Origin of the sequence: Herbaspirillum sp. NPDC101396, assembly GCF_044767365.1 — a bacterium.
Classification (GTDB): Bacteria; Pseudomonadota; Gammaproteobacteria; order Burkholderiales; family Burkholderiaceae_D; genus Herbaspirillum.
The window spans coordinates 509,558-567,228 of sequence record NZ_JBIWNT010000004.1; the positions used below are offsets into that span (position 1 = coordinate 509,558).

Genomic DNA, 57,671 nt, shown 5'->3' on the forward strand with positions numbered 1-57,671 from the left:
GTTGATGTCCGACACGCCGAAGATCAGCAGGAACAGCGGGATCAGTGCCGACGACGGCGTCGAGCGGAAAAAGTCGATCAGGAACTCCACGCTGCGATAGGCGCGCTCGTTGCTGCCCAGCAGAACGCCGAGCGGCACGCCGACCACGGCGGCAATCAGGAAGGCTTCCAGCGTGCGCATCACCGTCACCAGGAAATCCATCAGCAGCGGTCCGCCGGCGAGGCCGTTGACCAGCGTGATCAGCGTTGCCGCAGGCGTCGGCAGCAGGATCGCCTTGATCCAGCCGGCGCGCACCACCAGGTCCCAGATGATGAACAAGGCGATCGGGCCGATGAAAGGCAGGAGCTTGCCGAAGGACGGCAGCGCACGGCGCTTTTTGACAACCGGTGCAGGCTTGATTTCAGCCGCCGCAACGCCTGCGGTGTCCGGCTTGGCGGCAGCATCGGCGCCGTCAACAGTGAGGGAGTCAGCCATGATCAACCCTTGTAAAGAAGTGAATCCACCATCACGCGCGAGGCGAAGATGCCCTTGTCGACGAACAGGTCGTAGAACTTCTGGAAGTAGGCAACGTCGCTGGCCTTGAACTCGTTGTAGAGCATGTAAGACGCCAGCGGAACTTCATTGGTGAGCGAACCTTCGATGGCGGTGTAGCCCTTGAGGTAAGGACGCGCCTTGTCGGGCGTCTTGCGGATCAGCTCGATGCCGCGCGCATAAGCGGCGATGTATTTTTTGGTTTCGGCCGGATGCTTCTTGATGAACTCGGTGGTCAGCGCCGCTGCGCCGCCATGCCATGGCGCGTTCGGATTGCCGAGGATGTACTTGGCGATGACGCCGGCTTCCAGCACGCGGGTGGTGTTGTTCATGCGGCCGACGGTGCCGGTCGGCTCCAGCGTGTAGACGGCGTCGACCTGACCTGCGGCAAGCGCGGCGACGTGCTGGCCGATCGGCAGTTCGGTAACAGTGGCGCCGGTCGCGCCCGCGCGTTCGAGCACGGTCTTGGCCAGCGTGACGTTCTGGATGCCGGGACCGGAGGCGACCTTCTTGCCCTTGAGTTCGGCGATCGATTTGATGGTGCTGTCTTTCGGCACCAGGAATTCGTCGAGCACGTATTGCGCATTGCTCGGATTCGTCGCGAAGATCTTGAACAGGCCGGGCTGGGCGATTTCACCAATGGCCAGGTTGCCGGCGCCGGTGCCGTTGGCCGAACCATCAGCGCGACCTGACAGCATGGCTTCCATCACTTGCTGCGCACCGGCGAATTTGATTGGTTGCACATCAAGGCCGGCTTCCTTGAAGTAGCCGGCTTCCACCGCTGCGTAAAAGGGCAGGCCGGCGGCGACCGGCCAGTAGCCGATCCGGATCGGCACGCTTTGCGCGCGCAGGATCGCCGGCGCGCCGCCCAGCGCCAGCGTGGTCGCGACCGTGCCGGCGGCACCGAGGAAGCGGCGGCGTCGCGCCGACTCCACCTTCACCTCTGTCTGTGTGCCAAGTGCGTTTTCTGTATCAGAGATTGCTGTTTTTTTCATGCTGGCTCCGTGAGGTGGGGGCGGAAAATAAGGTCGAAGGTTGTTCAGATTTTTGCAGCGAGATACGCAGTCCAGCCGCCGTAACCGGTGATGTCGCGCGCATTGTCCAGCGCTGCCGGTTCGCAGATGAAGCCCTTGACGCTGCTGCCGTCGGCCAGCTCCATCGTGCCGATGCCCAGCGGCGCAGGAATCGCGGCGACGAAGCTGCCGAAATTGCGCAGCGGCATTTCCCAGACTTCGGTGATGATGGCGACGCCGTCATCTCCATTTGCACTATTGATGCGGACAAGGCCCGGTTTGGCCGGTGTGGTGTTGGCGAGCGCGTAAAGGCGGTAATGTTTGCTGGTGGTGGTGGTGGCATGCAGGCGCGCGCCGGCTTCCAGCAGTTGCCAGTTCAGCGGCTGGCCGCTCAGATGCGCGCCGACCACGCCGACCTTGATGGTCGGTTCATTGAAGGGCAGCGGCGCTGCCGCCACGGCGTCGGCCTGCGCCGCACCGCCGAGCAGTTGCTGGAACTTCGCCCCGGCTTCAGCCAGCAAGTGGTCGGAACCGGCCGGCCCGATCAGCGTGATCCCGGCGGGCAAGCCGTCCTTGCGCCACACGGCAGGAATCGCCAGCGCCGCCATGTCCATCAGGTTGACGAAATTGGTGTAGTAGCCGAGCTGGGAATTGCGCACCACCGGATCCGCTTCCACTGCAGCGATGGTTGGCATCGTCGTCGTTGTCGGCACCAGCAGCAGGTCGGTGTCTTGCAGCAGTTTTTCCGCTTCGCGGCGCAGCTCGGCCAGGCGGTATTGGCCGTTGAAGGCGTCGACCGCATTGAACTTGTCGGCTTGCGCGGTGATCTCCCGAACTACCGGATGGATCGCCGCATTATTGGTGTCGTAAAAATCTCCCAGTGCGGCGCGTCGCTCGGCCACCCACGGGCCCTGGTAAAGCAATTGCGCGGCATCGGTGAACGCGTCGAAAGGAATGCGCGTGATGCTAACGCCCGGCATGGCCGTGACTTTTTCCAACGCCTGCTCGAACGCCAGCCGGGCTTGCTCGTCGCCATAGAACTCCGGCTTGGCCGGTACGGCGACGCGATAGCCGCGGCGTTTGACGCCGAGCATGGCCGGGGTGCGCGAGTAGGCGTCGGCGGCGTCAAAGCCGGCCGCGCTTTGCAGCACGCGCCAGGCATCGGCGACGTCGTGCGCGAAGATGGAAATGCAATCGAGCGTGCGGCATGCCGGCACCATGCCGCTGCCGCTGAGCAGGCCGCGCGTCGGCTTGAGCCCGACCAGGTTGTTGAAGGCGGCCGGCACGCGGCCCGACCCGGCGGTGTCGGTGCCGAGCGAGAACAACACCTGTCCCAGCGCGACCGCGACGGCGGAGCCGGAGCTGGAGCCGCCCGATACATATTCGGGTTGCAGCGCGTTGCGCACCGCGCCGTAGGGCGAACGCACGCCCACCAGGCCGGTGGCGAACTGGTCGAGATTGGTTTTGCCGATCAGCAGCGCGCCGGCTTTTTGCAAGCGCGCGACCACCGTGGCGCTGACCTGCGGCACATGGCTGAATTCAGGGCAGGCGGCGGTGGTCGGCAGTTCGGCGACGTCGATATTGTCTTTCACCGCAAACGGGATGCCGAACAGCGGCAGCGTCTCGAACACCGCTTCGCCCTTGATCTGCAGCATCAGGTCAAGTGCGGCGGCCTGTTGCTTGAGCGTCTTGGCGGACACGCGATGAATCCAGACCTCGGTGCGATCGGACTGCTCGATCTGCATCAACAGGTCGCCGATCAGCTTGCTCGGCTTGAGGTTGCCGGTGCGATAGGAGGCCAGCAAATCGGCGATGGTCCGCTGCGGGGCGGCGGAATTCGAGGAGGCGGAGGAGGCGTATTGGGGCAAAGTAGTTGCTGACATGGATATATGCATTCTTGAATACAAGATGAAAAATATTAAGCAGATTGCGTGCCAGCGGATCTTTGGGGGCGCTCTGAGAACGACGGGAGGCGCCGAAACCGCTTGCCGCAGCTTGTTTGGCGGCATCGCAGCCAGCGCCACAATGAGGGGAGATTGATGGTGAAAAGAGGATGGACTTGATCGGAAACGCGGAGGAGTGCGTTCGATTGGCGCGTTCAGCAACGCCAAACTGGTGCCTGCACCAGATTTTGGTGCAGGCGGGGACGCAGGCAGCTAATGATTAGCGGGCAATGATGGCGTGGCGATTGCCCCGCCGAGAGTCACAAGAATAAGGCTCGAAAATCAAGCTCGAGATTCAAGCTCGAGATTCAAGCTCGACATTCAAGCTCGACATTCAAGCTCGACATTCAGGCCGACTTGCCGCCGAGAAAGCCGCCAAGCAGGTTGCCGATTTCCGAGCCGAGATCGCCGCCGGATTCTGGCACTTGGCCGTTTGGCGTCAGGTGATCGACCAGGCCTGGAAGAATCTGGGCCAGATGGCCGGCGATATCGCTTTGCGGAATGCCGGCCGTTTGCGCCAGGCTGCTCAACTGATCATCGCCCAGCGCTTGCGCCAGCTGATCGCCCGAGACCGGCTGGTTCTTGCCGGTGCCGATCCAGGAGTCGACAATCTGGCCGAGGCCGGCGTTTTGCAGGGTGCCGAGCAAGCCGCCCAATCCGCCAAGCCCACCCAGCGCGCCCGAGCCGCCGGACTGATTGTTGGCAAGCATGCTCAGCACCGCCTGGATCAACGCTGCTTTGGGGTCGCCGCCGGTTGCATTGCCGTTTGTACTGTCATTGAGTGCGCCGAGTACGCTGTCGAGTAAGCCCATGAGATTCTCCTGAAAGGAAGTGAAGGAACGATCCGGCAGGGGAGGAAAAGAATTGCCGGAACGGGTGGAGAGGCAACGGATGGCACGCTGACTGCGTTGTCGAAGGATGTGGAGATATCTCTTCTTTTGTCTCTCTATGCCTATGTTTACTGCTTTTCCTGCTTCTTCATATTTCTGCTGACTTCTCTGAAGCGGCCTTGCCGGGAAGCTGCCTACATCTCGCCCCAGATCGCATTGATCGCCGCCAGCGCGCTCAGGCCGGCGGTTTCGGTGCGCAGCACGCGCGGTCCCATCGACAGCATCAGCGCGCCTTGGTCGCAGGCCAGGTTTTCTTCGGCTTCGGTAAAGCCGCCCTCCGGGCCGACTACCAGGCTCAGCGCCTGCGCCGGGTGATGGCGCGCCCAGTCGGACAGCGATTGCTCGCCGCGCGGCGACAGCAGAATGCGCTTGTGGAGGTCGCTCTGGCCGATCCAGCTGTTGAATTCGGTCAGCGGCGCCAGATGCGCCAAACGATTGCGTCCGCTTTGTTCCGCCGCGGCCTGGACAATCCCTTGCCAGTGGCTCTGCTTCTTCTCGGCACGCTCGCTGTTGAGGCGCACCACGCAACGTTGCGCCGCCAGCGGCTGGATCGCGGTCACGCCGAGCTCCATGGCTTTCTCGATGATCCAGTCCATTTTGGATGCTTCCGGCAGCGCCTGCGCCAGCGTGACGGCGTAGGACAGCTCGGCTTCGCGCGGCGAAAAGGTCTTGACCTCGGCGTACACGCGCTTTTTTTCCATCTGGGTGATGACCGCCGTATATTCGCCGCCCTGGCCGTTGAACAGGGTGATCGGATTGCCCATTTGCATGCGGATCACCTGGACATGGTGCGCGACCTGTTCGGGCAGGGCCAGCGTCATGCCGATGGCCAGGGAGTCGGGGCAGTAAAAGCGAGGCATGGGATGGACGATCCGATAGAAAAATGGCAATTGGCAACGATTTGAAGCGATTTAACCGGAGGCGAGGGCAAAAATGCATAAAAAATTGTTTTTTTACATGCCGTAATACGCCGCCGACATGCCGCGATTTTAATTCTTCGGGCTGGTCTCTGGTAAAATAGTTGGCTCAGTCTGGCTTGATCCGGGAGTTCATCCGGGCCGACCGGCAAGGCATCCGACATGCGCGCGTTAGGTCCAAATTGTTCGTAACGGCGTAGTTCGACCGCAATCCGCAACTCTTTGACATCGACATGACTTCCACACTCCCTACCGACAAGATGGCCAACGCGATCCGCGCGCTGGCAATGGACGCAGTACAAAAAGCAAACTCAGGACACCCAGGCGCGCCGATGGGGATGGCGGAAATCGCAGTTGCATTGTGGGCCAAGCACTATCGCCACAACCCGACCAATCCGCAATGGGCCAACCGCGACCGCTTCGTGCTGTCCAACGGCCACGGTTCGATGCTGCAATACGCCTTGTTGCACCTGACCGGTTACGACCTGTCGATGGACGAGATCAAGAACTTCCGCCAACTGCATTCCAAGACTGCCGGCCATCCGGAAGTCCACATCACCCCAGGTGTGGAAACCACCACCGGTCCGCTGGGGCAGGGCATCACCAACGCCGTCGGCATGGCGCTGGCTGAAAAGCTGCTGGCTGCAGAATTCAACAAACCGGATCTGGCAGTGGTTGATCACTACACTTACGCTTTCGTCGGCGACGGCTGCCTGATGGAAGGCATCTCGCACGAAGCCTGCTCGCTGGCCGGCACGCTGCGCCTGTCCAAGCTGATCGTGCTGTACGACGACAACGGCATCTCCATTGACGGCAAGGTCGAAGGCTGGTTCAAGGACGACACCCCGAAGCGCTTCGAAGCCTACGGCTGGAACGTGATCCCTGCGGTCGACGGTCACAACGTCGAAGCGGTCAATTCCGCCATCCATCAGGCCAAGCTGGCCGACAAGCCGACCCTGATCTGCTGCAAGACCGTGATCGGCAAGGGTTCGCCGAACCTGGCCGGCACCGACAAGGTCCACGGCGCGGCGCTGGGCGACAAGGAAGTCGCGGCAGTGCGCGAAGCGCTGGGCTGGACTTCGGCGCCATTTGAAATCCCTGCCGACATCTATTCCGCGTGGGATGGCAAGGTCCAAGGCCAGCAATTGGAAGCCGACTGGAACAAGCTGTACCAGGCTTATCAGGCCAAGTACCCGACCGAAGCCGCCGAACTGGTGCGCCGCCTGAAGGGCGAGCTGCCGGCCGGTTTCGACGCGGCGGTGCAGGCTTACATCGCCAGCACCATCGACAAGAAAGAAACCATCGCCACCCGCAAGGCCAGCCAGAACGCGATTCAGGCTTACGCGCAAGTGCTGCCTGAATTCCTCGGCGGTTCGGCCGACCTGACCGGCTCCAATCTGACCAACTGGAAAGAATCGGTGGCCGTGCGCGCCGATGTCGCCGGCAACCACATCAACTATGGCGTGCGCGAATTCGGCATGAGCGCGATCATGAACGGCATCGCCCTGCACGGCGGCTACATTCCGTTCGGCGCGACTTTCCTGACCTTCTCCGATTACAGCCGCAATGCATTGCGCATGGCCGCGCTGATGAAGCTGCGTGCGCTGTTCGTGTTCACGCATGACTCCATCGGCCTGGGCGAAGACGGCCCGACCCATCAATCGGTCGAGCACGTTTCCAGCCTGCGCCTGATCCCGAATCTGGACAACTGGCGTCCATGCGACACGGTCGAATCGGCCGTGGCATGGGAGCAGTCGGTCAAGCGCAACGACGGTCCGAGCACCTTGATCTTCTCGCGCCAAAACCTGCCGTTCCAGGAGCGTACTCCTCAGCAAGTCGCCGACATCAAGCGCGGCGGCTACATCCTCAGGGAAGCCAAGGACGCCAAGGTTATCCTGATCGCCACCGGTTCGGAAATCGAACTGGCGGTCAAGGCGGCCGACGAACTGGCGGCGCAAGGCATCCCCGCGCGCATCGTGTCGATGCCGAGCACCGATGTGTTCGATCGCCAGGATGCAGCCTACAAGGCCAGCGTGCTGCAGCGCGGCGTGCCTCGCGTCGCGATCGAAGCTGGCGTGACCACGACCTGGTACAAGTATGTCGGCCTGGAAGGCGCCGTGGTCGGTATCGACACCTTCGGTGAATCGGCTCCCGCAGGCGTGCTGTTCAAGCATTTCGGCTTCACCGTCGAAAACGTCGTCGCCAAGGCCAAGCTGATCCTGGCATGAGTGTCTCCGGCAACGACATCATCAATGTCGTCGGTCCGGTGACGGTCCGGCGCGCGACGGTCGATGATGCAGCCCTGATCGCTCAGGTGCGTATCGACAGCTGGCGCGCGGCATATCGCGGCATGATTCCGGACGCCTATCTGGACGGCATGAAGGTGGAAGACAGCACACGCATGTGGACGCGCGTGCTGGGCGCGGCGTCCGACGCCGCCTGCACCTTCGTGGCGGAAGTGGAGGGCGAACTGGTCGGTTTCGCCGCCGGCATTACGCTGGCGGAACGCAAGCTGGATTTCGATGCCGAACTGACAGCCCTGTACGTTTTACCTTCGGCCCAGCGCGCCGGCATTGGCCGCCGCCTGCTGACCGAAGTGGCTGCAACACTGGGCGCGGCAGGCGCGCCCAACCTGCTGGTCTGGGTGCTGGCGCAGAACAAGAAGGCGCGCGACTTTTACGCGCACCTCGATGCGCTGCTGCTGGCTGAACAGACCTTCAAGTGGGATGAACTGGATTTGATCGAAGTCGCCTATGGCTGGCGCGACATCCAATCCATCGGCAGAATTACTACTGTTTCTTAAGGAGAAAACATGACTATCCGCGTCGCAATCAATGGCTATGGCCGCATCGGCCGCAACATCCTCCGCGCTCATTACGAAGGCGGCAAGAAACACGACATCCAGATCGTGGCGATCAACGACCTCGGCGATCCGAAGACCAACGCCCACCTGACCCAATACGACACCACCCACGGCAAGTTCCCGGGCACCGTGACTGTCGATGGCGATTCCATCGTCGTCAACGGCGACCGCATCAAGGTGCTGGCGCAACGCAATCCGGCAGAACTGCCATGGGGCGAACTGAAGGTTGACGTCGTGCTGGAATGCACCGGCTTCTTCACCACAAAAGAAAAGGCCAGCGCCCACCTGAAGGGCGGCGCCAAGAAAGTCATCATCTCCGCACCAGGCGGCAAGGACGTCGACGCGACTGTCGTGTTCGGCGTCAATGACGGCGTGCTGAAGGCCTCCGACACCGTGATCTCGAACGCATCGTGCACCACCAACTGCCTGGCACCGCTGGTCCAGCCGCTGCACGAGAAGATCGGTCTGGTCAACGGCCTGATGACGACCGTCCACGCCTACACCAACGACCAGGTACTGACCGACGTCTACCACGAAGATCTGCGCCGTGCGCGTTCGGCCACCCAGTCGATGATTCCGGCCAAGACCGGCGCCGCTTCGGCAGTCGGCCTGGTGCTGCCTGAACTGAACGGCAAGCTGGACGGTTACGCGATCCGCGTGCCGACCATCAACGTCTCGATCGTCGACCTGTCGTTCATCGCCGCGCGCGACACGACTGTGGACGAAGTCAACGCCATCATGAAGGCCGCTTCCGAAGCTGGTCCGCTGAAGGGCATCCTGACCTACAACACCGAGCCACTGGTGTCGGTCGACTTCAACCACAACCCGGCATCGTCGAATTTCGACTCGACCCTGACCAAGGTCTCCGGCCGTCTGGTCAAGGTTTCGTCGTGGTATGACAACGAGTGGGGCTTCTCGAACCGCATGCTGGACACCACAGTCGCACTGGTTTCGGCAAAATAATCGGTCTCAAACCGTCATTTTTGATTGATCCGGCCTAATTTGGCTTCTTTTCTTCGCATGCTTGTCAGGCGATGTCTAAGAAAATATCTTGGGCGGATCAATAACCAGACGATGTGTTCTGGAAAGGCTGTTGCAAATCCGTTTTGCGATAGCCTTTTTTATTGACGATTTAACAATAATTAATCGAGGGCTGTAATGTCGTCACCTTCTTCAACACCGATTTTGCGTAGCCACGGCGTCAAGCTGATCGCCATGCTGGCCCTGAGCTTCACGCTCGGCGGCTGCGACTATGTCGCCAGCTTCACCAAACCCAAGCAGACGCCCGAAGAAGCCAAGGCCGAAGGCATCGCACTGGGCGCGGGTTGCCGCCAGGCCGGCCAGAGCCTGGAAGATTGCTACCAACGCAACCCAGATAAGCTGAAAGCGGGTATTTTCGCCGGCTGGAAGGACATGCACGAGTACATGGCGGCCAAGAACATCCCGACCGTGGTGCCGCCGCCGGTGCCTGAAAAGACCGAGGCCGATAGCGCCAAGGAAAAGGAAGCGCCGAAGGACGATCGCGCCGCGCGCCGCGAACGCCGTGAGCGTGAGAAGGCCGAGAAAGATGCCAAGGATGGCAAAGACAGTAAAGACAGCAAGAGCAAGGATAGCAAGAGCAAGGATGGTGGCGGTGGCGACAGCGACCGCAGCAGCCGCAGCAGCCGTAGCAATCGTGATCGCGACGACAGCAGCTCGAGCAAAAAGTAAGTAGACTGGACGGCGGGAGCGAGTCTTGACGATTCGCTGCGCGCCGGCCTGCAACGAGCAGCTCAAGGCAGACAATGCGCCCCGCCAGTCGGGGCGTTTTTCATGGAATGAACGATATGCAAGCGATCAAGAAACTGATTTCCGCCAACAAGGGCTTCCTGTGCTTCCTGCTCGGCATGTTGCTGATCCGCAGCGCCGTCGCGGATTGGTACGGCGTGCCGTCGGCGTCGATGTATCCGACGCTGCTGATCGGCGACCGCATCATTTCGAATCGTCTTGCCTATGACGTCAAGCTGCCGTTCACCGATATCGTGGTCGGCCGCATCGCCGATCCCCGGCGCGGCGACATCGTCACCTTCAGTTCGCCGCAAGACGGTACGCGGCTGGTGAAGCGCCTGATCGGCCTGCCCGGCGATATCATTGAGATGCGCGACGAGCAGCTGGTGATTAACGGTACGCCGATGTCTTACGACGCCGCGACGGCGGCGCCCGCATCGCACCGCATGCCGGACTATGAAGGAAGCCAGTTGATTGTCCGGGAAAGCCTGCCGGCAATGGCGCACGGCGTGATGCTGCTGCCCGAGCGCATGGCCTTGCGCAGCTTCGGCCCGATGACCGTGCCGGCAGGGGAATACCTGGTGCTGGGCGACAACCGCGACGACAGCAAGGATTCACGCTACATCGGCTTCGTGCCGCGCGCCTTGCTGACCGGACGCGTCAGCCGCGTGATGTTTTCGCTCGATCCGCAGCGTCACTATCTGCCGCGGGTGCAGCGATTTGGCGCGGCGTTGCGGGACGCCGGCTAAGCGGGGACAGCGCTACGCAGCGGCTTGCCGCGGCGATTGGCATTCTTCCGGGAATGTCGGTACAGGTTTTGCTTTTCCCGGCAAGGCAGGGCATCATGCTCGCTCGTCACGCAAGACCATAAGAATATGAACGCTCCCCTGATCGTCAAATCGCCTCACAGCTATCCCCACGTCCCCGAGACCGCCTTCGGCATCTGGTTCCTGCAGACCCATACCTGGACCTTGCATGTGCTGGAGCGCGCCTTCAAGGATCTCGAGCCGCTGATTCCGGAGCGGCGCGCGTCGTATCCGGTGGTGGCCGACGTTGGTTGTGGCTGGGGTCGTTCGCTCACGAAGCTGCATGAGCGTTTCGCGCCGCAGCGGCTGATCGGCATGGACATCGATTCCGCGATGCTGGAGGCGTCCGCGAAAGAAGTCGCCGGCGCCGGCATCCGCGCCGAATTCATCCAGTGCTCGAGCTCGCACATGACGCTGGAAGACAACAGCGTCGATCTGCTGTTCTGCCACCAGACTTTCCATCACCTGATCGAGCAGGAAGAGGCGATCCAGGAGTTTTTCCGCGTGCTCAAGCCGGGCGGCGTGCTGTTGTTCGCCGAATCGACCAAGCGCTACATCCATTCGTGGATGATCCGGCTGCTGTTTCGCCATCCGATGGAAGTGCAGAAGACCGCCGGCGAATACCTGGCGCTGGTGCGCAGCGCCGGCTTTCAGGTGGCGCCGCAGTCGATTTCCTATCCCTACCTGTGGTGGAGCCGCGAGGACCTCGGTCTGATGGAGCGCGTACTGCGCATCAAGCCCAATGCCGTGCGTGAAGAAACTCTGATCAACCTGGTCGCGGTCAAGCCGGTCGTCTGAATTTTTGCAGCCGGTTCGTTCTGATCCGGCTGCACTTCCAGCTTCAACCCCTCATCCCCCGAACACTTCCAGCCACAAGCGCTTGACGCTGTCGGTTTCCTTTTGCACGCGTTCGATCGGCGTGCGTGCGCGCTCTTCGCCCCGCAACCGGATCTGATGCTGCAGCTTGCGGAACAGGCGGTAGGCATTGGCCACTTCATCGGCCAGTGCCGCGTCGATCAGCGCCAGTGAACCGCACAGCTTGAGCAGCGCGATGTTGCCGATATCGCCGGTCAGCTGCTGGTATTGCGAGGCATAGCGCAGCACCAGGAATTGCACCAGGAACTCGATGTCGATCATGCCGCCGTCGTCATGCTTGAGGTCGAACAGCGTGCTGGGATTGGGATGCGCCTGATGCATCTTCATGCGCATGCCGAGTACTTCCTGGGTCAGTTTCTGCGGATCGCGTTCCTGCCGCAGCAAGTCTTCGCGCAAGGCTTCGAAACGGTTGCCGATGCCGGTGTCGCCGGCGCAATAGCGCGCCCGCGTCAGCGCCTGGTGTTCCCATACCCAGGCCGAGGTGCGCTGGTATTTTTCGAAGGTAGCAAACGATGAGACCAGCAAGCCGCTGGCGCCGTCCGGGCGCAGCGCGATGTCGATGTCGAACAGCGTGCCGGCCGGCGTATGCGAGGTCATCCAGGTGATGAAGCGCTGGGCCAGCTTGGCGTACAAGCCTGGCGCTTCCTGGTCGTCGTCATCGTAGAGAAACACCACGTCGAGGTCGGACACGTAGCCGAGCTCCTTGCCGCCGAGCTTGCCGTAGGCGATCACGGTGAATTGCGGCACGTCGCGATGGCGGTTGGCGACGGTCTGCCAGACCGCCTGGATGGTGGCGGCGACCAGGATATCAGCCAGCGCCGACAGGTGATCGGCCAGGTGTTCGACGCTCAGGTCGCCTTCCAGGTCCTGCGCCAGCAAGCGGAACAGCTGGGCGTGATGGACTTCGCGCAGGATGTCCATTTGCCGCTCGGTGTCGCCCGGCGCGGTGTCGAGCTGGCGCTGGCAATCCTGGGCGAACGCCGGCCAGTCGGGCGGCGCCTTGAGGTTGCGATCGTCCAGCAATTCGTCGAGCAGGATCGGATGCTGCGTCAGGTATTGGGCGGCCCAGTCGCTGGCGGCCATCATGCGGATCAGGCGTGTCAGTGCATGCGGATATTCGGTCAACAGCGCCAGGTAGGCCGCGCGGCGCGCGATCGCTTCGAAGAAATCCAGCAGCCGGCGCAAGGTCGGCAGGCGTTTGTCGGGCATCGCGCCGATGATCGGCAGCGCCGCATTGATCAGCGTCATCAGGCGCGTGCGGCTGGCTTCAGGCAGCGATTGCAGGCGCGGCGACTGCAGCGTCGCCAGCACGCGCTGGGTGGCGCCCTCGACGTCGTCGTAGCCGAGCAGCGTGAGCGTATCGGCGATCGAGTCGGCGCTCTCGCCGTCATTGAGTTCACAGACAGCGCCATCGCCTTCCGAGTCTGCACGATCGTCGGTGTTGTTGCCGCCTTGCTTGTCGCTGAAGATGGTATCGAATTGCCCGGCCACGATGCGGCGATGGCGTTCCAGTTCGGCAAGCAACGCGGCGACGTCAGGGTAGCCTATCATCTGGGCGACGATCAGTTGATCGCTGTCGTTGACCGGCAGCGTGTGGGTTTGCGCGTCTTCCAGATATTGCAGGCGATGTTCAAGATTGCGCAGGAAGGTGTACGCCTCGAGCAATTGCGCGACCACGTCCGGCTCCAGCAGGTTCTTGTCGGCCAGCGTGCGCAGCGTGACGCGGGTCGAGCGGTCGCGCAGTTCCGGGTCGCGGCCGCCGCGGATCAGCTGGAATACCTGGCTGGTGAATTCGATTTCGCGGATGCCGCCGCGACCTAGTTTGACGTTGTTGCTGCGTTCAGGGTGCAGCGACTCCTGGCGTTTGACCTCGGCGCGGATCTGCGCGTGCATCGAGCGCAGCGCGTCGATCGAGCCGAAGTCGAGATAGCGACGGTAGATGAACGGCCGGCTGATGGCTTCCAGCGCGGCGATGTCGCTGTCCTTGCCGGTCAGCGCGCGTGCCTTGGTCCAGGCATAGCGCTCCCATTCGCGGCCCTGGCGGATCAGGTATTCCTCGACCATGTTGTGGCTGGCTACCAGCGGGCCGGAGCCGCCGTTGGGACGCAGCGCCATGTCGACGCGGAAGGTGAAACCGTCGGCGGTGATCTCGGACAGCGCGGCGATCAGTTTCTTGCCCAGCCGGATAAAGAATTCGTGGTTCGACAGCGAGCGCTGGCCGGGCTGGTCGGCGCGCGTGTCGCCATCCTCGGGATAGACGAAGATCAGGTCGATGTCGGAGGACACGTTGAGTTCGCCGCCGCCCAGCTTGCCCATGCCGAGGACGATCATTTCCTGTTCGCTGCCCGACTCCTCGCCGATGGGCATGCCGTACAGCGCGGTCAACTCCTGCATCAGCGCCGCCAGGTGGGTCTGGACCGCGAAGTCGGCGAATTCGCTCATGGTCCGGACCACTTCGGCCAGATCGGCCTTGCCGCTCAGGTCGCGTTCGATCAGCGTGCAGACGATCAGGTTGCGCAGCCGCCGCATCGGGCCGTTGAGCGCCGCAGCACCACTTTCAGGGGCGCGGGCGGTACTTATGTCATTTTGTAAAACGCGCTCGAAAACCGCACGGTTCAGGGATAATTGCGAGAATGCCGCCAGTTGGGCGGGGCGCGCCGCATCGGCATTTGCCCAACGGGCCAGGAACCGGGAGGCCGTCATGCTGTCGAGAAGGGAGTTAGTCACAAATTGTCAGGATATCGGGTTGAATACGAGGTTAAAGATGGTAAAGCCGGGGTTTTCCACCATGAAAACGGGCCGCCGTCCTCTAGGTCAAACCACGCTTCCATGCGATGATGCTGGGCTACGACGCTTGTTTCATTCTACCGTGAGTTTTTCCTCTTGCCCCTGATGTCCGAAGACCAACACGACGCCACTCCGCCGACCGGCCGCCGCGCTGCCGCCTGGCGTACTGCGTGGGGTGCGGCCAAGGGGGCGTATTGCCATCTGAGCAGCGCCACGCGCCGCGTCATCGGCTTTGTCTTCAAGCTGCTGGTGCTGGCTTATTTCGTGTTTTGCGCGCTGTTCCTGACGCTGCGCTACGGCATCCTGCCCGAAATCGACAGCTACAAGGGCGACATCGAAAAAATCGCCACCCGCGCCGTCGGCCGTCCGGTCACCATCGCCGACATCGACGCCTCCTGGAGCGGACTGCGGCCGCAGCTGGAACTGACCGAAGTCGTGATCCACGACAGCGCCGGACAAGCGGCGCTGACCTTGCCCAAGGTCTCCGCCACGCTGTCCTGGACCACGGTGCTGGTCGGTGAGCTGCGCTTCGACAACCTGACCATCCTGCGGCCTGATTTGTCGGTGCTGCGCGACGCCGACGGCAACTTCTTCGTCGCCGGCCTGCCGGCCTCCAGCGGCAAGGACAACAGCGCCGGCGCCGACTGGCTGCTGTCGCAACGCGAAGTCGTCATCCGCGACGGCAAGATTCGCTGGCGCGACGACAAGCGCGGTGCGCCCGAGCTGGCGCTCGACCAGGTCAACCTGGTGCTGCACAACCGATGGCGCCTGCACCAGATGGCGTTGAAGGCGACGCCGCCGGCCGACTATGCGGCACCGCTCGACGTGCGCGCGAATTTTTACCATCCCAGTTTCGCCAGCAAAATTTCCGACGTGACGCGTTGGAAAGGCACCTTGTACGCCGACGTGCGCAATACCGATCTTGCAGTCTGGAAAGCCTATGTTGACTATCCGCTGGAATTGACACAGGGCCGCGGCTCGGTGCGCGCCTGGCTCGACCTGGATCACACCAAGATCGCCAACTTCACCGCCGACCTCAGCCTGACCAACCTGTCGGCGCGGCTGGACAAAAAACTCGAGCCGCTGCAACTGGCGCGCGTCAGCGGCCGCGTGTCCGGCAGCGAGATTTATGCCCCCGACCTGCAGGACGGCATCCCGACCTTCGGCGCCAACGGCCACAAGCTGACGCTGAGCAATTTCTCGCTGGAGACCGATGACGGCTTCACGCTGCCGCCGACCACAATTTCCGAAGTGTTCGAACCGGCCACGCGCTTCCGTCCCGAGAAAATGACGGTGGAAGCGAAGCTGCTCGACCTCGCCATTCTTTCCGACCTCGGCAGCCGCCTGCCGCTGACGACGTCGCAGCACAAACTGCTCGCCGACCTGGCGCCGCACGGCCAACTCAAGGATTTTTCGGTGCAATGGGAAGGCAGCTATCCGGATGTGCGCGCCTATCGTCTCCGCGGCGCCTTCAATGGCCTCGGCATGCAGCCGCAGGCAGCCCGCCTGGCCCAGCCCAAGACCGCAACGCAGCCCGCGCGCGCCGGTGCACCGGCGATTCCCGGCTTTGCCAATCTGGATGGGCAGATTGATGCGACGGAGCGCGGCGGCAAGCTGAGCCTGGCGTCGCAGGACGTTGCGCTGCAACTGCCGGCATTGTTCGCCGATGCAGCCATGCCGTTCGACAAGCTCAATCTGCAAAGCCACTGGGAAATCCAGAACAACGAGATCCTGCAGTTCCACGTCGATAGCCTCGACTTTGCGCAGGACAGCGCTGCGGGCACGCTTAGCGGCACTCACACGCTGCCGCTGCAAGGCAAGTCGCCCGGCGTCATCGACCTGAAAGCCAAGCTGTCGCGCTTCGATCTGCAAAAGCTGTCGCGCTACCTGCCGCTGCACACGGCCAAGCCGGCGATGGACTGGATCAGCGGCGCGCTGCTCGACGGCCAGGCCTCGGATGTCGACATCGTCGCACGTGGCGATCTGGCCGACTTCCCGTTCCGCAACGTCAAGCCGGGCAGCAAAAATCCTGGCGAATTCAAGGTCTCCGGCAAGTTCGACAAGCTCAAGATCAACTATGCGCCGTCGCATACCGGCAAGGACGGCAAGTCGCCCGAATGGCCGCTGCTGGAAGACGTCAAGGGCAGCATCACGATCGACCGCACGCGCCTGGAAATTCTGGCCGATTCGGGCAAGACCCATGGCGTCGGGGTGTCGGACGTCAAGGCCGTGATCCCGGATTTGCTGAGTGCCGAATCGTCGCTGGAGATTGACGGCAGTGCCGCCGGCGCCATGCCGGATTTCCTGCGTTATGTGAAGGACAGTCCGGTGGCGCACTGGATCGGCAATTTCACCGAAGACACTCAAGCGACCGGCAACGCCAAGCTGCAATTGAAGTTCCAGCTGCCGTTGCATCACATGATCGAGGCCAAGGTCGACGGCGCGCTGCAATTCCAGAACAACGACGTCGCGCTGATGACCGGACTGCCGACCGTCTACCGCACCAACGGCAAGCTGGAGTTCAATGAAAAGGGCTTCAACCTGAACGGTATCAAGGGCATGTTTCTCAATGAGCCGGTCACGGTGGCGGGCGGCACCCAGCGCGACGGCACGACGCTGGTCAAGGTCGACGGCGCAGTTACCGCAGACGGTTTGCGCAAGGCATACAGCGAGCCAGTGCTGCAGCGTTTGCTGGGCCGCCTGAGCGGTGCTTCACGCTACATCGCCACCATCGCGGTGCGCCAGCATCTGCCGGAAATCACCATCGAGTCCAGCTTGCAAGGGCTGGCGGTGGACTTGCCGGCGCCGATGCAGAAAGCTGCCGGTGAAAGCTGGCCTTTGAAGTTTGAAATCGTCGGCATGCCGTCGTCTGATCCTTTGCTTCAGCGCGATGAAATCAAACTGTCGCTCGGGTCGGTATTGGCTGCGCGCTACCTGCGCCAGAAGGCGCCCGGCAAGGCTGACTGGCAGGTGCTGAGCGGCGGTATCGGCTTCGGCCAGCCGGCGCCGCAACCGGATAGCGGCCTGGCGATTTACGCCAGCGCCAAATCGATGAACATCGATCAGTGGATGAGCTTCCGTTCTGCGATGCTGAAGCAGTCCGACGGTAGCGAGGGCGCTCCCGATCCGGGCCTGAGCGCCTATCTCGAGCCTGACGTCATCGCCGGACGCACCAGTGAATTGCTGCTGATGGGCAAGAAGCTCGACAACGTCGTGCTGGGCGCTTCGCACCAGAACAAAGCCTGGCAGGTGAATATATCTTCTGACCAAGCCACCGGTTACGCCACCTGGAGCGAGTCAGGTAGCGGCCGCGGACTGGGCCGCGTCACGGCGCGCCTGGCCACGCTGAATATCCAGAAGGGCGCCGGCACGGATCCTGCCGACCTGTTGGAAAATAACGCCGATGCAGCCGACAATACCAACGCCAACAGTGCCAGCCGAATTCCGGCGCTGGACATCGTGGCGGAAGACTTCCGCCTGTTCGGCAAGAAGCTCGGCCGCCTCGAACTCAACGCCAACAACGTGCGCGTCAGCGTCGGCAGCGAATGGCGCATCAACAAGCTCACGCTGATCAATCCCGACGCCGAGCTGCGCGCCGCCGGCAACTGGATGGCGTTCGGCCGCAACAATACTTCCAACCTGACCTATGCGCTGGATATCAATGACGCCGGCAAGCTGCTTGAGCGCTTCGGTTTCGTCGGTGTGGTGCGCGGCGGCAAGGGGCAACTCGACGGCGACGTCAGCTGGAAGGGCTTGCCGTATTCACTGGACATCCCGAGCCTGAGCGGACAGGTCCACATGGATATCCATTCAGGGCAGTTCCTGAAGGTTGATCCGGGTGCGGCCAAGCTGCTCGGCGTGCTCAATTTGCAGGCCTTGCCGCGTCGTCTGGCGCTGGATTTCCGCGACGTGTTTTCGGAAGGCTTTGCCTTTGACAACATCGTCGGCACCGCATCCATCGCACAAGGCATCGCCACCACCGACAATCTCAAGATGACCGGCGTGGCGGCGTCAGTGCTGATGAACGGTTCGGCAGACATCGCCAGGGAAACCCAGAACCTGCACCTTGTGGTGATCCCGGAGGTCAATCTCGGTACGGCGTCGCTGGTGGCGCTGGCGATCAATCCGGTGGTCGGGGTCGGCACTTACCTGGCGCAACTGTTCCTGCGCAACCCGCTGATGAAGACGCTGACCTTTGAATATAATGTAACCGGGTCCTGGAGCGATCCTCTGGTCGTCAAGCAGGAACGCACCGCTGACGCCAACAGCAAACCTGCCGCCAAATAATATTCATACGGCATTCCCATCCCCGGATTGCGTCATCTTTCGGCGCAAACGATTTCCAGCGAGGCTGACATGAGTGAAACGTACAAAGTTGCGGCGATACAGATGGTGTCGACGCCCGAAGTCGAAGAGAATTTCGCGGCTGCGCGCCGGCTGGTCGGACAAGCCGCAGAACAGGGCGCACAACTGGTGTTGCTGCCGGAATACTGGCCCATCATGGGCATGCACGAAAAAGCCAAGCTCGCGCACGCCGAGCAGACCGACGTCGGCAAGATCCAGGATTTCATGGTGGCGCTGGCCAGCGAGTTCAAGGTCTGGCTGATCGGCGGCACCTTGCCGATGGCTTCCGATGAAGCCGACAAGGTGCTCAACACGACGATGGTCTACGACCCGGCCGGTCGCCGCGTGGCACGCTATGACAAGATCCACCTGTTCAGTTTCGTGCGCGGCGAAGAGGCTTATGACGAAGCGCGCACCATTGTCTTCGGCAACGAAGTCGGGGGCTTTACCGCGCCGTTCGGCAAGGTCGGCCTGTCGATCTGCTATGACCTGCGTTTCCCCGAGCTGTACCGGGCCATGGGCGACTGCGCGCTGATCGTGGTGCCGGCGGCATTCACTCATACCACCGGCCAGGCGCATTGGGAAACCCTGCTGCGCGCCCGCGCGATCGAGAACCAGTGTTACGTCCTGGCGTCGGCCCAAGGCGGCAAGCATGTCAATGGTCGCCGCACCTGGGGCCATAGCATGCTGATCGACCCGTGGGGTGAAATCGTCAGCGTGTTGCCGGAAGGCGAAGGCCTTGTTATCGGCGGCATTGACCCCCATCGTCTACAATACGTACGTGAAAGCCTGCCTGCGCTCAGGCACCGCAAACTCTGAGCGCCAATAGTTGCTGTAAATTAAATAAATCATTCATGAAAACATTCGAACCCAATCTCAGCGCGCTCGGTATTGCACGCGATGTCCTGCTCACGCCGTTCGGCCTGGACGAAGCCAAGTTGCTGAAAACACTGGGCACCATGTTTACGCACAAGGTCGATTACGCCGACCTGTATTTTCAGTTCACCAAGAGCGAGGGCTGGAGCCTGGAAGAGGGCATCGTCAAGACCGGCAGCTTCTCCATCGACCAGGGCGTCGGCGTACGCGCCGTGTCGGGCGACAAGACGGCGTTCTCGTATTCGGATGAAATCTCGGAAGCGATCCTGCTCGACGCCGCTGCCGCAACCCGCACCATTGGTCGCCAGGGCGCAGGGCGCGTCAAGATTGCCGGCAGCATGCAGCCCAACGGCGGTCGTTCGCTGTACCTGCCGCACGATCCGCTGACCTCCCTCGATGCGACGGCCAAGGTCAATCTGCTGGAACGTATCGAACGCATCGCCCGCGCCAAGGATCCGCGCGTCGTGCAAGTCATGGCCAGCCTGGCCGGCGAATACGACGTGGTGCTGGTGGCGCGCAGCGACGGCATCATTGCCGCCGATATCCGTCCGCTGGTGCGCGTGTCGATCACGGTCATTGCCGAACAGAACGGTCGCCGCGAAATGGGCAGCAGTGGTGGCGGCGGTCGCTACAGCTATGCTTACTTCAGCGACGAGTTGCTGGAAAAATACGCCTCCGAAGCGGTCTCCACTGCATTGGTCAATCTGGACGCGCGTCCGGCGCCGGCCGGTCCGATGACCGTTGTGCTCGGACCGGGCTGGCCCGGCATCCTGTTGCACGAAGCCATCGGCCACGGCCTCGAGGGCGACTTCAATCGCAAGGGCTCGAGCACCTTCTCCGGCCGCATCGGCGAGCGCGTCGCCGCCAAGGGCGTCACTGTTGTGGATGACGGCACCATTGCCGATCGCCGCGGTTCGCTCAACATCGACGACGAAGGCAATCCGACCCAGTGCACCACGCTGATCGAAGACGGCATCCTGAAGGGTTACATCCAGGACACCATGAACGCGCGCCTGATGAAGATGCCGGTGACCGGCAATGCCCGCCGCGAATCGTTTGCGCACCTGCCGATGCCGCGCATGACCAATACGTACATGCTGGCCGGCGACAAGGATCCTGCCGAAATTCTGGCATCGGTGAAGAACGGCTTGTACGCCGTCAACTTCGGCGGCGGCCAGGTCGACATCACCAACGGCAAGTTCGTCTTTTCGGCCAGCGAAGCCTACATGATCGAGAACGGCAAGATTTCCTACCCGGTCAAGGGCGCCACGCTGATCGGCAACGGTCCTGACGTGCTGAACCGCGTTTCGCTGATCGGCAACGACATGAAACTCGATTCCGGCGTCGGCGTGTGCGGCAAGGAAGGCCAGAGCGTCCCGGTCGGCGTCGGTCAGCCGACCTTGCGCATCGATGGCGTTACGGTGGGTGGTACGGCATAAATTGTGCGTTGCAGGCATTGGATGACGGTTTGAATGCAAAAAAACGTCATTCAATGCGGTTTTTGTGAAAAATTAATGACCGGTGTTGCCAAAGCCGGGAAATTGTTGCATTATCGTTTTCTGTTGTCACTAACGACTATTCGCATAGATCACACAATGTCTTTCGCCCGCGCTTACTTCTTTTATTTTTACTTTAGCTATTCCAGCCCCACGGCGGTGAAAAGCGGTAAGCGTTCGTAAGTAGAGACCAAACCGAATTTCTAAAAAACCGCCAGTGATGGCGGTTTTTTTTTACCCATTCGAATTCCCAAATTCAGATTGCAATCAGGAGAAAAAAATGCCGCGCACCGACGATCTACGCATCCGAGAAATGAAAGAACTGACACCCCCCTCGCACCTGATCCGTGAATTCGGCGGCAGCGAAAAAGTCGAGAGCACCACCGCAGAGTGCCGCACGGCCCTGCATCGCATCCTGCACGGCCAGGACGACCGCGTCATGGTCGTGATCGGCCCTTGCTCGATCCACGACACCAAGGCCGCGATGGAATATGCCCGCCGCCTGGTGGTCGAGCGTGAACGCTTCAAGGGCGAGCTGGAAATCGTCATGCGCGTCTACTTCGAAAAGCCACGTACGACAGTGGGTTGGAAGGGCCTGATCAACGATCCCTACATGGACAACAGCTTCCGCATCAATGACGGCCTGCGCACCGCGCGCGAGCTGCTGCTGAACATCAACGAGCTGGGCCTGCCGGCCGGCACCGAGTTCCTCGACGTGATCAGCCCGCAATACATCGCCGACCTGATCAGCTGGGGCGCGATCGGCGCGCGCACCACCGAATCGCAGGTGCACCGCGAACTGGCTTCGGGCCTGTCGTGCCCGGTCGGTTTCAAGAACGGCACCGACGGCAACATCAAGATCGCCGTCGACGCCATCAAGGCGGCCTCGCAGCCTCACCATTTCCTGTCGGTCACCAAGGGCGGCCACTCGGCCATCGTCTCGACCGCCGGCAATGAGGATTGCCACATTATCCTGCGCGGCGGCAAGGCGCCGAATTACGACGCCGCCAACGTCGAAGCAGCCTGCCAGGACATCGCCAAGAGCGGCCTGGCGGCGCGCCTGATGATCGACGCCTCGCACGCCAACAGCTCGAAGAAGCCGGAGAATCAAATCCCGGTCTGCGCCGACATCGCCGGCCAGATCGCCGGCGGCGACACGCGCATCGTCGGCGTGATGGTCGAGTCGAATCTGGTGGCAGGTCGCCAGGACCTGGTGCCGGGCAAGGAGCTGACCTACGGTCAATCCGTCACAGACGGCTGCATCAACTGGGAAGAAAGCCTGGGCGTGCTGCAAGGTCTGGCCGACGCGGTCAAGCAACGCCGGCTGATCGGCGACAAGGAGTAAGCTCGCTCCGTTTGCGATGTGCCTGCAAGCAGAAGAAACACGAAAAGCCCCACATGTCGGGGCTTTTTTTCATTCCGACACTGCATCTTGGCTTGGCTTTTCGTCAACTTGATTTTTGAGACGCAGGGCGCACAATGAGCGTCCTGATTTCATCAAAGGAGACAAGCATGGCCACTTCTTCCCAAGTCAAGGCTATCCCCGAAGGCATGCATACGCTGACGCCCTATCTGATATGCGCCGGGGCCGCGCAAGCCATCGAATTTTACAAACAGGCCTTCGGCGCCATTGAACTGGCGCGGTTGCCGGGGCCGGACGGCAAGATCATGCACGCATTGGTGCGCATCGGCGATTCGTCGTTGATGCTGGTCGATGAAATGCCAGAATGGGGTGCAGGCTCGCGCGGTCCGCATCTGCTGGGCGGTTCGCCTGTCATCGTCCATCTCTACGTCGAAGACGCCGATGCCGTGTTTGCCCAGGCGCAGTCCGCCGGCGCCAAAGTCGTGGTGCCCCTGGCCGACATGTTCTGGGGCGACCGCTACGGCCAGCTCGAAGATCCGTTCGGCCATCGCTGGTCGGTCGCCACCCATCAGCGCGACCTGTCGCCGGACGAAATCAGGGAGGCGATGGAAAAGATGAGCAAGGAGCAGAAGATGCAATGCGGTTGATGGCGTCAAGAAAGCGCACAGCAATAAAAAAACGCCGGCACATCATGATGTGCCAGCGTTTTTTATTCGTTCAGACAATGATCGTCAGTCGCGGAAGTTGTTGAATTCCAGCGGCAGATCCTTGATCTCCTTGCGCAGCATCGCCATGGCGGCTTGCAGGTCGTCGCGCTTGGCGCCGGTCACGCGCACGGCGTCGCCCTGGATGCTGGCCTGCACCTTCATCTTGCTGTCCTTGATGACGCGCACGATCTTCTTGGCGTCTTCGGTCTCGATGCCATTCTTGACCTTGATGACCTGCTTGACCTTGTCGCCGCCGATTTTTTCAATCTTGCCGTGGTCGAGGAAACGCACGTCGACGTTGCGCTTGGTCATCTTGTTGGTCAGCACATCGCGCACCTGGCCGAGCTGGAATTCGGAGTCGGCATAGGCGGTCAGGTCGCGTTCCTTTTGTTCGACGCGGGCGTCGCTGCCCTTGAAATCGAAGCGCGTGGTGATTTCCTTGTTGGACTGCTCGACGGCGTTCTTGACTTCAACCAGATTGGCTTCGGAGACGGTATCAAATGAGGGCATGGCGATTTCCTTTATATCTTGTGGGTGCGCGCAAAGTAGAGAAGACTGCGGCAGGGCGCTTGCACCCGAAAGACGTGATTTTAACGGACAACCGGGTTTGCGGCTATGCCCGCGCCGTTCCCGTATAGCGCAGGCTATAATCCTGCGCTTATGTTTCCCATACCTGTCCAGCGGGATTTTTCCCTGCGCCATCTCAATACCTTCGGCATTGACGCCAAGGCAGCCGTCTATTTGCCGGTAGACAGCGTCGATACTTTGCTCGCGGTGAGAGCCGACAAGGAATTGTCGGCCTTGCCACGCCTGATTCTCGGCGGCGGCAGCAATTTGTTGCTGACGCAGGACTTTCCCGGACTGGTGCTGCACATGCGTGGCGCCGACATGCGTATCGTCAACGAGGATGAAGACTTCGTCTACGTGACGGCTGCAGCAGGCGACAACTGGCATCGTTTCGTTCAATGGTCGCTGGACCTCGGTCTGGGCGGACTGGAAAACCTGTCCCTGATTCCCGGCAGTGTCGGGGCCGCGCCGATCCAGAATATCGGCGCTTATGGGATTGAAGTGAAAGATCGCTTTCACAGCCTGACGGCTTTCGATTTCGTCGACGGCAAGACCTTCACACTCGATAACGCGGCATGCCGGTTCGCTTACCGCGACAGCGTTTTCAAACAGGAACTCCGCGACCGCGCCGTCGTGATCGGTGTGACGTTCGCCTTGCCCAAGCAGTGGCAGCCCAACATGAATTACGCCGACGTCATGCAGGAATTGTCGCTGCGACAAATCACCGTACCGTCGCCGCGCGACATTGCTGACGCCGTAATTGCAATCCGCACACGCAAGCTGCCCGATCCGGTGCAGATCGGCAACGCCGGCAGTTTCTTCAAGAACCCAATCGTGCCGGCGCAGCAGCGCGAATCCTTGCTTGCGCAACATCCGCAACTGGTGAGTTATCCGCAGCCCGATGGCGGCTACAAGCTGGCTGCGGGCTGGCTGATCGATCAGTGCGGCTGGAAGGGCCGGTCGCTGGGTGCGGCCGGCGTGTATGAAAAGCAGGCGCTGGTATTGGTCAACAAAGGCGGCGCCAGCGGCAAGGAGATCGCCGCGCTGGCGCTGGCCATCCAGTCCGATGTGCAGGCCAGGTTCGGCGTACAGCTGGAACCGGAGCCGGTGTTCATCTGATCATTCCGGCACTCGCACAAGCAACACAATCGACACGCAAATAAAAACGCGGCCAGGTTTCCCCGGCCGCGTTTTTGTTTGCTGCGTTCCGGCGATTAACCGAAGTGGCAGACGTAATCCACAGTCTCGGTCACTTCGATCTCGAAGCTGGAGTCGCCCGGGACGTTGAAGCTGGTGCCGGCCGCGTAGGTCTTCCAGGCGTCTTCGCCTTTCAGACGGACGTTGCAGCTGCCGCCGTTGATTTCCATGATTTCCGGTGCGCCGGTGTTGAATGTCAGCGAGGACGGCAGGATCACACCCAGCGTCTTCTTGGTGCCGTCGGCAAAAATCACGGTGTGCGAAACGCATTTGCCGTCGAAGTAAACATTGCCCTTTTTCAGGACGGTAACGTTGTCGAATTGAGTCGTCATGTTGTCTGGTTTTCGTTGATTGGTTGCGTGATTACTTCGCGTTCTTGTCTTTTTCCAGCAGCGGCAGCGACACCGCGTTGCTGGTTGCCAGCAGGCCGGTGCTTTGGTAGATCGCCAGCTTCTGACGGGTGTCGATGATGTCGAGGTTGCGCATGGTCAGCTGGCCGATACGGTCTTGCGGCGTGAAGGCGCCTTCGCCCTTTTCCATGGTCAGGCGTTCCGGCTGGTAGGTCAGGTTGGCCGACTCGGTGTTGAGGATCGAGTAGTCGTTGCCGCGGCGCAGTTCGACCGTGACTTCGCCGGTGATGGCGCGTGCCACCCAGCGCTGCGCGGTTTCGCGCAGCATGATCGCCTGCGAATCGAACCAGCGGCCCTGGTACAGCAGGCGGCCCAGCTTGCGGCCGTTGTCGCGGTATTGCTCGATGGTGTCTTCGTTGTGGATGCCGGTGATCAGGCGCTCGTAAGCGATGAACAGCAGGGCGAGGCCCGGCGCTTCATAGATGCCGCGGCTCTTGGCTTCGATGATGCGGTTTTCGATCTGGTCGCTCATGCCGAGGCCGTGACGGCCGCCGATGCGGTTGGCTTCCAGGATCAGGTCGGTCATGTTGTCGAAGGTCTTGCCGTTCAGCGCGACCGGACGGCCTTCTTCAAAGCGCACGGTGACTTCCTCCGCCTTGACTTCGACGTCGTCGCGCCAGAACGCCACGCCCATGATCGGTTGCACGATCTTGATGCCGCTGTTGAGGAACTCCAGGTCTTTCGCTTCGTGCGTCGCGCCGAGCATGTTGGAGTCGGTCGAGTAGGCTTTTTCCACCGACATCTTGTAGTCGAAGCCGGACTTGATCATGAACTCGGACATTTCCTTGCGGCCGCCCAGTTCGTCGATGAAGGTATTGTCCAGCCATGGCTTGTAGATGCGCAGGTTCGGATTGACCAGCAGGCCGTAGCGGTAGAAACGCTCGATGTCGTTGCCCTTGAAGGTGCTGCCGTCGCCCCAGATATCAACGTTGTCTTCGCGCATGGCGGCCACCAGCATGGTGCCGGTGACGGCACGGCCCAGCGGCGTGGTGTTGAAGTAGGTGACGCCGGCGGTCGAGATGTGGAAGGCGCCGCTTTGCAGCGCCGCGATGCCTTCGTTGGCCAGCTGTTCGCGGCAATCGATCAGTCGCGCCAGTTCCGCGCCGTATTGCATGGCCTTCTTCGGAATCGCGTCGTAGTCAGGCTCGTCCGGTTGACCCAGGTTGGCGGTGTAGGCGTAAGGAATGGCGCCTTTCTGGCGCATCCAGGTCAGTGCGGCGCTGGTATCGAGGCCGCCGGAGAAGGCGATGCCGACTTTTTCGTTGACCGGAACGGATTGCAGGATGTTGGACATGATGTTCGTAGTGGCTGGTTATGACGGATGGATTGAATTGACTTGCGCGTAATTATGCAGGGTCGTGGCAGACAACTTCGATGTTGTGCCCGTCCGGATCGCGGACGAACGCGCCGTAGTAATCGGGATGATAATGCGCGCGGATGCCGGGAGCGCCGTTGTCTTTGCCGCCGGCCTGCAGGGCCGCCTGGTAAAACGCATCCACTGCGCCGCGTGTATTCACGCGGAAGGCGAAATGCAGCGTCGGGCTGTGTGCCGGCTTGTCGGTGGTGGCGCGCGCCAGCCAGAAATCGGGCTTGGGCGCTTCGCCGAATCCGGCAACGTCGGTGCCGCCGGTGACCGAAGCGGGAAGCTCCATCAGCAAGGTGTAGCCGATGGGCGCCAATGCCTGCGTGTAAAACGCCTTGGTGCGGTCGTAATCGGAAGGTGTAAATCCGGTATGGTCGATCATGCTACTTTCCCCAGGACGAGATATTCGAGCAAGGCCTTTTGCACGTGCAGGCGGTTTTCAGCTTCTTCCCAGACCACCGATTGCGGACCGTCGATGACTTCGGCGGACACTTCTTCGCCGCGATGCGCCGGCAGGCAGTGCATGAACAAGGCATCCTTGCGGGCGCGCGCCATCTTGGCCTGGTCGACGATCCAGCCGTCGAAGGCCTTCAGGCGGGCGGCGTTTTCGTCCTCGTAACCCATGCTGGTCCAGACGTCGGTCGTGACCAGATCGGCGTCCTGGCAGGCATCGGCCGGATTGGCGAAGAAGGTGTAGCGCTGGTGGCCGGGGCTGACCAGCTTCTGGTCGATGTCGTAACCTTTCGGCGTCGAGACATTGACGTGGAAGCCGAACACTTCGGCCGCCTGCAGCCACGAATACAGCATGTTGTTGGCGTCGCCGATCCAGGCCACGACCTTGTCCTTGATCGAGCCGCGCTGCTCGATGTAGGTGAAGACGTCGGCCAGCACCTGGCAGGGATGGTGTTCGTTGGTCAGGCCGTTGATGACCGGCACGCGCGAATAGGCGGCGAAGCGGTCGATGATTTCCTGGCCGAAGGTGCGGATCATGATGACGTCGCACATGCGCGACATCACCTGTGCAGCGTCTTCGATCGGCTCGCCGCGGCCGAGCTGGCTGTCGCGGGTGTTGAGGTAGATCGCCGCGCCGCCGAGCTGGTGCATGCCGGCTTCGAAGGACAGGCGGGTACGCGTGGAATTCTTTTCGAAGACCATGACCAGCGTACGATCGGCCAGCGGATGATGCGGCTCGTAGTTTTTGAATTTGCGTTTAATCACACGCGACCGCTCGATCACGTACTCATACTCATCAAGCGTAAAGTCGGAAAACTGCAGGTAGTGTTTGATTGCCATAAATAAAAACGGCGGCCAGTGGGCGCCTGCCGCCGATTGTTGTAACTGCTTCAATTATAAGGGATTCGGGCCAAAAAGATACCCAAAAGCAGGCATGTCGAGGGCGGGATGGCAGGGTGTCGCTCTATGGGATGAGGGCCGTCGCGGCAAAGGGGCAGGGAAGCATGTCGGCGGCTGTCCGGATGTGGGATCGCGATCGGGTAATTTTGAATTGTCATTTTGATATTTATTGAAATCAATTCCAGCTGGCATTTTCAGATTCACGACGAGATGATCGGTACTCAACGATTTTCTCAGGATTTTCGTACTTGTTGAGAATTGTTCTCAACGTAAGTCATTAGACTGCGCCTCTTTCAAAGACCAGTCGAGTGATCAACATGCCTTTTTTTCCTATCCGTCGCGACGCACGGCTCCGGCCCCTTGCCATCGCCATTTGTTCCATCGCTTCCTCCTTTGACTACGCTTATGCGGCCGATGGCCCTGAGAGAGAATCCGTAGATCTGCCCGCCATCGAGATCCGCAGCAAGCGCAGCCATTACGATCCGCGTCCGGCTTCCGTGAATACCGCCACCAGGACCGACACCGACTTGCGCGACGTGCCGCAGACCGTCAACAGCATCAAGGTGGAAGACGTCGCTTCCTACGGCGGGCAGACCCTGGCCGATGCGCTCAGTGGCGTGCCGGGCATCTCCAACACCTCGGATACGCGCTTCGACTCATTCCGCATCCGCGGCTTCGCCGGCGCCGGAGACGTGTTCCTCGACGGCGTACGCGACGACGCGCAATACGTGCGCAGCCTCGGCAACATTGAACGCGTGGAAGTGCTCAAGGGCCCGGCCGCCGTCTTGTACGGACGCGGCAGCGGCGGCGGGGTGATCAACCGCATCAGCAAGCAGCCCGGCCATGACGTGCAAAGCAGCGTCAGGATAAACGCCGGCAGCTATGGCCGCATCGGCGCGGCGGCCGACGTCAATCAGGTGTTGTCCGAAGAATGGGCCATGCGCATCAATGCCGGGCGCGACCATGCCGGCAGTTTCCGCAACGGCGTCGACACCACGCGGCAATACCTGGCGCCGTCGGTCAAGTGGGACAACCAGCGCACCAGCTGGCTGCTGCAGCTCGAGCAAAGCGAGTTCGAACGCGTGCCCGATCGCGGCATGCCGGCCGGGCGGCGCGCCAACGGCAGCTACTTCCTGCCGCCGGCGCCGCAATCCACGACCTATGGCGCGCTCGGCCGCGACTTCATCAAGGACTCCAGCACCTACGTGCGCTCGACCTTTGAGCACAAGCTTGACGCGCAATGGAAAGTCCGCAACGTCCTCAGTCTGCTCAATCTCGACAGTCGCTTCGACAACACCTTCGCCGGCGGCCTGACCGGCGTCGGCAACAGCCAGGTGACACGTTCACGCTGGCAGCAGGATCTGCAACACCGCAACTGGCAGAGCAACCTGGAGCTGGAGGGCAAGCTCGATGCCGACGGCATGCAACACCAGTTGTTGTTCGGCGCCGAATACAGCAACGAGAACCGTCATCCGCGGCTGTGGCGCGCCAACGCGTCGCCCGTGTCGCTGATGGCGCCTGACAACCGCCCGGACAACGGCGCCGCGCCCGTCATCAACACGGACAGCGTGCACCGTGCGCGCGCCTATGCGCTATATGCGCAGGACCAGCTCACCTTGTCGCCGCAGTGGCAACTACTGGCCGGTCTGCGCTGGGATCATTTCGAAGCGGATTCGCTGAGCCTGCTCAACAACGGCCGCGCGCGACGCACCACTGCAGCGTTTAATCCCCGTCTGGGCGTGGTGTGGTCGCCGCTGGCGGCGCACAGTTTTTACGCGTCTTACAGCAAGAACTTCATCCCGTCGGGCGGCGCCGACACCATCAGCCTGAGCACGGCAAGCGGCGGCAGCAACGTCAACGCGCTCGATCCGCAGTTCAGCCGGCAGATCGAAGTCGGCGTCAAGAGCGACTGGTTCGACAAGAAGATCAGCACCACGCTGGCGGTGTTCCAGCTTGATCTGTACAACCGTCGCACGCAGGTTTCTGCAAGCCCCGACTTGTTCGTGCTGACCGGGCTGGAGCGCAACCGCGGCGTCGAGCTGGGCGTCAATGGCCAACTGGCGACGGACTGGTTCATCCGCAGCGGCTTCAGCATGCAGAACGCGCGCATTGTCGAAGCGAAGTCCTGCGTGGCTTGCGGCGCCAACGTGCAGGGCAAGCGTTCGGCCGGCGTCTCCAGCGCCAACGGCAGCGTGTTCGTCGGCTATGCGCCGCCACAAGGCTTCTTCGCGGAAGCGGGCATGATCTATGAAGGTTCGCGTTATGTCGACGTCGCCAATCAGCTCGATCTGCCGGCCTACACGCGCTGGGACGCCAAGGCTGGCTACCGTTTTCCCCAGGTCGAGCTCACCCTGGCGGTCACCAATCTAACCAACCGCAGCTATTACGCGACGTCGACCGGCTTGTCGCAGATCATACCGGGCGCGCCGCGCAGCGCCTTGCTGAGTGCGGCCTACAAGTTCTGATCGCCGTTGTGCACAATAAAAAAGCCGCTCGGGATTGAGCGGCTTTTTACGTTGAGACGATCGCAATCAGTACAGTTTCTGCGACGACTCATGCAGCAATTGCACGTACAACTGATGCCGCATGCGCGCAATCTCGCCGCTTTCCACTGCTGCCAGCACCGCACAAGCGGGCTCGCTCAGGTGATGGCAGTTGTAGAACTTGCAGTGGCCGAGATGCGGCGCAAATTCGCGGAAGGCGCGCTCCAGCATGCCTTCGCTCAACTGATACAGGCCGAACTCTTGAAAACCCGGTGAATCGATGATCGCCGTATCGTCCGTCATCACATACAGCCGCGTGAAAGTGGTGGTGTGCTTGCCGGTGTCGAGCGCAGCGGAGATCTCGCGCACGGCGATGTCGGCGTCCGGCACGATCAGGTTGATGATTGATGATTTTCCCATGCCGGATTGACCGATCAGGATCGTGGTCTGGCCTTGCAGCAAGGGCATGATGGTGGCGTGGGTCGCCTCGGGTTGCGCCGTTGCCGACACTTCGTGGATCGGGTAGCCCAGCTTGCGGTACACCTCAAGACGTTCACGCGTGCGCGGCAGCGCTGCTTCGATGTCGGTCTTGTTGAGGATGATGTGGGCGGTGACTCCGGCGGACTCCGCCGCCACCAGCGAGCGTGAAATCAGGTCATCGGTAAAACCTGGTTCGGTCGCCACCACGATGAACAATTGGGTGACGTTGGCAGCCAGCAGTTTGGATTTGTATTGGTCCGAGCGATACAGCAAGGTCTTGCGCTCGGCAATGGATTCGATCACGGCCTGGTTGAGCGAAGTGCGCTTGAGGTTGATCTTGTCGCCGACGGCGACGTCGCTTTTCTTGCCGCGGGTGACGCATTGCAGTTTTTCTTCGCCTACTTGCGCCAGATAGTGGCGGCCGTGGGCGGCGATGACGGTGCCGACTTCGGTATTGTTTTTGGGTGCGTTCATGCTCAGGAAAACGTCTGGTGGAAAATCGCATCCACCTTGGCGGCGCAGATGAAATCGTTGATCGACAAGCCGCCGCGTCCTTCGTTGACGCTATGCGTGTCGAACTTCGCGACACAGCGGTTGTAGGTCACGACCAGTTCCGGATGATGGTCTTCGGCATGGATCACGTAGGCAATGGCATTCACGAACGCCAGCGTCTCATGGTAATCCTCGAAGGAAAACGCCTTCACCAGCTTGCCTTGTTCCAGCGCCCAGCCCGGCACCAGCGGCAGGTATTGCTGGATATCGGCATCGTTGAAGGCGGCGACCTGATGCTGGCTCTTTTGCGCCAGCAGGGTTTGGGTTGTCAGTGTCATGGCGTGCTCCTCAGTGTGCCGCGTTCAGTTTGTCGTGCAGTTTTCCTATCCGCAGCGAGGCGGGAGGATGCGAATCGTAGAACGCGGAATGCAGCGGATCCGGCGTCAGCGTCGAGGCGTTGTCTTCATACAGCTTGACCAGCGCCGACACCAGGTCTTGCGCATTGGTGTGCTGGGCGGCGAAGGCATCGGCTTCGAACTCGTGCTTGCGCGACGACAGCGACGACAACGGCGACAGCAGGAAGGTGAAAATCGGCAGCGCCAGCATGAACAGGATCAGCGCCATGGCGTCGTTGTTGCCGAACAGCAGCGGGTTCACCCCGAGGCCCGTGTAGAACCACGCCTGGCCCTTGAGGTAGCCCAGCAGCGCCAGGAACGCCAGCGAAATCGCGAACATCACGCTGATGCGTTTGACGATATGCTTGAGCTTGAAATGACCCAGTTCATGCGCCAGCACCGCCTCGATTTCCTGCGGCGCCAGACGCGCCAGCAAGGTATCGAAGAAGACGATGCGCTTGCCCGCGCCGAAGCCCGAGAAGTAAGCGTTACCGTGCGCGCTGCGCTTGGAGCCGTCCATCACGAACAAGCCCTTGGACGCAAAGCCGACGCGCTGCATCAGGCTCTCGATGCGTGCCCGCAGGCTGTCGTCGTCAAGCGGTGTGAACTTGTTGAACAGCGGCGCGATCACGGTCGGATACAGCACCAGCATCAGCAGCTGGAAGCCGCTCCACACCAGCCATGCGTAGAACCACCATAGCGCACCGGCCTGGTCCATCAGCAGCAGGATCACCCACAGCAGCGGCAGGCCGATGGCGGCGCCGATCAGGCCGGTTTTGACGGCGTCAACGAAGAACAGCGTGCGCGTCATCTTGTTGAAACCGAAGTACGCTTCCAGCACGAACTGGCGGTAATAGTCGAACGGCAGATCGATCAGGCCGGAGATCACCGCGAAGGAGCCGATCAGGCACAACTGGTACACCATGCCGGGACCGCCCAGCCATTGCAGCAGCAGGGTCGACAGCAGTTGCAGTCCGCCCAGCAGGGTAAAGCCGATCAGCACGGCGGCATTCACCAGCAGCGCAAGGATGCCGAACTTGGTGCGCGCGACGGTGTAATCGGCGGCTTTCTGATGCGCCGCGAGCGGGATTTTTTCGGCGAATTCAGCCGGCACTGCGCTGCGATGCGCCAGCACGTGGCGGATGTGGCGCGAGCTGAGCCAGAACCGGACGAGCAGCGTCACCAGCAGAAAACCGACAAACAAAACTGAAAACGTGAGTGAATACATTCTTTCCCTGTGCGAAAATGGCGGATCAAGACCGCTCAAAAAATTCGATGAAAATGGCGAATCGAATGGGGTGAGCGGCCGATTCAAGCAGAATATGAAGAAAGAACGATTATGTCACAAGCCACCGACACCAACGCCGCTCCGTATACGATCCCGGCGCGTCCAAACGAGTTCAACCTGATCTGGGTCGATATGGAAATGACCGGCCTGGATCCCGATAACGACCGCATCATCGAAGTTGCCGTTGTGGTAACAGATCCTGAACTCAATGTGCTGGCCGAAGGCCCGGTGTTCGCGATTCACCAGTCCGATGAGATCCTCGACGGCATGGACGCCTGGAACAAGGGCACGCACGGCCGCTCCGGCCTGATCGAGCGCGTCAAGGCCTCGACCGTGACCGAAGAAGAAGCCTCGGCGGCGCTGATCGCCTTCCTCAAGCCTTTCGTGCCGGTCGGCAAGTCGCCGATGTGCGGCAATTCGATTTGCCAGGACCGCCGCTTCATGGCGCGCGGCATGCCCAAGCTGGAAACCTTCTTCCACTACCGCAACCTTGACGTGTCCACACTCAAGGAACTGTGCCGCCGCTGGAAGCCCGAGCTGGCAAGCGGTTTCAAGAAGCATCAGAAGCACACCGCGCTGGCCGACATCATCGAATCGATCGAAGAACTGAAGTACTACCGCGAGCATTTCATCAAGGAGTAATCCTGATGACCATGCCGACGACGGGATTGCGGTCGGGGACCTTGCCTTGATCCAGGACCCGCTGTTCTACGCAGCGGCGATTCCCGCGGTGCTGATCGTCGGCATTTCCAAGTCCGGGCTGGGCGGCGGCTCGCTCGGCATCCTCTCGATTCCCATCCTGTCGCTGGTTGCCTCGCCCTCGGTCGGTGCGGCAATCATGCTGCCCTTGCTGATCGCCATGGACATCATGGGGTTGATCACGTTTCGCGGCAAAGGCGACCTGCGCAATCTGCGCATCCTGATTCCGGCCGCGCTGGTCGGCATCGCCATCGGCGCGCTGACTTTCCGCTTCACCTCCGACGCCATGCTGCGCGGCCTGATCGGCGTGTTGTCGATCGGTTTCGTGGCGCAGCGCCTGCTCGGCCGCGGCCGTGTATTGCAGCCGACGTCGCCCAGCGTAGTGCGCGGATCGGTGTGGGGAACCATGTCCGGCTTCACCAGCTTCATCGCCAATGCAGGTGGACCGCCATTCGTGATTTATCTTGCGCCTCAGCAACTCGACAAGCTGGTGTTCGTCGGCACCTCGGTGATTTTCTTTTCCGTCATCAATGCGGTGAAGGTCGTGCCGTTCGTATTGCTGGGCCTGTTCGACGCGCGCAACCTGACGACCTCGCTGGCCTTGCTGCCGCTGGCGCCGGTCGGATATTGGCTGGGTTTGAAATTGCTGATGAAGGTGGATCAGGTGCGCTTCTACCAGATCACCATTGCGGCCTTGTTCGTGGCCGGCTGCAAGCTGTTGTGGGATGCCGCCGGAGCTTATCTGGGATAAATAAGCCCCGGCGCTGAAACCAACTGATTACGCGTTGTCGGCGCCGCAGCACTTCTTGAACTTCTTGCCGCTGCCGCACGGACAGTCGTCGTTGCGGCCGGCCTTGGGGCCGTCGCGGCGCACGGTTTCCACCGCCGACTTGCGGTGCGGCAGCCAGTACTTGTAGATGTGCGGGATCGCCGATTCCACTTCCACCGCCAGCTTGTGCGTCTTGACCGGATCTTCGACCAGCGCGATTTCTTCTTCTTCCAGCTCGTCCGAGCCGAGCAGGTAAATCGGGCGCATCAGTGCAGCCAGGTTGGAATGGAAAATCGGATCCCATTCCTTGACGCGCATCTGGATGCCTTCCCAGAATCCCCACGACCAGGCTTCGCCGTCGAGCAGGCTCTTGCCTTCGTGCTCACGCTCGCAGAACAGCGGTTCATATTCCTTGGGCGCGACTTCCAGCGTGATCGCGATTTCGTTCATCGAGCGCGCGATCAGGCCGGTGATGCGTTCGGCTTCCTTGGGGTTTTTGAACTTGGGCGTGTCTTCCGGCTTGCTGCCCCAGACGCGCGGCAGCCATTCGGCCATGAGGATTTCCTGCGGGCCGATCACCAGCGCGGTGAGGAAGCCGTGCAGCGTATCCATGGTCATGGCGTCTTCCGCACAGCGGTCGGACAGCAGGAAATCGTCGAGTTCGTCGAACTCTTCGTCGGAGAGAGGTTGGTCGAGTTGCATGGTGTGCGTCCGTATTGCGAGTAAAACCGCAGTTTAATAAAACCGCAGTTTAATTCCATTCGGCTGCGGAGGCGAGGATTACCGCAGCCCCCCTCTGGCACGTACAATGACAGCCATGACCGATTCCACCACCGTATTCAATTTCGCCGGGCTGTCGCCGGATACCGTGCTCGATGCACTCGACAGCGTCGGCCTGTACGGCGATGGCCGCCTGCTGGCGCTCAACAGCTATGAGAACCGGGTCTACCAGGTCGGCATGGAGGACGGCCCGCCGCTGGTGGCGAAGTTCTACCGGCCGCAGCGTTGGAGCGATGAAGCGATCCTCGAAGAACACGCCTTCGTCAGCGAACTGGTCGAACAGGAAATCCCGGTCGTGCCGGCGATGCTGCTGTCCAACGGGCGCAGCCTGCAGGAATTCCAGGGTTTTCGCTTTGCCGCCTTCACACGTCACGGCGGTCGCGCGCCCGAGCTCGACAACCCCGACACGCTGGAATGGCTGGGGCGCTTCATCGGCCGCATCCACGCGGTCGGTATGCAGCGTCCTTTTGCGCACCGGCCTGCGTTGAACATCGCCACCTTCGGTGAAGAGCCGCGTGACTATCTGCTGGCCAATGATTTCATCCCGATGGATGTGCTGAGTTCGTACAAGAGCACCGTCGATCTGGCGTTGGATGGCGTGCGCCGCTGCTTCGACCGCGCCGGCGACATCAGACAATTGAGATTGCATGGCGACTGCCACGTCGGCAACGTCTTGTGGACCGATGCCGGACCACATTTCGTCGATTTCGACGACAGCCGCAGCGGTCCGGCGATCCAGGATCTGTGGATGCTGTTGTCGGGCGAGCGCGGCGAGATGGTGCGCCAGCTGTCCGACTTGCTGGCCGGCTATGAGAGCTTCTGCGAATTCGAGCAGCGCGAGTTGTACCTGATCGAAGCGCTGCGCACGCTGCGTCTGATCCATTACTCGGCTTGGCTGGCGCGGCGCTGGGAAGATCCGGCGTTCCCGCAGGCCTTCCCGTGGTTCAATACGCAGCGTTACTGGCAGGACAGAATTCTGGAGTTGCGCGAGCAGATCGCGCTGATGGATGAACCGCCCTTGTGGCCTTTATGAAATGAGTGAGGAATAGATGAGCGTACAACGCTGCGCCTGGGTCAATCTCGCCAACCCGCGCTACGTAACTTACCACGACGAAGAATGGGGCGTGCCTTGCCACGACGAGACGCGCCTGTTTGAAATGCTCAACCTGGAAGGCGCGCAAGCGGGCCTCAGCTGGGAGACCGTGCTCAACAAGCGCGAGACTTACCGCGCCGCTTTCGATCAGTGGAATCCGGAAAAGATCGCGCGCTACACCGACGCCAAGGTGGCCAAGCTACTGGCCGATCCTGGCATCGTCCGTAATCGGCTGAAGGTAGCCGCGACGATCACCAATGCGCAGAGTTATCTGCGCCTGCGCGACGAAGTCGGCGGCCTTGATCCCTTCCTGTGGGCGTATGTGGACGGCAAGCCGATTCGCAACAAATGGAAAAGCCTGGGTGAAGCACCGGCCAAGACGGCGCTGTCGGATCAGGTGTCCAAAGACCTGCTCAAGCGCGGCTTCAAGTTCGTCGGCTCGACAATCATCTACGCCTACCTGCAAGGCATAGGCGTTATTGACGACCACGTCGTCGGTTGCCACTGCCACGGTCGCAAACACAAGCAGCCCAAGTAACACCGCCGCATTTACCGCAATGAAAAAGCCCGCGCTCCTTTGAAGAGCGCGGGCTTTTTTTGTAACGATACCGCGTGCTTACACGTCCAACTGCGAAACGAACTTGGTGTTGACGTAAGCTTCGATCGCTTCGGTGCCGCCTTCGGAACCGTAGCCGCTGTCCTTGATGCCGCCGAACGGGACTTCCGGCAGAGCCAGGCCGAGGTGGTTGATGGTGATCATGCCGCTTTCGACGCGAGACGACAGCGCGTGCTTGGTCTGCGCCGACTTGGCGTAGGCGTAGGCAGCCAGGCCGAACGGCAAGCGGTTGGCTTCGGCGATCACTTCATCCAATGTGTCGAACGAGTTGATCAGCGCCAGCGGGCCGAACGGTTCTTCGTTCATCGCGCGCGCCGACAACGGCACGTTGGTCAGCACGGTCGGCTCGAAGAAATAACCCTTGTCGCCGACACGCTTGCCGCCGAAGCGCAATTGCGCGCCTTGTTCAACCGCGTCGCTGATCAATGCTTCCAGCGCCGGGATGCGACGCTTGTTGGCAACCGGACCCATGGTGGTGCCGGCAACCGTACCGTCGCCCACCTTGAGCTGGCTGGCGACGGCGATGAACTTCTCGACGAAGGCGTCGAACACACTCTTTTGCACCAGGAAGCGGGTCGGCGACACGCACACCTGGCCGGCGTTGCGGAACTTGGCCGTTGCCAGCTGCTTGGCGGCGGCGTCGATGTCGGCGTCGTCGAACACGATGGCGGGCGCATGACCGCCCAGTTCCATGGTGGCGCGCTTCATGTGGGTGCCGGCCAGCGCGGCCAGTTGCTTGCCGACCGGGGTCGAGCCGGTGAAGGAAATCTTCTTGATGATCGGATGCGGGATCAGGTATTCGGAGATTTCCGACGGCACGCCGTAGACCAGGTTGACCACGCCATCGGGGATGCCGGCATCGGCAAACGCGCGGATCAGTTCGGCCGGCGAGGCCGGGGTTTCTTCCGGCGCCTTGACGATGATCGAGCAGCCTGCGGCCAGCGCTGCGGACAGCTTGCGCACGACTTGGTTGAGCGGAAAGTTCCACGGCGTGAACGCGGCAACCGGACCGACCGGCTCCTTGATCACCATTTGGTAGGCGTTCGGCACGCGTGCCGGCACCAGGCGGCCGTAGGTGCGGCGCGCTTCTTCGGCAAACCAGTCGATGGTGTCGGCGGCGCCGAGGGTCTCGGCCTTGGCTTCGGCCAGCGGCTTGCCTTGTTCCAGCGTCATCAGCAGCGCCACTTCATCGGCGCGTTCGCGCAGGATGTTGGCGGCCTTGCGCATGATCTTGGAGCGTTCGAAGGCGGAGATCTTGCGCCAGGTGTCAAAACCTTTTTGCGCGGAAGCCAGCGCGGCGTCGAGGTCTTGCTTGTTGGCGTGGGCGATATGGCCGATGACTTCTTCGGTGGCCGGATTGACGACCGCAATGGTGCGGTTGGAAACACTGGCGGTCCAGCGACCGTCGATGAAGAGTTGGACGTCTTTGTACATGAATATCTCTTTGCAGATCGGGTGGGGGAAATTTATGGAGGAGAAGCAGGGTGTTGAATTCACAGCCGGCAACGGCTCAATGCAGAAACAAAAAGGGCAGGCGTCATTTATACCACGCCATCAAAAACTGCGCCGACCCGGCAGGCCGGCGCAGGGAAGCAATCAATCCAGATCGCTGTAGTCGACGTTCTCGCGCAGCGGTGTCTTGCTCGACGCGGCGCGCACGTATTGCGGCGGCCAGGCGACGTTTTCCTTGAGTTCGTCGGCGGCGTGCAGCGGCCAGTACGGATCGCGCAGCAGTTCGCGCGCCAGCAGCACGAGGTCCGCCTGTTCGGTGCGCAATACGTGTTCGGCCTGGGTGGCGTCGGTGATCATGCCGACAGTGCCGGTTGGGATCTTGGCTTCGTTGCGCACGCGCGCCGAGAATGCAGTCTGATAGCCCGGCCCGGTCGGGATCACCGCAGTGGCGACATTGCCGCCGCTGGAGACGTCCACCAGATCGACCTCTGCCTCGCGCAGCAGGCGCGAGACGGCGACGATATCGTCCGGCGTCAGGCCGCCCTCGGTCCAGTCGGTGGCCGAGACGCGCACGAACAGCGGCAGATCGGCCGGCCACACCTTGCGCACGGCGGCGACGACTTCCAGCAGGAAGCGCGCGCGGTTCTCCAGCGTGCCGCCGTATTGGTCGGTGCGCTGATTGCTCAATGGCGAAAGGAATTCATGCAGCAGGTAGCCGTGTGCGGCATGCACTTCGACCACCTTGAAGCCGGCCTTGAGCGCGCGCTGGGCGGCGTCCGCAAATGCCTGGACGCGTTCGGCGATGGCGGCGACGCTCAGCTCGACCGGCGGCTTGAACGTGGCGTCGAACGGCAGCGCCGACGGGCCGACGGTTTCCCAGCCGCCTTCTGCTGCGGGCACGGTGCCGGCTTTGCCTGCCCATGGACGCCATGCGCTGGCCTTGCGGCCGGCATGCGCCAGCTGGATGCCGGCGAACGATCCCTGGGTTTCGATGAAACGCGTGAGGCGTTGCAGCGGCTCAATGTGTTCGTCTTTCCAGATGCCGACGTCTTCCGGCGTGATGCGGCCTTCGGCCAGTACGCCGGCGGCTTCCACGATCACCAGTCCGGCGCCGCCGACGGCGCGGCTGCCCAGATGCACCAGATGCCAGTCGTTGATGAAGCCGTCTTGTGACGAGTACTGGCACATCGGCGAGACGACGATGCGGTTGGGCAGGGTCAGTCCGCGCAAGGTGAACGGAGAAAACAGTTTGCTGCTCATCGGAAACTCCTGGTTGTGCGCGGCGCGCCCGGGATAAAGGCGCGTCTTCGCGGATTGGGGAAAGTACGGAAAATGGTTGCGGCCTGAATGTGGCCTGAATCTGGCTTCAACACGAAAGTCTATTTTATTTTTTGAAAGCGCGTACGAGGAGGCCGGATGCCGGAGTCCGGTCGGCACCCTCAGTCGGTATTGAACTGCAATGCCGCCAGGCTGGCGTAAAGTCCATCCTGCTCAATCAGCTCGGTATGCGTACCGGTCTCGACGATGCGGCCGTGTTCGACCACCACGATGCGGTCGGCGCGCTGCACGGTCGCCAGGCGGTGTGCGATGACCAGCGTGGTGCGGCCGACCATGGCTGCTTCCAGCGCGATCTGCACGAGTCGCTCCGATTCGGCGTCGAGCGCGCTGGTGGCTTCGTCGAGCAGCAGCAGCGGCGGATTTTTCAACAGCGCGCGCGCAATCGCGATGCGCTGGCGCTGGCCGCCGGACAGGCGCACGCCGCGCTCGCCGAGGAAGGACTGGTAACCTTGCGGCAGGCGCTCGATGAACTCGTGCGCGGCGGCCATCCTGGCGGCCGCGATGACTTCCTCGTCGCTGGCGTCGGCGCGGCCGAAGCGGATGTTCTCCAGTGCGTTCTCGGAAAAGATCACGGTGTCTTGCGGCACGATGCCGATGGCGTTGCGCAGCGCAGACAAAGTGAGGAAACGGATGTCGACGCCGTCCAGCGTGATCTTGCCGTGCTGCGGATCGTAGAAGCGCAGCAGCAGCTGGAACAGCGTGGTCTTGCCGGCGCCGGACGGGCCGACAACGGCAATCGTTTCGCCCGGTTTGATGTCCAGCGACAGATGCATCAGCGCGTTACTGTCAGGGCGCGACGGATAGTGGAACATCACGTCGTCCAGCCGCAGGGCGGCGCCGTTGGCGGTGCGCGGCGGCAATGTCTCCGGCAGCAGCACTGATTGCACCGGCGACTGCGCCGCCAGCAGGTCGAGCAGGCGTTCGGTGGCGCCGGCGGCGCGCTGGGTGTCGCCCAACACTTCCGACAGGGCGCCGATGGAACCGGCCACCAGCGAGGCATACAGGATGAACTGGCCGAGCTGCCCGCCGCTCATGCTGCCTTGCACGACCGCATGGGCGCCCAGCCACAGCACGAACACGATCGCGCCGAACACCAGCAGGATCGCCATCATGGTCAGCACCGAACGCGCGCGGATGCGCTGCATGGCGGTGTGGAAAGCGCGTTCCACGGAGGTGCCGAAACGTTTGGCCTCAATCTCTTCATGTGTGAACGCTTGCACGGTCGGCATGGCGTTGAGGATTTCGCCAGCCAGCGCCGAGGCGTCGGCCACGCGGTCCTGCGATTCGCGCGACAGCTTGCGCACGCGGCGGCCGTAGAACACGATCGGAAGCACCACCGCCGCCAGCATCACGATGATGATGGACGATAGTTTGACGCTGGTGATGAACAGCATGACCATGCCGCCGATAAAAAGCAGTCCATTGCGCAGCGCCATCGAAATGCTGGTGCCGACCAGGGTCTGGATCAGCGTGGTGTCGGTGGTCAGGCGCGACAGCACTTCGCCGGTCTTGGTGGTTTCGAAGAATTGCGGGCTTTGCGTGACCACGTGCGCGTAGACCGCGCTGCGCAGATCCGCCGTCACGCGTTCACCCAGCCAAGACACCATGTAGAAACGCGCCGCCGTCGCCACGCCGAGGATACAGGCGACGCCGAACAGGGCGAGGAAGTACAGGTCGATGTGCAAGGTGCTGGCGGCGGCATCCGCGCCGCCGATGCCGCTTTTGCCGAAGCCCAGATCGATCATCTGCCGGAAGGCATAGGGAATCGCCAGTGTCGCTGCGGCCGCCACGATCAGCGCCAGGCCGGCCAGCATGAATTGACGCTTGTAGGGTTTCAGGAAGGGGAGCAGGCCGATCAGGGTTTTGATGCTGCCTTTGGCTGGTTCTGGTTTGACGCTTGATGACATGTTGGCAAGATTCTTGATGTTGATGAAGCAACTTTGGCGGCTGGATGTCGGATTTTTTATCGGGCGGTGAACCACGCGATTGATTGCAAGTCGATAGAATGCATAAGTATATGCATTCATCAGATATGCAAGCCGCTGTTCTTTTCCTGGCGCAGAGCTTGAAATGCGCAGGGTGCACGCCATATCTGGTTCTTTAAACGCGATCTAGTGTATTGCATGCGCGGCTACCGTGCCGATCGCGTTCATGATGTTTCATGCTGTTTCAACCAGGAGAGCAAATTGGCTCAACGATTGTTGCAGGACATGCAGGACGATTGGTCAGAACCCTGTCCCATCCGGAGCGAATTGCAAGACGGCCTGATGGCCGACGTTGCCAGAATTTCTCCCAAATACTTTTACGACGCGCTCGGCTCCACTTTGTTCGAGGCGATCTGCGCGCTGCCGGAATACTATCCGACCCGCACCGAGGCGCAAATCTTCGAGCAGCACGCCGACGACATTGCCGCGACCGTCGGCAAGGGCGTGACGATGATCGACCTCGGCGCCGGCAATTGCGCCAAGGCGGCGCGTCTGTTCCCTGCGCTGCAGCCGCGCCAATATGTGCCGATCGATATCTCGACGGAATTCCTGCGCGAGGCGGTGAACGGCTTGCGGCAAAAATTCCCGGCGATTCCGATGCAGGAAATTGCGATGGATTTTTCCGCCTCGCTGCAATTGCCGTCCACGGTCGGACGTGAAAATCGCCTGTTCTTTTATCCCGGATCATCGCTCGGTAATTTCGCGCCGGAAGAGGCGCTGCAATTCCTCCGTCGCATGCGTCACGGCTTGCAACTGGGCGAAGGCGGCGGCGTCTTGCTGGGCATTGACCTGGTCAAGGAAAAGGCGGTGCTTGATGCCGCCTACGACGACGCGCTCGGCGTGACGGCGGCGTTCAACCGCAACGCGCTGTTGCACGTCAATCGCCTGCTCGGCAGCGATTTCGTGGTGGCTGACTGGCAGCATCGCGGTTTCTTCAATCCGGAACTGTCGCGTATCGAGATGCACCTGGAAGCGCGCCGCGACCTCACCGTGACATGGTGCGGCGGCGAGCGCAAATTCAGCCAGGGTGAACGCATCCATACCGAAAACAGCCATAAATTCACGCCGGACGGTTTCAGCGACCTGCTGCGCGAGGCCGGTTTCGGTCAGGCCAAGATGTGGTTCGACCCGCAGAAATGGTTCATGCTATGTTACGCGCGACCGGTGTAAGCAGCACCAGGCCTCACGGGCGAAGAGGTACAAAAGGAGATAAGCAGCATGCATAACGAGACGGCAGTACTGGCGGCAACGAACGCGGCCATCGTCGACGACTTCCTGCGCACGCGCGAATATTCGATGATCCTCGCAACGCCTTTGTCTGACGAGGATTGTGGGGCGCAGTCGATGCCCGACGCCAGTCCGGTCAAGTGGCACCTGGCGCACACCAGCTGGTTCTTTGAAACCTTCATCCTCGAAGCGTACGAGCCAGACTTTGCGGCGTTCCATCCGGCGTTCCGGGTGCTGTTCAATTCGTATTACGAAGGTGTCGGCGACAAGCATCCGCGTCCGCAGCGCGGCATGCTCACGCGCCCTTCGCTGGCCGAGGTTCGCGCCTATCGCGCCAACATCGATCTGCGCATGCAAGCCCTGCTGCTGTCGGATGTGTGCGATGACAATTGCCTGCGCCTGCTGGAACTGGGCATGCAGCACGAGCAGCAGCATCAGGAACTGATCCTGACCGACCTCAAGCACCTGCTGTCGCTCAATCCGCTCAAGCCCGCCTACCTGCCGCGCGCCTTGCAGGCCATGCCGGTGCAGACCGAGCTGGAGTGGAATACCTTCGACGCCGGCGTGGTGGAAATCGGTTATCGCAATGGTGGATTCTGTTTCGACAACGAGCTGCCGTCGCATCGCCAGTTCGTCGAAGCATTCGCGATCGGCTCGCGCCTGATCAGCAATATCGAATACCTGATGTTCGTCGAACAGGGCGGTTACGAGAATCCCGCCTACTGGCTGTCGGCCGGCTGGGACTGGCGCAGCAGCAATCACATCGCGCATCCGCTGTACTGGCAGCGGCAGGAGGACGGCGCCTGGCGCGAGTTCACGCTGCACGGCACGCTGCCGCTGGACCCGCATGCGGCGGTGCTGCATTTGTCCTATTACGAGGCCGACGCGTTTGCGCGCTGGGCCGGTGCACGCTTGCCGACCGAAGCGGAGTGGGAATATGCCGCCGGCGAGTTGGGCAACGAAGGCCGGCAATTCTTCGGCACGGCGTGGCAGTGGACTTCGAGTAGCTATGCGCCGTATCCGGGCTATGCGATTCCCGACGGCGCGGTGGGTGAGTACAACGGCAAGTTCATGGTCAATCAATACGTCTTGCGCGGCTCCTCGGGCGCAACGCCGCTCGGGCATTCGCGCACCAGCTATCGCAACTTCTTCCCGGCGACGGCCTGCTGGCAATACAGCGGGATTCGTTTGGCGCGATCGCTGTAACGAGTCCGCTGTAGTACAAATTAAAAAAGCCGCCGGTTGAATAAACCGGCGTTTTTTTTGCCTGGTAATTCCGATTCAAGTATCTCCTGAATTCTAAAAGATTAATTGTAATTATGATAATTTTCACTAAAGTGAACTGGTAGTTGATCTGGCAGTTGCTGCTGCAGCAACGTGGATGATCTATTTCGCCAAGTTTTTTTCGCGCCTATTAAAAAATGCTCGCTACCTTAAAACTCAGTCTTATTCTAATCAGAGAACAATGCCGCGAGCCTGTAGGTATTTTCTGGGCCCTGATCGCGCCGGCAGGCTTCTTCTGTTTTGCCAATTGGTCGGATCGAAATATCTTTTTAGAAGAGGGCGGGGCATTCTTGCTTCGTGCAGGTTGGTATCTGGCCTATATCGGATTAATGACAGCGCTCTTCGGCTTTGGCTTGTACCTGATAGGGCGACGGGAAAGCGGATTTATCCGAACATTCGCCTACGCCAGCCGTTCGCGGATGCAGTTTATCGGCGCGCAATTTCTGGCATCTTTGACGCTGTCAATTCTCTACGGCTTGTTCTTTATGCTCGTCACGAGTCTGGCTTTTCAGCCGAATATAAGTAGCGCGCCGTTATTCGCCCTATTGATCCGTTTCATATGTACGACGATGATCCTGATGGTTGGATGTGTGACATTCAGTGCACTGCCGTTGACGTTTCAAACGGCAAGCAGCCTGATGTCAATTTTGTCTATGCCGCTCATCATGCTGGGACTGGCTTCGACGAGGACCGATGCAGTGGCGCTGCATTGGATCAACTTCGTTAACCCCTATTTTGTTGCCGGAGAATTCATCAGTGGTGGTGTGACGGACTTTTCAGTGGCCCCAATATTGCATTTCGTTCTGTTGCTGGCGTTGGGTATCTATGGTTTGTTGTGTTTCAAGATAAATCCTATATGGAGTCGATATTGAACTCGAATTCAGGAATTAACGTTATTGAGGCGACGCTGAGGTATAAGGACAAGATAGTTTTAGAAGGGGCTAAGTTGCGGGCGGAGCCTGGAGAGATTGTGGGTTTGCTGGGCTCAAACGGTGCAGGGAAAAGCAGCTTCTTCGATATTCTCTGCGGAATAAATCCTACCGCCACGCTGAGAACTGAAAAAGCATTGAGTCCGGGGCAATGCATATATTTGTCCCAAGCCATTACGACGCCGGCTGCACTGAAAATGCATGAAATCGCGGAAATGATTGAGTTGATGTCAGGCGTTATTGACAAGACTGCGATAAAGGCGAGGAGGGATGAACTGATTGGGGAGCACAAAAAATCTCGGTTTGATGAAATCGGTGCATTGCGTTCGGGCGTTTGCAGTTACGGTGAAAAACGCTGGTATATCGCGATGTGCCTGCTGGCCATTGACCGGGATGTTTACATACTGGATGAGCCCACTAGCGGAGTTGATCCTGAATATCGGTTCTACATCTGGCAAGCAATTTCGACGTTGAAAAAATGCCAGAAAACGATTCTGGTTTCTTCTCATTTGGTAAGCGAGATCGCTGACAACTGTGATTATTTTTATTTTCTCGTGAATGGTGAGTTTACAAAGTATCGCGACGGCGCCGATTTTTCGTCAACCTTTGATTGTGATTCACTCGATGCCGCCTTCATTCGTGCGGCGCAGGGCATCAATCCGAAGACGCCCTCTTTCGCTTGAGGGCGACACGCTGCATATTGAAGAAATTCAGAGACGTAAAAAAGCCGCCGGTTGGATAAACCGGCGGCTTTTTTTGCGTGATCCCGAATCAGGCTGCTTTCGCTTTTGGCGAAGAAGACTGGTTGGCGCTCTGGTCGATCGCGATCTGGCGATTGACGGCGCTGAGGACGGCCTTGAACGAGGCGGTGACGATGTTGGCGTCGATGCCCACGCCGAAGCCGGTTGGCGCTTCGTTCAGGCGCAGTTCGATGTAGCTGGCGGCTTGCGCGTTGGCGCCTGCGCCGATGGCGTGTTCGTGGAAATCCATCAGCTTGATGTCCAGGCCCAGCGCATTGACGAAGGCGTCGATCGGACCGTTGCCGGTGCCGCGCACGGTGGTCTTTTCGCCGTTGCGCTCAATGTCGACTTCGATCTTGATCGATTCTTCATGCGAGGTGTCTTCCGACATGCGATGCGCGCGGTAGACGTACGGTGCGCTGCGGTCCAGGTACTCGGTCTTGAAGATCGTGTAGATGTCGGTGGCGACGATTTCCTTGCCGCTGGCGTCGGCTTCGCGCTGGATGGCGCGGCTGAACTCGATCTGCAGGCGACGCGGCAGGGCCAGGCCGTATTCCTGTTCCAGCAGGTAAGCCATGCCGCCCTTGCCGGACTGGCTGTTGACGCGGATTACGGCGTCGTAGCTGCGGCCCAGGTCGGCCGGGTCGATCGGCAGGTAAGGCACTTCCCAGATGGCGTCGGCTTGCTGCTTGGCGAAACCCTTCTTGATCGCGTCCTGGTGCGAGCCGGAGAAGGCCGTGAAGACCAGGTCGCCGACGTAAGGATGGCGCGGGTGGACCGGGATCTGGTTGCACTCTTCGACGCACTGACGCACGGTGTCGATATCGGAGAAGTCCAGGCCTGGGTTGACGCCTTGGGTGTACAGGTTCAGGGCCAGCGTGACCAGGTCGACGTTGCCGGTGCGCTCGCCGTTGCCGAACAGGCAGCCTTCGACGCGGTCAGCGCCTGCCATGACGGCCAGTTCGGCGGAGGCGACGGCGGTGCCGCGGTCGTTATGCGGGTGCACCGAGATGATGGAGGACGAGCGGTATTTCAGGTTGCGGCACATCCATTCGATCTGGTCGGCGTAGACGTTCGGGGTGCTGCATTCGACGGTCGACGGCAGATTGAGGATGACCTTGCGTTCCGGCGTCGCTCCCCAGGTTTCGCAGACGGCGTCGCAGATTTCTTTGGAGAAGTCGAGTTCGGTGGTGCTGAAGGACTCCGGCGAATATTCATAGCGCCATTGAGTTTCCGGACGGGCGTCGGTCAATTCCTTGACCAGCTGGGTGCCGGTGACGGCGATGTTCTTGATTTCGTCGCGCGACATGTTGAAGACGATCTTGCGGAATGCCGGCGCGACCGAGTTGTACAGGTGGACGATGGCTTGCTTGGCGCCGGCCAGCGAATCGATGGTGCGGCGGATCAGTTCTTCGCGCGACTGTGTCAGCACGATGATGGTGACGTCGTCGGGGATGCGGTTTTCTTCGATCAGCTTGCGCACGAAATCGAAATCGGTTTGCGAGGCTGAAGGGAAGCCGACTTCGATTTCCTTCAGGCCGATTTGCAGGAGCATTTCAAAGAAGCGCAGCTTGCGTTCCGGACTCATCGGCTCGATCAGCGCCTGGTTGCCGTCGCGCAGGTCGGTGCTCATCCAGATCGGCGGCTTGGAAATGAACTGATTGGGCCAGGTGCGATCAGATAACGGGATCGTCGGGAATGCGCGGTATTTTGCTGCCGGGTTGCTTAACATCATGGTGGAACCTCTTTAATTGGTCACTGCTGAACAGAGAAACGTAACTGGGGAAATCATCTGATGTGGCTGGAAGTAGGGCCGCCTGACTGCCACTAACGCAAGGCCAGGCGACCGATCGGTAGTTTTAGCAGCAAGCGCGCCGGCGCACGTGCAACGACCATCGCAGCGATCAATTCGCCGGAAATCAGGAATGCAGTGATGGACGTGAAATGCATGGACGGCTTTTCAGGAAAAATTTACAACTTTTTAATTGTGCCGCCATGTGTGCCTGAAGACCCATTTCGGATGCTTTTCAGACCATGACCAGCGAGGAAACTGCAAAAACCAGGGGAGAAACTTGGATCAGCGCGAAGCTGGTAGTAGCGTCACTAGTAGCAACGCTAGCAGGGCGCCAGCGAAGTGCGATAGTGTCAGGGAGAATTGTGTTGCGGAGTTCATCTGGTCACTTTAGAAGATTGCCGTTTGAATTGTCAAGCTTTATCTGCCCGATCAGGCCCAATATCCCCGGAAAGCGAGCCGATCCGGTCATTTTTTGTTGTTAGAATCCAAGTTTGCCTAATTAACCAATAAGTCATCAATTTGAACCTCTCTCCCTCTCCATGCAAGAGCGCCCCGACCTGATCGTTTGCGAAGAGTGCGATGCCGTCCATCGCCGGCCGGTGCTCGCGCATGCCGAGGTCGCCCGCTGCCTGCGCTGCGGCGCCGAGCTCGAGCGCGACACCGGCAGCCGCCTGGAGCGCTTGCTGCCGCTGACGGTGGCGAGCCTGATCATGTTCGTGATCGCCAACAGTTTCCCTATCGTGCAGATCGAGTTGCAGGGCCTGACCAGCGAAACGACCCTGTTCGGCGCGGTGATGGTGCTCAATGGCGAGGGCATGTCGCTGGTAGCGATGCTGGTGCTGTCCACCACGATCCTGTTCCCGCTGATGCAAATGCTGGTGCTGCTCTATCTGTTGCTGCCGTCTGCGCCTGTTGTGAATGACGCGAATGATGTACACGGCGCGCATGATGGTCGCCGTCCCGGTGTGAAGATATTGCTGCGCCTGATGCAGGTGGTGCGCCCCTGGGGCATGGTCGAGGTGTTCCTGCTCGGCGTGCTGGTGGCGCTGGTGAAACTTTCCAATATGGCGGCCGTGGTGCCGGGCGTCGCCTTATGGGCGTTCGGTGCGCTGACCATCCTGCTGACCGTGGTGGTGTCGTTCAACCCGCGTTACCTGTGGCGCATCCTGGTCAGCGAACGCCGCAACAGCGGGGAGCCGATTGCATGAGCGCGGGCATGCACAACACCGGCGTCGACGGCATCGACCGCGCCTCGCATCCGATTGCGGCCGCACCCCGGCTCGACAGCGCCATCGGCACCGATATTTTCCCCTGCCACCATTGCGGCACGGTCTGGCAGGGCGCGCAGCAGGATGAACAATGCGGCGTCTGCCATGCGCCGCTGCACCGGCGCCGCATCGACAGCCTCAACCGCACGTGGGCGTTTCTGATCGCCGCCTGCATCATGTACATCCCGGCCAATCTGATGCCGGTGATGATCACTTCGACGCTGCTCGATGAGCAGCGCGACACCATCATGAGCGGCATCGTCTATTTCTGGGCGTCGGGTTCATGGGAGCTGGCCATCGTGGTGTTCGTCGCCAGTTTCATGGTGCCGCTGTTCAAGCTGGTGGCGCTGATCATCCTGACCGTCAGCGCGCGCCGTCGCAGCAGCTGGCAGCGGCTGCAGCGCGCCAAGCTGTACCGCGTGGTGGAAACCATCGGCCGCTGGTCGATGCTGGATGTCTTCGTGGTGTCGCTGCTGACGGGGCTGGTGCAGATAGAAGGATTCGCCAAGATCACCGCCGGCATCGGCGTGGCGGCGTTCGGCTCGGTGGTGGTGTTTACCATGCTGGCGTCGCTGAGCTTCGACCCGCGCCTGATCTGGGATGAGCTCGATCCGGAATCCGAACAAGCCGAACCTGCCGCAGATAAAGAGCAACAAGAAAAGGATAGCAATGACTGAACCGACGACGCCGACATCGGCACCATCGCAGCCGAACCGGCCGGAACCCAAACGCGAGCGCAAGCGTAACTGGCTGCCGTCGCTGGTCTGGCTTATCCCCATCGTTGCCGCCGTGGTCGGCTTGACGCTGGTGGCCAAGATCCTGGTCGAACGCGGCCCGATCATCACCATCAGTTTCGTCTCGGCCGAAGGCCTCGAAGCCGGCAAGACCAAAGTCAAGTACAAGGACGTCGACATCGGCCAGGTACAGTCGATCACGCTCAGCAAGGATCGCTCGCACGTCATCACCACCGTGCAGCTGACCAAGGAAGCGGAAAGCTTTACTGCCGACGACACCCGCTTTTGGGTGGTGCGTCCGCGCGTGGCGGCGTCGGGCATTTCCGGCTTGAACACCTTGTTGTCGGGCGCTTACATCGGCGCCGACGCCGGCAAGTCGGAAGAAACCAAGAAGGAATTCGCCGGTCTGGAACAACCCCCGATCATTACGCGCGACACGTCGGGCAAGCAGTTCGTGCTGCATGCCGCCGACCTCGGCTCGGTCGATATTGGCTCGCCGGTGTTCTACCGCCGCATCAAGGTAGGCCAGGTCGCTGCCTATGACCTTGACCAGGATGGCCGCGGCGTGACGTTGCGCATTTTCGTCAATGCCCCTTACGACAAGTTCGTCGGCATCAGTTCGCGCTTCTGGCACGCCAGCGGCTTCGACATGCAGATCAACGCCAGCGGCTTCAAGCTGCACACGCAATCGCTGGCGACGGTGGTGCTCGGCGGTATCGCGTTCAAGAGCATCGACGATCTCGACTCGCCGGCCCCCGCCAAGGAAAACACCAGCTTCCGCCTGGCCGAAGACGAAGCGGCGGCGATGAAGGAACCGGACGGCCGCTCGCAAACCGTGCTGCTGTACTTCAACCAGTCCTTGCGCGGCCTCGAGCCGGGCGCGGTGGTGGACTTCCGCGGCGTGGTGCTGGGCGAGGTCAAGTCCATCGGCATTGAATACGACGACAAGACCCGGGAGTTCTTGATGCCGGTGGTGGTGCAGCTGTATCCGGATCGCCTCGGCCGCAAGTTCAACGAGCAGCAGGAGTCGCGTTATACGCCGCGTCAGCGCCTGAAGTATCTGGTCTCGCGCGGCCTGCGGGCGCAGCTGCGCAGCGGCAGCCTGTTGACCGGGCAGGTGTATGTGGCGCTGGACTTCTTCCCGAACGCGGCGCCGGCGCAGATCGATATCGAGAGGACGCCGCTGGTGTTCCCGACGATCCCGAACAGCCTCGACGAGATCCAGAACCAGATTGGCGACATTACGCGCAAGCTCAGCAAGGTGCCGTTCGACAAGATCGGCGACGACCTGCGCAAGACGCTGGCGACGCTCAACCGCACCCTGACAGGTGCCGAGCAGACCATGAACAAGATCAACAACGACGTCGCACCGGAAATCACCGCCGCCATGCGCGATGCGCGCAAGACGCTCAGCGCCGCCGAACGGACGTTGTCCGAGGACGCACCGTTGCAGCAGGACGTGCGTCAGACCATGCAGGAGCTGTCGCGTGCAGCGGCATCAATTCGCGTGCTGACCGATTATTTGCAGCAACATCCCGAATCGCTGATTCGCGGCAAGCAGGAGGATAAATAATGCAGCGCAGTTTCACTCTCATCTCGTTGGCAACATCGGCAACAGCAGCGGTGCTGCTGAGCGCCTGCGCATCGGCGCCGACGCGTTTCTATACGCTGGCTGATACCGCGGCGCCGACAGCAGCAGCGGCTGCATCGATCCCGACCGGTCAGACCTTCATCGAGGTCGCGCCGGTCAGCGTGCCGGAACGCCTGGCGCGACCGCAAATCGTGGTGCGCACCGACGCCACGCGCGTGGATATTTTGGAGCAGGATCGCTGGTCGGCGCCGTTCAACAATGAGTTGCGCGACGCGCTGGCGAGTGGTGTGGCCAACCGGCTCGGCGCGGTCGACGTGACGCGCGGTGGCCGCCCCAACAACCAACCGGTCTATCGCATCGTGGTCGAATTGCGCCAGCTCGACGCGGTGAAGGGCGGCAAGGTCGACGCCACGTTTGGCTGGACCATCACGCGCAGCGACAACAGCAGCAGTGCAGTGTGCCGTTTGAGCGTGGTAGAGCCGGCGTCAGGGCTTGGTGTTGACGGCGTAGTGCAGGGCATGCAACGCGCGGTGGGCAATGCCGCCGACGCCATCGCCGCCGACGTGACGGCATTGCGTGCAGGCAAGACTGGAGTCTGCAGCCGCTAGCACTGCGCAGTTTTACCTTGCCGGAAATGACAAAGGCCGCTTCATCGAAGCGGCCTTTTGTTTTGCTGCACCGGCAAACATCACCGGTACGGTCAGTCTTTAATGCAGATCAGCGATCGCCGTACGAGCGACGTGCGCCGCCGTCGGAAGAACGTGCGCCAGTACCCTTGTAGCCGCCACCGCCGCCTTCTTTGCGTGGACCGCCGCTGCCGGCCGGTTTGCCGCCGAAGCTGCGACCACCGCCATTGCCATTGCCGCTACCGGCAGGACGAGCAGGACCGCTGCGGTTGTCGCCTGGACGCCAGCCGCCCGGCTTGCGCGCGGCGCGTGCAGGTGCTGCTGTCTTCTTCGGCTCGTAGCCTTCAACGACGTCCACCGGGATCGGTTGCTTGGTGAAGCGCTCGATACGTTTGACGTGCATGCCTTCTGCGTGATTGACCAGCGAGACGGCAACGCCGTTACGGCCGGCACGACCGGTACGGCCGATACGGTGAACGTAGTCTTCCGGGAATTTCGGCAGATCGTAGTTGAACACGTGGGTGATACCCGGCACGTCGATGCCGCGCGCGGCGACGTCGGTTGCCACCAGCACACGCACCTGGCCGCGGCGCATACCGTCCAGAGTGCGGTTACGCGCGCCCTGGTGCATGTCGCCATGCAAAGCGGCGGCAGCGAAACCGGCGATGTTGAGGCGGTCGGCGATGGTGTCGGCGTCACGTTTGGTGGCGGTGAACACAACCGCCTGGTCCATGGTGACGTCGCGCAGCAGGAAGTCGAGCAGGCGATTCTTGTGCGACAGGTCGTCGACGAAGTGAACGCGCTGGGCGATGTTTTCATGCTTGGTAGCGGAACCGGCGATCTGGATGATCTGCGGTGCATTGGTGATGCGCTTGGCCATGTTGCCGACGACGCCGTCCAGCGTTGCCGAGAACAGCATGGTTTGGCGAGTCGCCGGTGTCGCGGCGACGATCTTTTCGATGTCTTCGATGAAGCCCATGTCCAGCATGCGGTCGGCTTCGTCCAGAACCAGGATTTCCAGTTCGGAGAAATCGATCTTGCCCGAATCCATATGGTCGATCAGACGGCCAGGTGTCGCCACCAGGATTTCAGGATTGCGCGACAGCAATTGCATCTGCTTCGGATAAGGCATGCCGCCCAGGATCGACACGGCCTTCAGACGGCGCATGTGGGCGCAGTACTTGTCGGTCGCGGTGGTCACTTGCAGGGCCAGTTCGCGGGTCGGGGTCAGCACCAGCATCTTCGGCTGGGCAGGGCGGAAACGTGGACGGTCGCCGCGCGCCTTGGCGGCTTGGGCTTCCTGGTTAGGCGTCTTGGCGCCGGGAGCGGCAGGCGGCATCGAGGCGAACTTGTGCAGCGCCGGCAGCATGAACGCTGCGGTCTTGCCTGAGCCGGTCTGCGACGACACCAGCAGATCCTTGCCGGCGATGGCCGCAGGGATAGCCTGTTCCTGGACCGCAGTCGGCGCGGTGTAGCCGGAGTCGGTCAAGGCTTTGATGATCGATGGGTGCAGGCCTAGTGATTCAAAAGTCATGTTTTCTTTCGTTTAGTATGAGCGCCAGACAAATGCTATGCAGCGCAACGATTGCGTCGGTTTGAACGAACGCAACGAGCGCACAGCAAAAGCGGTGAACGCAAAAAAGCAACGCCAACCAACGAAATGACTATGAAAAACAAAGAAATTTCGGCACAAAAGCTTTGCGCCGGGACGGTGTCGCTTAGAAAATAAGGACACTCAAGGCGGGAGGGCTTTTACTACGTACTGTCGACTGTCTAGCGCGACAATTAGGGCTTGCGAAGCTACGGAGTAATCCGGTAGGCCGGATCACGGTTTGTACGTCGTATTGCAACGCACAAACCGGATCATACAGGAAAATGTCGAAGTTGGCACTAGGACTTGTTCGGAGATTTGCTTCGAACAAGCCCTGAACTTTAATGCGTCTTACTCCGAAATACCGCCGACAACACGCGAGAAGCCGCCGTCCACGTAGGTGATCTCGCCGGTAATGCCGCCCGCCAGGTCCGACAGCAGGAAGGCCGATGCATTGCCAACGTCCTCGATAGTTACGTTGCGGCGCAACGGAGCGTGATCGGAGACGAAGCCGAGGATCTTGCCGAAGCCCTTGATGCCGCTGGCCGCCAGGGTCTTGATCGGTCCGGCGGAAACGCCGTTGACGCGGACGCCCTTGGGACCCAGCGATTCGGCCAGATAGCGCACGCTGGCTTCCAGCGACGCCTTGGCCAGGCCCATGGTGTTGTAGTTCGGGACGACGCGCTCGGAGCCGAGGTAAGTCAGTGTCAGCAGCGCCGAGTTCTGACGCAGCAGCGGCAGGGCAGCCTTGGCCATGGCCGGGAAGCTGTAGGCCGAGATGTCGTGGGCAATCTTGAAGCCTTCGCGCGAGAAGCCTTCCAGGAAGTCGCCGGCAATCGCATCGGCCGGCGCATAGCCGATCGCGTGCACCAAGCCGTCGAGCTGATCCCAGGACTTGCCGAGATCGGCGAACAGGGCGTTGATCTGCTCATCGCTGCCGACGTCGCAATCAAAAATCAGCTTGGTGTCGAATTCTTCCGCGAACTTGGTGATGCGGTCCTTGAAACGCTCGCCGACATAGGTGAACGCCAGTTCCGCGCCTTCGCGCTTGCACGCCTGGGCGATGCCGTAGGCGATGGAACGATTCGATAACAAACCTGTGATCAGGATTTTTTTGCCTTGCAGAAATGCCATGTTGACTCCGAGTGATTCGCCGTACAGCGGCAGCAGGCTGAAAGCCGCGCCGGAACAGGCGAAATAAGGGGGATTCCGGTTCTATGCAGTATATTTGCGCTTGAACTGGGCAAGATTGTAGGGGCTTGCGACGGCGGGGGCAACTTCTGGCGTTTTTGCGGTCTCCCGTTATTGCCATTGTGTAAAAATTTATTCTGTAAAATGGTCGAATTGCTTTCAAATAGCGCATAAAGCACATCACTTTCAGGAACCAGAAATTCGACATGACAAGTACGCATGCGTAAATTCACCCTCTCCACATTGCTCCTGAGCTTCGCGGCAACACTCGGATTCAGCGGCCCGGCCTTCGCCGACCACGCCTTCTCGCTGTACGACACTCCTAAGTATCCCGCCGGCTTCACCCACTTCGATTACTTCAACCCTGACGCCCCCAAACGCGGCACGCTGTACCTGGCCAATCCGGACCGCCGCACCAGCTTCGACAAGTTCAATCCGTTCTCGCTCAAGGGCGTGGCGGCGGCGGGCGTGTCGACGCTGATGTTTGAAACCCTGGCAATAGGTTCCTCCGATGAAGTCGCCACCATGTACGGCCTGCTGGCCGACGACATGACGCTGGCGCCGGACCGCATGGCGATGACTTTCCATTTGAATCCGAAGGCTCGCTTCAACAACGGCGATCCGGTCACCGCGGCCGACGTCAAGTATTCCTACGACACGCTGCTGGCCAAGGGCGCGCCGCAGTTCAAGTCGATGTTCGCCGACGTCAAGCAATGCGTCGTGGTCGACGCGCAGACCGTGCGCTTCGAATTCAAGACCAGGAACCACGAGCTGCCGCTGATCGTCGGCGGCGTGCCGGTGTTTTCCAGAAAATGGGCGGCCGGCACTGCCTTCGACAACATCCAGCTGACGCCGCCGATCACCAGCGGCCCGTATCTGATCGATACCTACGACGTCGGCCGCAACATCACCTACAAGCGCAATCCCGCCTACTGGGGCACGGACATCCCGACGCGCAAGGGCAGCTTCAATTTCGAACGCATCGCCTATCGTTTCTACAAGGACGACGTCGCGCGGCTGGAAGCCTTCAAGGCCGGCGAGTTCGACGTAGTGGTGGAGTACAGCGCCAAGAACTGGGTGCGCAACTACAACGGTCCCAAATTTGTCAGCGGTGAAATCGTCAAGCGTGAACTCAAGCATTCCAACGGCGCCGGCATGCAGGGTTTCGTCATGAACCTGCGGCGCGACCAGTTCAAGGATGCACGCGTGCGCCAGGCGCTGGGACTTGCGCTCGACTACGAGTGGATGAACCGGCAATTGTTCTATGGTCAGTACACCCGCATCTATTCCTTCTTCAACAACAGCGCGCTCGCCGCCACCGGCGTGCCGGAAGGCGACGAGCTCAAATTGCTGGAGTCGATCCGCGCGTCCGGCACGAAGATCGATCCGGCCGTCTTCGGCCCGGCACCGGTGCCACCCAACACCAATCCGCCCGGCTCGCTGCGCGCCAACCTGCTGCAGGCGCGTGAGCTGCTGCGTCAGGCCGGCTGGGAATATCGCGACGGCGCCTTACGCAACGCCAAGGGTGAAGTGTTCGCGTTCGAGGTCCTGGATGATCAGTCGGCGCTGTCGCGCGTGATCAGCATCTACGTCCGCAATCTGCAAAAGCTGGGCATCCAGGTGACGCAGCGCACCGCCGATTTCGCCCTGGTAGCCAAGCGCATGGACGAATTCGACTACGACATGACCAGCATCCGCTTCCCCGATGTCAGCAGCCCCGGCAACGAAATGTTCGACATGTTCGGCTCCAGGGCGGCCGACGAAAAAGGCTCCAACAATGTCTGGGGCCTGAAGGACAAGGCCGTCGACAAGCTGGTCGAGGCGCTGGTCGCCGCCGAAACGCGCAAGGACCTGGTCGCGGCCGCACGCGGGCTGGACCGCGTCTTGCTGCACAAATACATCGTGGTGCCGCAGTGGTATTCGTCAACGCACCGCGTGGCCTATCGTAACCGTTTCGGCATTCCCGCCGTGGCGCCGCTGTACTACCAGGCTGATCCTTACGTGATCTCGAGCTGGTGGGAAGTGTCGCCGAAATGATTGTCGTGATTACTATTTTTAACCTGCCGGCGCTGCCATGAATATCTGGTCCTATATCCTCAAACGCATCCTGCTGATGTTGCCGACATTGCTGGGCGTCGTCGTGATCACCTTTGCCGTGATCCAGTTCGTGCCGGGCGGTCCGGTCGAGCAGGCGCTGATCGAAATGAAAGGCCTCGGGAGCGGCGGTGAAGCCTCCGGCGGCGGCGCTTCGCAATACCGCGGACGTCAGGGCATCGACGCCGAGCGCGTCAACGAGATCAAGGCGCTGTACGGCTTCGACAAGCCGCCGGTCGAACGCTTCTGGCAAATGCTCAAGGGCTTCGCCAGCTTCGACCTGGGCAAGAGTTTTTACCATCACGGCGACGTCTGGCAACTGGTGAAATCCAAGATGCCGGTGTCGATCACGATCGGTCTGTGGACCTTCTTCCTGACCTACCTGATCTCGGTGCCGCTGGGCATCGCCAAGGCCGTGCGCGAGGGCAGTGGTTTCGATTCCGCCACCAGCGCGCTGGTGCTGGTCGGCTATTCGATCCCCGGTTTCGTGCTCGGGGTGTTCCTGCTGGTGGTGTTCGGCGGCGGCAGTTTCGTGCAGTGGTTCCCGCTGCGCGGACTGACTTCGGATGACTGGGCCACGCTGTCGCTGGTGGGCAAGGTCAAGGATTACCTTTGGCACATCACCTTGCCGGTGATCGCCTCCGTGGCCGGTTCATTTGCGG

49 protein-coding genes (2 of these 49 running past the window's edge) are annotated in these 57,671 nt (G+C 60.9%); 27 read left to right on the forward strand and 22 right to left on the reverse strand.

The window, feature by feature from the left end:
- The 5 genes from ACIROY_RS16135 to ACIROY_RS16155 form a co-directional block, all read right to left on the reverse strand.
- Positions 1–474, reverse strand: partial view of an ABC transporter permease gene (locus ACIROY_RS16135; protein ID WP_402342416.1) — the 5' portion only. 393 nt of this gene lie to the left of the window's left edge; only the first 474 of its 867 coding nucleotides appear in the window; its start codon is at positions 472–474; its stop codon lies off the left edge, out of view.
- 2 nt (positions 475–476) lie between these two features.
- Positions 477–1,526 (reverse strand): ABC transporter substrate-binding protein, encoded by a 1,050-nt coding sequence (locus ACIROY_RS16140; RefSeq protein WP_402276220.1) that lies wholly within the window; start codon positions 1,524–1,526, stop codon positions 477–479.
- Between the two features lie 44 nt (positions 1,527–1,570).
- The gene (gene atzF, locus ACIROY_RS16145) at positions 1,571–3,427 is read right to left on the reverse strand and encodes an allophanate hydrolase (protein ID WP_402342418.1); all 1,857 of its coding nucleotides are present in this window, start codon (positions 3,425–3,427) and stop codon (positions 1,571–1,573) included.
- Between the two features lie 407 nt (positions 3,428–3,834).
- Positions 3,835–4,299 carry a YidB family protein gene (locus ACIROY_RS16150; RefSeq protein ID WP_402342420.1) on the reverse strand — a complete coding sequence of 155 codons (465 nt, stop codon included), beginning with the start codon at positions 4,297–4,299 and terminating at the stop codon, positions 3,835–3,837.
- 212 nt (positions 4,300–4,511) lie between these two features.
- Complete coding sequence (locus tag ACIROY_RS16155; protein WP_402342422.1) at positions 4,512–5,237, reverse strand: 16S rRNA (uracil(1498)-N(3))-methyltransferase; 726 nt, start codon at positions 5,235–5,237, stop codon at positions 4,512–4,514.
- A gap of 290 nt (positions 5,238–5,527) precedes the next feature.
- On the opposite strand from ACIROY_RS16155, the gene tkt reads away from it, so the two are divergent.
- The 6 genes from tkt to ACIROY_RS16185 all read left to right on the forward strand — a co-directional run bounded on the left by tkt (position 5,528) and on the right by ACIROY_RS16185 (position 11,528).
- Complete coding sequence (gene tkt, locus ACIROY_RS16160) at positions 5,528–7,522, forward strand: transketolase (protein WP_402342423.1); 1,995 nt, start codon at positions 5,528–5,530, stop codon at positions 7,520–7,522.
- Positions 7,519–8,097 carry a GNAT family N-acetyltransferase gene (locus tag ACIROY_RS16165; protein ID WP_402276234.1) on the forward strand — a complete coding sequence of 193 codons (579 nt, stop codon included), beginning with the start codon at positions 7,519–7,521 and terminating at the stop codon, positions 8,095–8,097. Before tkt ends, ACIROY_RS16165 begins: the two co-directional genes overlap by 4 nt.
- A gap of 9 nt (positions 8,098–8,106) precedes the next feature.
- Positions 8,107–9,120, forward strand: a complete 1,014-nt coding sequence (gene gap, locus ACIROY_RS16170; RefSeq protein WP_402276237.1) for a type I glyceraldehyde-3-phosphate dehydrogenase — start codon at positions 8,107–8,109, stop codon at positions 9,118–9,120.
- A gap of 195 nt (positions 9,121–9,315) precedes the next feature.
- A complete protein-coding gene (locus ACIROY_RS16175; protein ID WP_402276240.1) occupies positions 9,316–9,867 on the forward strand; it encodes a hypothetical protein in 552 nt (183 codons plus the stop codon).
- A gap of 116 nt (positions 9,868–9,983) precedes the next feature.
- Positions 9,984–10,673, forward strand: a complete 690-nt coding sequence (gene lepB, locus ACIROY_RS16180) for a signal peptidase I (protein WP_402276988.1) — start codon at positions 9,984–9,986, stop codon at positions 10,671–10,673.
- A gap of 126 nt (positions 10,674–10,799) precedes the next feature.
- Positions 10,800–11,528, forward strand: coding sequence for a class I SAM-dependent methyltransferase (locus ACIROY_RS16185; protein ID WP_402342425.1), 729 nt, complete (start codon positions 10,800–10,802; stop codon positions 11,526–11,528).
- A gap of 51 nt (positions 11,529–11,579) precedes the next feature.
- Here ACIROY_RS16185 and glnE read toward each other — a convergent pair whose 3' ends face one another.
- Positions 11,580–14,309 carry a bifunctional [glutamate--ammonia ligase]-adenylyl-L-tyrosine phosphorylase/[glutamate--ammonia-ligase] adenylyltransferase gene (glnE, locus tag ACIROY_RS16190; RefSeq protein ID WP_402342737.1) on the reverse strand — a complete coding sequence of 910 codons (2,730 nt, stop codon included), beginning with the start codon at positions 14,307–14,309 and terminating at the stop codon, positions 11,580–11,582.
- A gap of 189 nt (positions 14,310–14,498) precedes the next feature.
- On the opposite strand from glnE, the gene ACIROY_RS16195 reads away from it, so the two are divergent.
- The 5 genes from ACIROY_RS16195 (at position 14,499) to ACIROY_RS16215 (ending at position 23,119) form a co-directional block, all read left to right on the forward strand.
- Positions 14,499–18,680, forward strand: a complete 4,182-nt coding sequence (locus tag ACIROY_RS16195) for a YhdP family protein (RefSeq protein WP_402342427.1) — start codon at positions 14,499–14,501, stop codon at positions 18,678–18,680.
- A gap of 69 nt (positions 18,681–18,749) precedes the next feature.
- A complete protein-coding gene (locus ACIROY_RS16200) occupies positions 18,750–19,556 on the forward strand; it encodes a carbon-nitrogen hydrolase family protein (RefSeq protein ID WP_402342429.1) in 807 nt (268 codons plus the stop codon).
- A gap of 35 nt (positions 19,557–19,591) precedes the next feature.
- Positions 19,592–21,052, forward strand: a complete 1,461-nt coding sequence (gene tldD, locus ACIROY_RS16205) for a metalloprotease TldD (protein WP_402276255.1) — start codon at positions 19,592–19,594, stop codon at positions 21,050–21,052.
- Between the two features lie 337 nt (positions 21,053–21,389).
- On the forward strand, positions 21,390–22,454 hold the full coding sequence (gene aroG / locus ACIROY_RS16210) for a 3-deoxy-7-phosphoheptulonate synthase AroG (RefSeq protein ID WP_402276258.1): 1,065 nt from the start codon (positions 21,390–21,392) through the stop codon (positions 22,452–22,454).
- Between the two features lie 167 nt (positions 22,455–22,621).
- The gene (locus ACIROY_RS16215) at positions 22,622–23,119 is read left to right on the forward strand and encodes a VOC family protein (protein WP_402276260.1); all 498 of its coding nucleotides are present in this window, start codon (positions 22,622–22,624) and stop codon (positions 23,117–23,119) included.
- Positions 23,120–23,203: 84 nt separating this feature from the next.
- Here the strand turns inward: ACIROY_RS16215 and ACIROY_RS16220 are convergent, their stop codons facing one another.
- Positions 23,204–23,689, reverse strand: coding sequence for a YajQ family cyclic di-GMP-binding protein (locus tag ACIROY_RS16220; protein WP_016832941.1), 486 nt, complete (start codon positions 23,687–23,689; stop codon positions 23,204–23,206).
- A 150-nt stretch (positions 23,690–23,839) separates the two neighbouring features.
- Here ACIROY_RS16220 and murB point away from each other — a divergent pair, with 150 nt between their 5' ends.
- Positions 23,840–24,865 carry a UDP-N-acetylmuramate dehydrogenase gene (gene murB, locus ACIROY_RS16225; RefSeq protein ID WP_402342431.1) on the forward strand — a complete coding sequence of 342 codons (1,026 nt, stop codon included), beginning with the start codon at positions 23,840–23,842 and terminating at the stop codon, positions 24,863–24,865.
- A gap of 95 nt (positions 24,866–24,960) precedes the next feature.
- On the opposite strand, the gene ACIROY_RS16230 is transcribed toward murB, so the two are convergent.
- From ACIROY_RS16230 to argF, 4 genes are read right to left on the reverse strand one after another with little or no spacing between them, the layout of a single operon-like run.
- A complete protein-coding gene (locus tag ACIROY_RS16230; RefSeq protein WP_016832939.1) occupies positions 24,961–25,275 on the reverse strand; it encodes a pyrimidine/purine nucleoside phosphorylase in 315 nt (104 codons plus the stop codon).
- Between the two features lie 31 nt (positions 25,276–25,306).
- Positions 25,307–26,647, reverse strand: coding sequence for an argininosuccinate synthase (argG, locus tag ACIROY_RS16235; RefSeq protein ID WP_402276266.1), 1,341 nt, complete (start codon positions 26,645–26,647; stop codon positions 25,307–25,309).
- Positions 26,648–26,699: 52 nt separating this feature from the next.
- Complete coding sequence (locus ACIROY_RS16240) at positions 26,700–27,098, reverse strand: VOC family protein (protein ID WP_402342433.1); 399 nt, start codon at positions 27,096–27,098, stop codon at positions 26,700–26,702.
- Positions 27,095–28,009, reverse strand: a complete 915-nt coding sequence (gene argF / locus ACIROY_RS16245) for an ornithine carbamoyltransferase (protein WP_402342435.1) — start codon at positions 28,007–28,009, stop codon at positions 27,095–27,097. Before argF ends, ACIROY_RS16240 begins: the two co-directional genes overlap by 4 nt.
- A gap of 377 nt (positions 28,010–28,386) precedes the next feature.
- On the opposite strand from argF, the gene ACIROY_RS16250 reads away from it, so the two are divergent.
- Positions 28,387–30,534 (forward strand): TonB-dependent receptor, encoded by a 2,148-nt coding sequence (locus ACIROY_RS16250; RefSeq protein ID WP_402276272.1) that lies wholly within the window; start codon positions 28,387–28,389, stop codon positions 30,532–30,534.
- A 66-nt stretch (positions 30,535–30,600) separates the two neighbouring features.
- Here ACIROY_RS16250 and rsgA read toward each other — a convergent pair whose 3' ends face one another.
- The 3 genes from rsgA to ACIROY_RS16265 are packed head-to-tail and all read right to left on the reverse strand — an operon-like array spanning position 30,601 to position 33,147.
- Complete coding sequence (gene rsgA / locus ACIROY_RS16255; protein WP_402342437.1) at positions 30,601–31,506, reverse strand: ribosome small subunit-dependent GTPase A; 906 nt, start codon at positions 31,504–31,506, stop codon at positions 30,601–30,603.
- A 2-nt stretch (positions 31,507–31,508) separates the two neighbouring features.
- Positions 31,509–31,862: a 4a-hydroxytetrahydrobiopterin dehydratase gene (locus ACIROY_RS16260; protein WP_402276276.1), complete on the reverse strand. Its 354-nt coding sequence runs from the start codon at positions 31,860–31,862 to the stop codon at positions 31,509–31,511.
- 10 nt (positions 31,863–31,872) lie between these two features.
- Complete coding sequence (locus ACIROY_RS16265; RefSeq protein ID WP_116435105.1) at positions 31,873–33,147, reverse strand: M48 family metallopeptidase; 1,275 nt, start codon at positions 33,145–33,147, stop codon at positions 31,873–31,875.
- Between the two features lie 111 nt (positions 33,148–33,258).
- Between ACIROY_RS16265 and orn the strand changes: the two genes are divergently transcribed.
- Positions 33,259–33,849 (forward strand): oligoribonuclease, encoded by a 591-nt coding sequence (gene orn, locus ACIROY_RS16270; RefSeq protein WP_116435106.1) that lies wholly within the window; start codon positions 33,259–33,261, stop codon positions 33,847–33,849.
- A gap of 46 nt (positions 33,850–33,895) precedes the next feature.
- Positions 33,896–34,657 carry a sulfite exporter TauE/SafE family protein gene (locus tag ACIROY_RS16275; protein ID WP_402276279.1) on the forward strand — a complete coding sequence of 254 codons (762 nt, stop codon included), beginning with the start codon at positions 33,896–33,898 and terminating at the stop codon, positions 34,655–34,657.
- A gap of 27 nt (positions 34,658–34,684) precedes the next feature.
- Here the strand turns inward: ACIROY_RS16275 and ACIROY_RS16280 are convergent, their stop codons facing one another.
- Entirely contained in the window at positions 34,685–35,377 is a 693-nt protein-coding gene (locus ACIROY_RS16280) for a UPF0149 family protein (protein WP_402276281.1), read from the reverse strand.
- A gap of 115 nt (positions 35,378–35,492) precedes the next feature.
- On the opposite strand from ACIROY_RS16280, the gene ACIROY_RS16285 reads away from it, so the two are divergent.
- On the forward strand, positions 35,493–36,488 hold the full coding sequence (locus ACIROY_RS16285) for a serine/threonine protein kinase (protein WP_402276284.1): 996 nt from the start codon (positions 35,493–35,495) through the stop codon (positions 36,486–36,488).
- 16 nt (positions 36,489–36,504) lie between these two features.
- Entirely contained in the window at positions 36,505–37,086 is a 582-nt protein-coding gene (locus ACIROY_RS16290) for a DNA-3-methyladenine glycosylase I (protein WP_402342439.1), read from the forward strand.
- Between the two features lie 78 nt (positions 37,087–37,164).
- Here ACIROY_RS16290 and ACIROY_RS16295 read toward each other — a convergent pair whose 3' ends face one another.
- The 3 genes from ACIROY_RS16295 to ACIROY_RS16305 form a co-directional block, all read right to left on the reverse strand.
- The gene (locus ACIROY_RS16295; RefSeq protein WP_402342441.1) at positions 37,165–38,598 is read right to left on the reverse strand and encodes an NAD-dependent succinate-semialdehyde dehydrogenase; all 1,434 of its coding nucleotides are present in this window, start codon (positions 38,596–38,598) and stop codon (positions 37,165–37,167) included.
- 162 nt (positions 38,599–38,760) lie between these two features.
- Positions 38,761–39,876, reverse strand: coding sequence for an NADH:flavin oxidoreductase/NADH oxidase (locus ACIROY_RS16300; protein WP_402342443.1), 1,116 nt, complete (start codon positions 39,874–39,876; stop codon positions 38,761–38,763).
- 179 nt (positions 39,877–40,055) lie between these two features.
- Positions 40,056–41,861 carry an ABC transporter transmembrane domain-containing protein gene (locus ACIROY_RS16305; RefSeq protein WP_402276294.1) on the reverse strand — a complete coding sequence of 602 codons (1,806 nt, stop codon included), beginning with the start codon at positions 41,859–41,861 and terminating at the stop codon, positions 40,056–40,058.
- Positions 41,862–42,164: 303 nt separating this feature from the next.
- On the opposite strand from ACIROY_RS16305, the gene egtD reads away from it, so the two are divergent.
- From egtD to ACIROY_RS16325, 4 genes are all read left to right on the forward strand, one after another.
- Positions 42,165–43,109 (forward strand): L-histidine N(alpha)-methyltransferase, encoded by a 945-nt coding sequence (egtD, locus tag ACIROY_RS16310; RefSeq protein ID WP_402276992.1) that lies wholly within the window; start codon positions 42,165–42,167, stop codon positions 43,107–43,109.
- 48 nt (positions 43,110–43,157) lie between these two features.
- Complete coding sequence (gene egtB / locus ACIROY_RS16315) at positions 43,158–44,372, forward strand: ergothioneine biosynthesis protein EgtB (RefSeq protein WP_402276296.1); 1,215 nt, start codon at positions 43,158–43,160, stop codon at positions 44,370–44,372.
- Between the two features lie 215 nt (positions 44,373–44,587).
- On the forward strand, positions 44,588–45,322 hold the full coding sequence (locus ACIROY_RS16320) for a hypothetical protein (RefSeq protein WP_402342445.1): 735 nt from the start codon (positions 44,588–44,590) through the stop codon (positions 45,320–45,322).
- Positions 45,319–46,062, forward strand: coding sequence for an ATP-binding cassette domain-containing protein (locus ACIROY_RS16325; protein WP_402276300.1), 744 nt, complete (start codon positions 45,319–45,321; stop codon positions 46,060–46,062). Before ACIROY_RS16320 ends, ACIROY_RS16325 begins: the two co-directional genes overlap by 4 nt.
- A gap of 88 nt (positions 46,063–46,150) precedes the next feature.
- On the opposite strand, the gene leuA is transcribed toward ACIROY_RS16325, so the two are convergent.
- Both leuA and ACIROY_RS16335 read right to left on the reverse strand, forming a co-directional pair.
- The gene (gene leuA / locus ACIROY_RS16330; RefSeq protein WP_402276303.1) at positions 46,151–47,854 is read right to left on the reverse strand and encodes a 2-isopropylmalate synthase; all 1,704 of its coding nucleotides are present in this window, start codon (positions 47,852–47,854) and stop codon (positions 46,151–46,153) included.
- 92 nt (positions 47,855–47,946) lie between these two features.
- Positions 47,947–48,069, reverse strand: a complete 123-nt coding sequence (locus ACIROY_RS16335) for a hypothetical protein (RefSeq protein ID WP_402276305.1) — start codon at positions 48,067–48,069, stop codon at positions 47,947–47,949.
- 384 nt (positions 48,070–48,453) lie between these two features.
- Between ACIROY_RS16335 and ACIROY_RS16340 the strand changes: the two genes are divergently transcribed.
- Genes ACIROY_RS16340 through ACIROY_RS16355 form a run of 4 tightly spaced genes read left to right on the forward strand, consistent with a single transcriptional unit; the run spans position 48,454 to position 52,115 of the window.
- Positions 48,454–49,122 (forward strand): paraquat-inducible protein A, encoded by a 669-nt coding sequence (locus ACIROY_RS16340; RefSeq protein WP_402276307.1) that lies wholly within the window; start codon positions 48,454–48,456, stop codon positions 49,120–49,122.
- A complete protein-coding gene (locus tag ACIROY_RS16345) occupies positions 49,119–49,859 on the forward strand; it encodes a paraquat-inducible protein A (protein ID WP_402342447.1) in 741 nt (246 codons plus the stop codon). Before ACIROY_RS16340 ends, ACIROY_RS16345 begins: the two co-directional genes overlap by 4 nt.
- A complete protein-coding gene (locus tag ACIROY_RS16350; protein ID WP_402276311.1) occupies positions 49,852–51,489 on the forward strand; it encodes an intermembrane transport protein PqiB in 1,638 nt (545 codons plus the stop codon). The genes ACIROY_RS16345 and ACIROY_RS16350 overlap by 8 nt, the downstream gene beginning before the upstream one ends.
- Positions 51,489–52,115 (forward strand): membrane integrity-associated transporter subunit PqiC, encoded by a 627-nt coding sequence (locus tag ACIROY_RS16355; RefSeq protein ID WP_402342449.1) that lies wholly within the window; start codon positions 51,489–51,491, stop codon positions 52,113–52,115. Before ACIROY_RS16350 ends, ACIROY_RS16355 begins: the two co-directional genes overlap by 1 nt.
- Before the next feature lie 109 nt (positions 52,116–52,224).
- On the opposite strand, the gene ACIROY_RS16360 is transcribed toward ACIROY_RS16355, so the two are convergent.
- Both ACIROY_RS16360 and fabI read right to left on the reverse strand, forming a co-directional pair.
- Positions 52,225–53,667, reverse strand: a complete 1,443-nt coding sequence (locus ACIROY_RS16360; protein WP_402276316.1) for a DEAD/DEAH box helicase — start codon at positions 53,665–53,667, stop codon at positions 52,225–52,227.
- 408 nt (positions 53,668–54,075) lie between these two features.
- Positions 54,076–54,858 carry an enoyl-ACP reductase FabI gene (gene fabI / locus ACIROY_RS16365; protein ID WP_016833260.1) on the reverse strand — a complete coding sequence of 261 codons (783 nt, stop codon included), beginning with the start codon at positions 54,856–54,858 and terminating at the stop codon, positions 54,076–54,078.
- A gap of 276 nt (positions 54,859–55,134) precedes the next feature.
- Here fabI and ACIROY_RS16370 point away from each other — a divergent pair, with 276 nt between their 5' ends.
- Together ACIROY_RS16370 and ACIROY_RS16375 are read left to right on the forward strand one after the other, a co-directional pair.
- Complete coding sequence (locus ACIROY_RS16370; protein WP_402342451.1) at positions 55,135–56,952, forward strand: extracellular solute-binding protein; 1,818 nt, start codon at positions 55,135–55,137, stop codon at positions 56,950–56,952.
- A 37-nt stretch (positions 56,953–56,989) separates the two neighbouring features.
- Positions 56,990–57,671, forward strand: partial view of a microcin C ABC transporter permease YejB gene (locus ACIROY_RS16375; RefSeq protein ID WP_402342453.1) — the 5' portion only. It continues 377 nt past the right edge of the window; only the first 682 of its 1,059 coding nucleotides appear in the window; it begins with the start codon at positions 56,990–56,992; its stop codon lies off the right edge, out of view.

Coding starts and splice junctions, on each gene's coding strand:
- ACIROY_RS16140 (WP_402276220.1), bottom strand. CDS start 1,526: ATGAAAAAAACAGCAATCTCTGATACAGAAAACGCACTTGGCACACAG.
- atzF (WP_402342418.1), bottom strand. CDS start 3,427: ATGTCAGCAACTACTTTGCCCCAATACGCCTCCTCCGCCTCCTCGAAT.
- ACIROY_RS16150 (WP_402342420.1), bottom strand. CDS start 4,299: ATGGGCTTACTCGACAGCGTACTCGGCGCACTCAATGACAGTACAAAC.
- ACIROY_RS16155 (WP_402342422.1), bottom strand. CDS start 5,237: ATGCCTCGCTTTTACTGCCCCGACTCCCTGGCCATCGGCATGACGCTG.
- tkt (WP_402342423.1), top strand. CDS start 5,528: ATGACTTCCACACTCCCTACCGACAAGATGGCCAACGCGATCCGCGCG.
- ACIROY_RS16165 (WP_402276234.1), top strand. CDS start 7,519: ATGAGTGTCTCCGGCAACGACATCATCAATGTCGTCGGTCCGGTGACG.
- gap (WP_402276237.1), top strand. CDS start 8,107: ATGACTATCCGCGTCGCAATCAATGGCTATGGCCGCATCGGCCGCAAC.
- ACIROY_RS16175 (WP_402276240.1), top strand. CDS start 9,316: ATGTCGTCACCTTCTTCAACACCGATTTTGCGTAGCCACGGCGTCAAG.
- lepB (WP_402276988.1), top strand. CDS start 9,984: ATGCAAGCGATCAAGAAACTGATTTCCGCCAACAAGGGCTTCCTGTGC.
- ACIROY_RS16185 (WP_402342425.1), top strand. CDS start 10,800: ATGAACGCTCCCCTGATCGTCAAATCGCCTCACAGCTATCCCCACGTC.
- glnE (WP_402342737.1), bottom strand. CDS start 14,309: ATGACGGCCTCCCGGTTCCTGGCCCGTTGGGCAAATGCCGATGCGGCG.
- ACIROY_RS16195 (WP_402342427.1), top strand. CDS start 14,499: ATGTCCGAAGACCAACACGACGCCACTCCGCCGACCGGCCGCCGCGCT.
- ACIROY_RS16200 (WP_402342429.1), top strand. CDS start 18,750: ATGAGTGAAACGTACAAAGTTGCGGCGATACAGATGGTGTCGACGCCC.
- tldD (WP_402276255.1), top strand. CDS start 19,592: ATGAAAACATTCGAACCCAATCTCAGCGCGCTCGGTATTGCACGCGAT.
- aroG (WP_402276258.1), top strand. CDS start 21,390: ATGCCGCGCACCGACGATCTACGCATCCGAGAAATGAAAGAACTGACA.
- ACIROY_RS16215 (WP_402276260.1), top strand. CDS start 22,622: ATGGCCACTTCTTCCCAAGTCAAGGCTATCCCCGAAGGCATGCATACG.
- ACIROY_RS16220 (WP_016832941.1), bottom strand. CDS start 23,689: ATGCCCTCATTTGATACCGTCTCCGAAGCCAATCTGGTTGAAGTCAAG.
- murB (WP_402342431.1), top strand. CDS start 23,840: ATGTTTCCCATACCTGTCCAGCGGGATTTTTCCCTGCGCCATCTCAAT.
- ACIROY_RS16230 (WP_016832939.1), bottom strand. CDS start 25,275: ATGACGACTCAATTCGACAACGTTACCGTCCTGAAAAAGGGCAATGTT.
- argG (WP_402276266.1), bottom strand. CDS start 26,647: ATGTCCAACATCCTGCAATCCGTTCCGGTCAACGAAAAAGTCGGCATC.
- ACIROY_RS16240 (WP_402342433.1), bottom strand. CDS start 27,098: ATGATCGACCATACCGGATTTACACCTTCCGATTACGACCGCACCAAG.
- argF (WP_402342435.1), bottom strand. CDS start 28,009: ATGGCAATCAAACACTACCTGCAGTTTTCCGACTTTACGCTTGATGAG.
- ACIROY_RS16250 (WP_402276272.1), top strand. CDS start 28,387: ATGCCTTTTTTTCCTATCCGTCGCGACGCACGGCTCCGGCCCCTTGCC.
- rsgA (WP_402342437.1), bottom strand. CDS start 31,506: ATGAACGCACCCAAAAACAATACCGAAGTCGGCACCGTCATCGCCGCC.
- ACIROY_RS16260 (WP_402276276.1), bottom strand. CDS start 31,862: ATGACACTGACAACCCAAACCCTGCTGGCGCAAAAGAGCCAGCATCAG.
- ACIROY_RS16265 (WP_116435105.1), bottom strand. CDS start 33,147: ATGTATTCACTCACGTTTTCAGTTTTGTTTGTCGGTTTTCTGCTGGTG.
- orn (WP_116435106.1), top strand. CDS start 33,259: ATGTCACAAGCCACCGACACCAACGCCGCTCCGTATACGATCCCGGCG.
- ACIROY_RS16280 (WP_402276281.1), bottom strand. CDS start 35,377: ATGCAACTCGACCAACCTCTCTCCGACGAAGAGTTCGACGAACTCGAC.
- ACIROY_RS16285 (WP_402276284.1), top strand. CDS start 35,493: ATGACCGATTCCACCACCGTATTCAATTTCGCCGGGCTGTCGCCGGAT.
- ACIROY_RS16290 (WP_402342439.1), top strand. CDS start 36,505: ATGAGCGTACAACGCTGCGCCTGGGTCAATCTCGCCAACCCGCGCTAC.
- ACIROY_RS16295 (WP_402342441.1), bottom strand. CDS start 38,598: ATGTACAAAGACGTCCAACTCTTCATCGACGGTCGCTGGACCGCCAGT.
- ACIROY_RS16300 (WP_402342443.1), bottom strand. CDS start 39,876: ATGAGCAGCAAACTGTTTTCTCCGTTCACCTTGCGCGGACTGACCCTG.
- ACIROY_RS16305 (WP_402276294.1), bottom strand. CDS start 41,861: ATGTCATCAAGCGTCAAACCAGAACCAGCCAAAGGCAGCATCAAAACC.
- egtD (WP_402276992.1), top strand. CDS start 42,165: ATGCAGGACGATTGGTCAGAACCCTGTCCCATCCGGAGCGAATTGCAA.
- egtB (WP_402276296.1), top strand. CDS start 43,158: ATGCATAACGAGACGGCAGTACTGGCGGCAACGAACGCGGCCATCGTC.
- ACIROY_RS16320 (WP_402342445.1), top strand. CDS start 44,588: ATGCTCGCTACCTTAAAACTCAGTCTTATTCTAATCAGAGAACAATGC.
- leuA (WP_402276303.1), bottom strand. CDS start 47,854: ATGATGTTAAGCAACCCGGCAGCAAAATACCGCGCATTCCCGACGATC.
- ACIROY_RS16335 (WP_402276305.1), bottom strand. CDS start 48,069: ATGCATTTCACGTCCATCACTGCATTCCTGATTTCCGGCGAATTGATC.
- ACIROY_RS16340 (WP_402276307.1), top strand. CDS start 48,454: ATGCAAGAGCGCCCCGACCTGATCGTTTGCGAAGAGTGCGATGCCGTC.
- ACIROY_RS16345 (WP_402342447.1), top strand. CDS start 49,119: ATGAGCGCGGGCATGCACAACACCGGCGTCGACGGCATCGACCGCGCC.
- ACIROY_RS16350 (WP_402276311.1), top strand. CDS start 49,852: ATGACTGAACCGACGACGCCGACATCGGCACCATCGCAGCCGAACCGG.
- ACIROY_RS16355 (WP_402342449.1), top strand. CDS start 51,489: ATGCAGCGCAGTTTCACTCTCATCTCGTTGGCAACATCGGCAACAGCA.
- ACIROY_RS16360 (WP_402276316.1), bottom strand. CDS start 53,667: ATGACTTTTGAATCACTAGGCCTGCACCCATCGATCATCAAAGCCTTG.
- fabI (WP_016833260.1), bottom strand. CDS start 54,858: ATGGCATTTCTGCAAGGCAAAAAAATCCTGATCACAGGTTTGTTATCG.
- ACIROY_RS16370 (WP_402342451.1), top strand. CDS start 55,135: ATGCGTAAATTCACCCTCTCCACATTGCTCCTGAGCTTCGCGGCAACA.